General features: G+C 53.9%; 56 protein-coding genes, 4 tRNA genes and 1 other RNA gene (2 of these 61 running past the window's edge). 34 read left to right on the forward strand and 27 right to left on the reverse strand.

Annotated elements, in window-relative coordinates; genetic code table 11:
* The 4 genes in view from QUD59_RS10405 to QUD59_RS10420 are tightly spaced (at most 48 nt apart) and all read right to left on the reverse strand, a layout consistent with a single transcriptional unit that may run on beyond the window.
* A protein-coding gene (locus QUD59_RS10405; RefSeq protein ID WP_286236899.1) for a YkgJ family cysteine cluster protein crosses the window boundary here: on the reverse strand, positions 1–482 show its 5' portion. 181 nt of this gene lie to the left of the window's left edge; the window shows 482 of its 663 coding nt (coding positions 1–482); its start codon is at positions 480–482; its stop codon lies beyond the left edge, outside the window.
* Between the two features lie 36 nt (positions 483–518).
* Entirely contained in the window at positions 519–896 is a 378-nt protein-coding gene (locus tag QUD59_RS10410; protein ID WP_286236901.1) for a hypothetical protein, read from the reverse strand.
* A 48-nt stretch (positions 897–944) separates the two neighbouring features.
* A complete protein-coding gene (locus tag QUD59_RS10415) occupies positions 945–1,727 on the reverse strand; it encodes an alpha/beta fold hydrolase (protein WP_286236902.1) in 783 nt (260 codons plus the stop codon).
* A gap of 11 nt (positions 1,728–1,738) precedes the next feature.
* Positions 1,739–2,344, reverse strand: coding sequence for a TetR/AcrR family transcriptional regulator (locus QUD59_RS10420; protein WP_286236903.1), 606 nt, complete (start codon positions 2,342–2,344; stop codon positions 1,739–1,741).
* 112 nt (positions 2,345–2,456) lie between these two features.
* Between QUD59_RS10420 and QUD59_RS10425 the strand changes: the two genes are divergently transcribed.
* Complete coding sequence (locus QUD59_RS10425) at positions 2,457–3,305, forward strand: crotonase/enoyl-CoA hydratase family protein (protein ID WP_286236904.1); 849 nt, start codon at positions 2,457–2,459, stop codon at positions 3,303–3,305.
* A gap of 60 nt (positions 3,306–3,365) precedes the next feature.
* Positions 3,366–5,390: an NADPH-dependent 2,4-dienoyl-CoA reductase gene (locus QUD59_RS10430; RefSeq protein WP_286236906.1), complete on the forward strand. Its 2,025-nt coding sequence runs from the start codon at positions 3,366–3,368 to the stop codon at positions 5,388–5,390.
* Between the two features lie 54 nt (positions 5,391–5,444).
* Here the strand turns inward: QUD59_RS10430 and QUD59_RS10435 are convergent, their stop codons facing one another.
* The 4 genes from QUD59_RS10435 to QUD59_RS10450 form a co-directional block, all read right to left on the reverse strand.
* On the reverse strand, positions 5,445–5,960 hold the full coding sequence (locus tag QUD59_RS10435; protein WP_286236907.1) for a hypothetical protein: 516 nt from the start codon (positions 5,958–5,960) through the stop codon (positions 5,445–5,447).
* A gap of 150 nt (positions 5,961–6,110) precedes the next feature.
* The gene (locus tag QUD59_RS10440; protein ID WP_286236908.1) at positions 6,111–6,701 is read right to left on the reverse strand and encodes a PqiC family protein; all 591 of its coding nucleotides are present in this window, start codon (positions 6,699–6,701) and stop codon (positions 6,111–6,113) included.
* Entirely contained in the window at positions 6,694–8,343 is a 1,650-nt protein-coding gene (gene pqiB, locus QUD59_RS10445) for an intermembrane transport protein PqiB (protein ID WP_286236909.1), read from the reverse strand. Before pqiB ends, QUD59_RS10440 begins: the two co-directional genes overlap by 8 nt.
* Before the next feature lie 2 nt (positions 8,344–8,345).
* A complete protein-coding gene (locus tag QUD59_RS10450) occupies positions 8,346–9,641 on the reverse strand; it encodes a paraquat-inducible protein A (protein ID WP_286236911.1) in 1,296 nt (431 codons plus the stop codon).
* Positions 9,642–9,773: 132 nt separating this feature from the next.
* Here QUD59_RS10450 and QUD59_RS10455 point away from each other — a divergent pair, with 132 nt between their 5' ends.
* The 4 genes from QUD59_RS10455 to QUD59_RS10470 all read left to right on the forward strand — a co-directional run bounded on the left by QUD59_RS10455 (position 9,774) and on the right by QUD59_RS10470 (position 15,481).
* Positions 9,774–11,276: a glutamate-cysteine ligase family protein gene (locus QUD59_RS10455; RefSeq protein WP_286236912.1), complete on the forward strand. Its 1,503-nt coding sequence runs from the start codon at positions 9,774–9,776 to the stop codon at positions 11,274–11,276.
* The gene (locus tag QUD59_RS10460) at positions 11,277–12,305 is read left to right on the forward strand and encodes a M14 family metallopeptidase (protein ID WP_286236913.1); all 1,029 of its coding nucleotides are present in this window, start codon (positions 11,277–11,279) and stop codon (positions 12,303–12,305) included. It abuts the gene before it with no gap.
* A 141-nt stretch (positions 12,306–12,446) separates the two neighbouring features.
* A complete protein-coding gene (locus tag QUD59_RS10465; RefSeq protein WP_286236914.1) occupies positions 12,447–14,630 on the forward strand; it encodes a putative bifunctional diguanylate cyclase/phosphodiesterase in 2,184 nt (727 codons plus the stop codon).
* Positions 14,631–14,746: 116 nt separating this feature from the next.
* Complete coding sequence (locus QUD59_RS10470; protein ID WP_286236915.1) at positions 14,747–15,481, forward strand: glutathione peroxidase; 735 nt, start codon at positions 14,747–14,749, stop codon at positions 15,479–15,481.
* 71 nt (positions 15,482–15,552) lie between these two features.
* On the opposite strand, the gene QUD59_RS10475 is transcribed toward QUD59_RS10470, so the two are convergent.
* From QUD59_RS10475 to QUD59_RS10485, 3 genes are all read right to left on the reverse strand, one after another.
* Entirely contained in the window at positions 15,553–16,389 is an 837-nt protein-coding gene (locus QUD59_RS10475) for a CvfB family protein (protein ID WP_286236917.1), read from the reverse strand.
* A gap of 137 nt (positions 16,390–16,526) precedes the next feature.
* The gene (locus QUD59_RS10480; RefSeq protein ID WP_286236919.1) at positions 16,527–17,870 is read right to left on the reverse strand and encodes a DUF1329 domain-containing protein; all 1,344 of its coding nucleotides are present in this window, start codon (positions 17,868–17,870) and stop codon (positions 16,527–16,529) included.
* Between the two features lie 30 nt (positions 17,871–17,900).
* Positions 17,901–19,727 (reverse strand): DUF1302 domain-containing protein, encoded by a 1,827-nt coding sequence (locus QUD59_RS10485; RefSeq protein ID WP_286236920.1) that lies wholly within the window; start codon positions 19,725–19,727, stop codon positions 17,901–17,903.
* 280 nt (positions 19,728–20,007) lie between these two features.
* Between QUD59_RS10485 and QUD59_RS10490 the strand changes: the two genes are divergently transcribed.
* The 8 genes from QUD59_RS10490 (at position 20,008) to QUD59_RS10525 (ending at position 24,953) form a co-directional block, all read left to right on the forward strand.
* On the forward strand, positions 20,008–21,063 hold the full coding sequence (locus QUD59_RS10490) for an AraC family transcriptional regulator (protein WP_286236921.1): 1,056 nt from the start codon (positions 20,008–20,010) through the stop codon (positions 21,061–21,063).
* 223 nt (positions 21,064–21,286) lie between these two features.
* Complete coding sequence (locus QUD59_RS10495) at positions 21,287–22,945, forward strand: electron transfer flavoprotein-ubiquinone oxidoreductase (RefSeq protein WP_286236922.1); 1,659 nt, start codon at positions 21,287–21,289, stop codon at positions 22,943–22,945.
* Between the two features lie 169 nt (positions 22,946–23,114).
* A tRNA-Ser gene (locus QUD59_RS10500) sits at positions 23,115–23,202 on the forward strand.
* 15 nt (positions 23,203–23,217) lie between these two features.
* Positions 23,218–23,293, forward strand: a tRNA-Asn gene (locus tag QUD59_RS10505).
* Between the two features lie 11 nt (positions 23,294–23,304).
* Positions 23,305–23,380 (forward strand) — tRNA-Lys (locus QUD59_RS10510).
* 35 nt (positions 23,381–23,415) lie between these two features.
* Positions 23,416–23,491: transfer RNA gene (locus tag QUD59_RS10515), tRNA-Lys, on the forward strand.
* Positions 23,492–23,531: 40 nt separating this feature from the next.
* Positions 23,532–23,668: non-coding RNA, RtT sRNA (locus QUD59_RS10520), on the forward strand.
* Positions 23,669–24,095: 427 nt separating this feature from the next.
* Complete coding sequence (locus tag QUD59_RS10525) at positions 24,096–24,953, forward strand: MliC family protein (RefSeq protein ID WP_286236923.1); 858 nt, start codon at positions 24,096–24,098, stop codon at positions 24,951–24,953.
* A 52-nt stretch (positions 24,954–25,005) separates the two neighbouring features.
* Here QUD59_RS10525 and QUD59_RS10530 read toward each other — a convergent pair whose 3' ends face one another.
* Positions 25,006–26,925, reverse strand: coding sequence for an FAD-binding monooxygenase (locus QUD59_RS10530; protein ID WP_286236924.1), 1,920 nt, complete (start codon positions 26,923–26,925; stop codon positions 25,006–25,008).
* A gap of 94 nt (positions 26,926–27,019) precedes the next feature.
* On the opposite strand from QUD59_RS10530, the gene QUD59_RS10535 reads away from it, so the two are divergent.
* Entirely contained in the window at positions 27,020–27,943 is a 924-nt protein-coding gene (locus QUD59_RS10535) for a LysR family transcriptional regulator (protein ID WP_286236926.1), read from the forward strand.
* Positions 27,944–27,949: 6 nt separating this feature from the next.
* On the opposite strand, the gene greB is transcribed toward QUD59_RS10535, so the two are convergent.
* Entirely contained in the window at positions 27,950–28,471 is a 522-nt protein-coding gene (gene greB, locus QUD59_RS10540; RefSeq protein WP_286236928.1) for a transcription elongation factor GreB, read from the reverse strand.
* Positions 28,472–28,549: 78 nt separating this feature from the next.
* Here greB and QUD59_RS10545 point away from each other — a divergent pair, with 78 nt between their 5' ends.
* Entirely contained in the window at positions 28,550–29,005 is a 456-nt protein-coding gene (locus tag QUD59_RS10545; RefSeq protein ID WP_286236930.1) for a hypothetical protein, read from the forward strand.
* A 23-nt stretch (positions 29,006–29,028) separates the two neighbouring features.
* Here QUD59_RS10545 and QUD59_RS10550 read toward each other — a convergent pair whose 3' ends face one another.
* The 7 genes from QUD59_RS10550 to dapC form a co-directional block, all read right to left on the reverse strand.
* A complete protein-coding gene (locus QUD59_RS10550) occupies positions 29,029–29,412 on the reverse strand; it encodes a hypothetical protein (RefSeq protein WP_286236931.1) in 384 nt (127 codons plus the stop codon).
* Entirely contained in the window at positions 29,405–29,677 is a 273-nt protein-coding gene (locus QUD59_RS10555; RefSeq protein WP_286236932.1) for a hypothetical protein, read from the reverse strand. Before QUD59_RS10555 ends, QUD59_RS10550 begins: the two co-directional genes overlap by 8 nt.
* Entirely contained in the window at positions 29,674–30,504 is an 831-nt protein-coding gene (locus tag QUD59_RS10560) for a putative RNA methyltransferase (protein WP_286236933.1), read from the reverse strand. The genes QUD59_RS10555 and QUD59_RS10560 overlap by 4 nt, the downstream gene beginning before the upstream one ends.
* A gap of 6 nt (positions 30,505–30,510) precedes the next feature.
* The gene (dapE, locus tag QUD59_RS10565) at positions 30,511–31,656 is read right to left on the reverse strand and encodes a succinyl-diaminopimelate desuccinylase (protein ID WP_286236934.1); all 1,146 of its coding nucleotides are present in this window, start codon (positions 31,654–31,656) and stop codon (positions 30,511–30,513) included.
* A 99-nt stretch (positions 31,657–31,755) separates the two neighbouring features.
* The gene (gene dapD, locus QUD59_RS10570; protein ID WP_286236935.1) at positions 31,756–32,787 is read right to left on the reverse strand and encodes a 2,3,4,5-tetrahydropyridine-2,6-dicarboxylate N-succinyltransferase; all 1,032 of its coding nucleotides are present in this window, start codon (positions 32,785–32,787) and stop codon (positions 31,756–31,758) included.
* A 48-nt stretch (positions 32,788–32,835) separates the two neighbouring features.
* Positions 32,836–33,180 carry an ArsC family reductase gene (locus QUD59_RS10575; RefSeq protein ID WP_286236937.1) on the reverse strand — a complete coding sequence of 115 codons (345 nt, stop codon included), beginning with the start codon at positions 33,178–33,180 and terminating at the stop codon, positions 32,836–32,838.
* 20 nt (positions 33,181–33,200) lie between these two features.
* Complete coding sequence (gene dapC / locus QUD59_RS10580; protein ID WP_286236939.1) at positions 33,201–34,397, reverse strand: succinyldiaminopimelate transaminase; 1,197 nt, start codon at positions 34,395–34,397, stop codon at positions 33,201–33,203.
* Positions 34,398–34,709: 312 nt separating this feature from the next.
* Between dapC and QUD59_RS10585 the strand changes: the two genes are divergently transcribed.
* Positions 34,710–35,054, forward strand: a complete 345-nt coding sequence (locus QUD59_RS10585; RefSeq protein ID WP_286236940.1) for a PilZ domain-containing protein — start codon at positions 34,710–34,712, stop codon at positions 35,052–35,054.
* 14 nt (positions 35,055–35,068) lie between these two features.
* Here the strand turns inward: QUD59_RS10585 and QUD59_RS10590 are convergent, their stop codons facing one another.
* Both QUD59_RS10590 and QUD59_RS10595 read right to left on the reverse strand, forming a co-directional pair.
* Complete coding sequence (locus QUD59_RS10590; protein WP_286236941.1) at positions 35,069–38,230, reverse strand: efflux RND transporter permease subunit; 3,162 nt, start codon at positions 38,228–38,230, stop codon at positions 35,069–35,071.
* Positions 38,223–39,518, reverse strand: a complete 1,296-nt coding sequence (locus tag QUD59_RS10595) for an efflux RND transporter periplasmic adaptor subunit (protein ID WP_286236943.1) — start codon at positions 39,516–39,518, stop codon at positions 38,223–38,225. Before QUD59_RS10595 ends, QUD59_RS10590 begins: the two co-directional genes overlap by 8 nt.
* Positions 39,519–39,661: 143 nt before the next feature.
* Here QUD59_RS10595 and QUD59_RS10600 point away from each other — a divergent pair, with 143 nt between their 5' ends.
* From QUD59_RS10600 to QUD59_RS10610, 3 genes are read left to right on the forward strand one after another with little or no spacing between them, the layout of a single operon-like run.
* Complete coding sequence (locus QUD59_RS10600) at positions 39,662–40,510, forward strand: alpha/beta fold hydrolase (RefSeq protein ID WP_286236945.1); 849 nt, start codon at positions 39,662–39,664, stop codon at positions 40,508–40,510.
* A gap of 14 nt (positions 40,511–40,524) precedes the next feature.
* Positions 40,525–41,529 (forward strand): hypothetical protein, encoded by a 1,005-nt coding sequence (locus QUD59_RS10605; protein WP_286236947.1) that lies wholly within the window; start codon positions 40,525–40,527, stop codon positions 41,527–41,529.
* Between the two features lie 11 nt (positions 41,530–41,540).
* Complete coding sequence (locus tag QUD59_RS10610) at positions 41,541–42,191, forward strand: DUF2959 domain-containing protein (protein WP_286236949.1); 651 nt, start codon at positions 41,541–41,543, stop codon at positions 42,189–42,191.
* 2 nt (positions 42,192–42,193) lie between these two features.
* Here the strand turns inward: QUD59_RS10610 and QUD59_RS10615 are convergent, their stop codons facing one another.
* The gene (locus tag QUD59_RS10615) at positions 42,194–42,880 is read right to left on the reverse strand and encodes a hypothetical protein (RefSeq protein ID WP_286236950.1); all 687 of its coding nucleotides are present in this window, start codon (positions 42,878–42,880) and stop codon (positions 42,194–42,196) included.
* Positions 42,881–42,954: 74 nt separating this feature from the next.
* Between QUD59_RS10615 and QUD59_RS10620 the strand changes: the two genes are divergently transcribed.
* From QUD59_RS10620 to QUD59_RS10640, 5 genes are all read left to right on the forward strand, one after another.
* Complete coding sequence (locus QUD59_RS10620; RefSeq protein ID WP_286236951.1) at positions 42,955–43,797, forward strand: fructosamine kinase family protein; 843 nt, start codon at positions 42,955–42,957, stop codon at positions 43,795–43,797.
* A gap of 48 nt (positions 43,798–43,845) precedes the next feature.
* Complete coding sequence (pdxH, locus tag QUD59_RS10625) at positions 43,846–44,493, forward strand: pyridoxamine 5'-phosphate oxidase (RefSeq protein WP_286236952.1); 648 nt, start codon at positions 43,846–43,848, stop codon at positions 44,491–44,493.
* A complete protein-coding gene (locus tag QUD59_RS10630) occupies positions 44,490–45,167 on the forward strand; it encodes an alpha/beta hydrolase (protein WP_286236953.1) in 678 nt (225 codons plus the stop codon). Before pdxH ends, QUD59_RS10630 begins: the two co-directional genes overlap by 4 nt.
* Before the next feature lie 17 nt (positions 45,168–45,184).
* Complete coding sequence (locus QUD59_RS10635; protein WP_286236955.1) at positions 45,185–45,652, forward strand: FKBP-type peptidyl-prolyl cis-trans isomerase; 468 nt, start codon at positions 45,185–45,187, stop codon at positions 45,650–45,652.
* A 65-nt stretch (positions 45,653–45,717) separates the two neighbouring features.
* Complete coding sequence (locus QUD59_RS10640; protein ID WP_286236956.1) at positions 45,718–45,906, forward strand: YqaE/Pmp3 family membrane protein; 189 nt, start codon at positions 45,718–45,720, stop codon at positions 45,904–45,906.
* Between the two features lie 57 nt (positions 45,907–45,963).
* On the opposite strand, the gene QUD59_RS10645 is transcribed toward QUD59_RS10640, so the two are convergent.
* Together QUD59_RS10645 and QUD59_RS10650 are read right to left on the reverse strand one after the other, a co-directional pair.
* Positions 45,964–46,224 carry a hypothetical protein gene (locus QUD59_RS10645; RefSeq protein WP_286236957.1) on the reverse strand — a complete coding sequence of 87 codons (261 nt, stop codon included), beginning with the start codon at positions 46,222–46,224 and terminating at the stop codon, positions 45,964–45,966.
* Between the two features lie 426 nt (positions 46,225–46,650).
* Positions 46,651–46,830, reverse strand: a complete 180-nt coding sequence (locus QUD59_RS10650; RefSeq protein WP_286236958.1) for a hypothetical protein — start codon at positions 46,828–46,830, stop codon at positions 46,651–46,653.
* Between the two features lie 272 nt (positions 46,831–47,102).
* On the opposite strand from QUD59_RS10650, the gene QUD59_RS10655 reads away from it, so the two are divergent.
* Together QUD59_RS10655 and QUD59_RS10660 are read left to right on the forward strand one after the other, a co-directional pair.
* Entirely contained in the window at positions 47,103–47,228 is a 126-nt protein-coding gene (locus QUD59_RS10655) for a hypothetical protein (RefSeq protein WP_286236959.1), read from the forward strand.
* Between the two features lie 377 nt (positions 47,229–47,605).
* Positions 47,606–47,800: a hypothetical protein gene (locus QUD59_RS10660; RefSeq protein ID WP_286236960.1), complete on the forward strand. Its 195-nt coding sequence runs from the start codon at positions 47,606–47,608 to the stop codon at positions 47,798–47,800.
* Between the two features lie 47 nt (positions 47,801–47,847).
* Here QUD59_RS10660 and QUD59_RS10665 read toward each other — a convergent pair whose 3' ends face one another.
* Positions 47,848–48,303 (reverse strand): CopD family protein, encoded by a 456-nt coding sequence (locus tag QUD59_RS10665; RefSeq protein ID WP_286236961.1) that lies wholly within the window; start codon positions 48,301–48,303, stop codon positions 47,848–47,850.
* 27 nt (positions 48,304–48,330) lie between these two features.
* The gene (locus QUD59_RS10670; protein WP_286236962.1) at positions 48,331–49,467 is read right to left on the reverse strand and encodes a methyltransferase; all 1,137 of its coding nucleotides are present in this window, start codon (positions 49,465–49,467) and stop codon (positions 48,331–48,333) included.
* A 252-nt stretch (positions 49,468–49,719) separates the two neighbouring features.
* On the opposite strand from QUD59_RS10670, the gene QUD59_RS10675 reads away from it, so the two are divergent.
* From QUD59_RS10675 to QUD59_RS10705, 7 genes are all read left to right on the forward strand, one after another.
* A complete protein-coding gene (locus QUD59_RS10675) occupies positions 49,720–49,899 on the forward strand; it encodes a hypothetical protein (protein ID WP_286241022.1) in 180 nt (59 codons plus the stop codon).
* A 339-nt stretch (positions 49,900–50,238) separates the two neighbouring features.
* Positions 50,239–51,156 (forward strand): SPFH domain-containing protein, encoded by a 918-nt coding sequence (locus QUD59_RS10680; RefSeq protein ID WP_286236964.1) that lies wholly within the window; start codon positions 50,239–50,241, stop codon positions 51,154–51,156.
* On the forward strand, positions 51,157–51,609 hold the full coding sequence (locus QUD59_RS10685) for an NfeD family protein (RefSeq protein ID WP_286236965.1): 453 nt from the start codon (positions 51,157–51,159) through the stop codon (positions 51,607–51,609). It begins immediately after the preceding gene.
* A 49-nt stretch (positions 51,610–51,658) separates the two neighbouring features.
* Entirely contained in the window at positions 51,659–52,150 is a 492-nt protein-coding gene (locus QUD59_RS10690; RefSeq protein ID WP_286236966.1) for a M48 metallopeptidase family protein, read from the forward strand.
* A 133-nt stretch (positions 52,151–52,283) separates the two neighbouring features.
* The gene (locus tag QUD59_RS10695; protein WP_286236967.1) at positions 52,284–54,872 is read left to right on the forward strand and encodes a putative bifunctional diguanylate cyclase/phosphodiesterase; all 2,589 of its coding nucleotides are present in this window, start codon (positions 52,284–52,286) and stop codon (positions 54,870–54,872) included.
* A gap of 165 nt (positions 54,873–55,037) precedes the next feature.
* Positions 55,038–55,589 carry a DUF2726 domain-containing protein gene (locus QUD59_RS10700; protein WP_286236968.1) on the forward strand — a complete coding sequence of 184 codons (552 nt, stop codon included), beginning with the start codon at positions 55,038–55,040 and terminating at the stop codon, positions 55,587–55,589.
* A 233-nt stretch (positions 55,590–55,822) separates the two neighbouring features.
* A protein-coding gene (locus QUD59_RS10705) for a S8 family serine peptidase (RefSeq protein ID WP_286236969.1) crosses the window boundary here: on the forward strand, positions 55,823–56,114 show its 5' end (the start). The gene runs 1,472 nt beyond the window's last position; only the first 292 of its 1,764 coding nucleotides appear in the window; its start codon is at positions 55,823–55,825; its stop codon lies beyond the right edge, outside the window.

Genomic DNA, 56,114 nt, shown 5'->3' on the forward strand with positions numbered 1-56,114 from the left:
GGTGAGCTGAACCAGCGGCAGGAGAGCGGGCGGTGGGCATAGATGGTACAACGCTGGTTCTGATCCAGAAACGGGCAGGGGGCGCGGAACAGGGGCGGCTGACGCCGGGCGATGTTGTCGCGCAGTTTATCGCAAAGTTGTTTTAGTGAGCCGTCACTCAGAGAGTTTCTGAGGTGAGTGGCGATATCCTGAATAGCCTGATGCGGGGTCTGGATCGGAAATGAGCAGCAGTGACTGCAGCCTTCACGGCAGGCTATTTTGCTGTTATCCGGGAAGTGCTGAGTAAACGCCAGCCGGGCATCCTCAATATACTGCCAGGTGACCGCCAACTGATCGGAAGGGTTATCGAGGGATTCGATGGTGGAATAAATCTGTTTACCCAGATTTTCGAACAGGGCTTCGTAGTCTGCTGTGACCTGCTGTAAGCGGGAGGCTACGTCGGCAACATCGGCGGTAGAGAAAAAGACCTGTTTATCGGGCATGGGGTAACCTGCAGAGGTAAACAGGCACAGTGTACCTCAGTCAGGCTGAGGGAGTGAAATCCGGTACTCAGAGGCGCTGCGGCCATGTCTGGAATCATAAGCACGAATGAAAACGTGCCCATTACCGGATGGGATGGTTACTGAATTCAGTCCGCGGGTAAAGGGTTGCTCATCCACATGAGGATGGTGCAGAACCCGGGTAGCGATCACCGCCCCCTCAGGGGTAACGACTTCCCAGCGATTGGCGTAGTGTTCCCAACCACTGTCGGCGTGCTTCAGGGTCACCTGAAAATGGTAGCTACCATCGCTGTTTCTGTTCGCCTCAGCGGCAAGGATCTCTACCTCGCCGGCGTAGGCTGACAAACTGAGCAGGTAACTGAATAGAACAGGAACAGTCTGGATCAGTGGACGCATGCTTCAACTCCCTGAGGGTCAGTAATACTCAGATCGTGTTGCGCCGGTTCAGTTCCCTGTCGGGGGTGATTCAAGTTGTTTGCGGATCAGCGCAGCGGTTTCCACTGGCTGCTCGAAGGGAAACAGGTGGCCCCCTTCAATGCCGACCAGTTGTATATCCGGGAAATTGCGACGCCACCACTGCCGGTCACTGCGGCTGAACAGATCGCTGTGTTCACCGTATATGACGCAGCCCCTGACCGTTTTAAGGCAGCGGGGGGCGCTAAGCAGTACGTTGCGGAATATGTCGGCTTCTATTTCCGGCGCGATACTGAGTTCGACACCCTGATCGGTATCTCTGAGTCCATAACGGATATAGTCAGCAAAACAGTTCGGGTGGAATGTCTTAAACAGGCGCTTACCGCGAAAGTAGGTTGCTGCCTGCTGGCGATCAGTAAACACCGCTCGCCTTTTTTCCGCGCGCCCGGCCGGTGTAATTCGGTCGATCAGCCCCATCTTTTTAATCAGTCTGAGCAGGTAGCGCTTGCGTCGACTGAACAGAACCGGATCCAGCAGGATGACCTGAGAGAACAGGTCCGGGCGCAGCGCGGCGGCAATCAGGGTAACCACAGCACCGGCTGAGTGACCCATACCTACAATCGGGCTTTGTCCGCGTTGCTCAATATCCCGTATCAGCTCCCGGGCGTAGTTTCTGAGGTCATTGTTCAGCGGGTAATCGCCATGCCCCATTTTCTCGACATAACTGACCTGACAACCCGCGAGTTGGCTGAACAGGAAGTTGTAACTGCTGCCGGGAAAACCATTGGCATGGCTGAACTGGATGGTGGACATCGGGTTACCTTTTAAGGCTGCCTGATCAGCATCTGGACACTGTTTCGGGCGATCTCATCGATATCTGCACGATCAAGGTAGATACCGTCGTTAAACAGGCGACAAAGCCCGTGCAGAGCAGCCCAGCTAGACTGTGCTACACGCAGTGTCGGTTGTTCGGGGTCGAAGATTCCCTGTTGCTGCAGCACTTCAACCCATTTCAGCCAGTTGCGGAAACAGTTTTTGGAGATCTGCTGCAGTGACTCGGTCGGTGCTCCTGATTTCCAGATATCCCGGCCATACATCAGGTCGTAGGTTTCTTTCTGTTCATCGGCAAAGCGGATGTAGGTCAGCACGTAGCGCTCGAACAACTCTCGTGCTGTCAGTTGATCCGGATTGGCGGCGATGGATTCGACCAGCGCGTCCTGTTGTTCAAACCCCTGTTCAGCTATGGCGCACAGAAGGGCGTTTTTATCTTTGAAGTGATGATAGGGCGCGGTGCGGGAGACCCCGACCCGGTCGGCCAGACGGCGAATCGAGAGGCTTTCTACACCCCCTTCGGCAATGATGTCGGTTGCGGCCGCCAGCAGCGTGCCTCGGAGATCACCGTGGTGATAGGTTTTTTTAGTGTTAGTCATGGCTGGCAATCTATCAATCAATCTTGACACTGTCAAAATAGAGGTTTATCTTGACGCTGTCTAGATTGTTTTTTGTACATCATCACCGGCCATAAAAATAAAAGGAAGTCCGATGAGCTATCAGACCTTTACTTTGAGTGTGGACAACGGGATTGCCCACCTGCAGTTAAACCGGCCCGAGCAGCGCAATGCGATGAACCGGGTATTCTGGCAGGAGTTTCCCGCGGCTATTCAGGAACTGGATGTTGCGGCTGAAACCCGGGTGCTGGTGATCTCTTCAACAGGTAAGCATTTCTCGGCGGGGATGGATCTGGAAGTATTTACCCAGCCGGATCCGCAGATGTTTAACGGCGAAGCCGGGCGGCGTGGTGAAGCGATGCGTCGTCTGGTGCTGCAACTGCAAGCCTGTTTTTCGGTTCTGGAAGAGGTTCGTTTTCCGGTGCTGAGTGCGATTCAGGGCGGTTGTATCGGTGGTGCGCTGGATCTGGTTTGTGCGACGGACATACGTTACTGCACGGAAGAGGCTTATTTTACGGTCAAGGAAACCGAGCTCGGCATGACCGCCGATCTGGGCACCCTACAGCGCCTGCCGCAGTTGATCCCCGCAGGGCTGGCCCGTGAACTGGCTTACACGGCCCGCCAACTGAGCGCTGCGGAGGCGCTTAAGGCGGGTCTGGTGAATCAGGTCTTTGCCGATCACAGCAGTATGCTGGATGGTGTCATGTCGGTTGCCGCTCAGATTGCTGCACGTTCACCTCTGGCAGTAACCGGCACGAAGCAGATGATCAATTATGCCCGTGACCACAGTCTCAGTGACAGTCTGAGCTATATGGCCACCTGGCAGGCAGGTATGTTCCAGCCTGCTGATATGCTGCAAACTTTCAGCGCTAAAATGTCCGGCAAAGCTCCGGAATATGAAGGCTTGCGGCCCATTATTCCGGCCCTGCACAAGGCGGAATGAAACTGACAACAATAACAGCAGGCAGGCCCGGAGCCGCCTGAACAGGATGAGAGCAGACTTATGAGTAATCACCCATACCCGCATTTGCTGGCCCCGCTTGATCTGGGCTTCACGACGCTGAAAAACCGTGTCCTGATGGGCTCAATGCACACCGGCCTGGAAGAGGCTCCGAATGGATTTGAGCGTATGGCGGCGTTTTATGCCGAACGTGCCCGGGGTGGTGTTGCCCTGATTGTGACAGGCGGCATCGGTCCGAATAAAGTCGGCGCAGTTCATGGGCATGCAGCTCAGATGCTGAACGCCGAAGATGTGGCCAATCATCGTATTGTGACAGACGCTGTGCATGCTGAAGAGGGTAAGATCTGCATGCAGATTCTGCATACAGGACGCTATGCTTATAACCCACAGCCAGTGGCCCCGTCAGCCCTGCAGGCACCGATCAATCCATTCCCGCCGAAAGAACTGAGCGCGGAGGAGATCGAAGAGCAGATCAGCGATTTTGTTCGTTGCGCCAGTCTGGCGAAGGAAGCGGGATATGACGGTGTTGAAATCATGGGTTCTGAGGGCTACCTGATTAACCAGTTTATCGCCAGCCGTACCAACCACCGGGATGATGACTGGGGGGGGGAGTATGAGCAGCGGATCCGATTCCCGCTGGAAATCGTCCGTCGCGTACGGGAGGCGGTAGGTACTGACTTTATTATTATTTACCGCCTGTCGATGCTGGATCTGGTTGAGGGTGGCAGCAGCTATGAGGAAATCGTCAGTCTGGGACAGGCGGTGGAAAAAGCGGGTGCCACCATCATTAATACCGGAATTGGCTGGCACGAAGCGCGGATTCCAACCATTGCTACCAAAGTGCCCCGGGCTGCGTTTACCTGGGTTACGGCTAAGGTGCGTGCAGCCCTGACAGTGCCGGTGATCACGTCAAACCGGATCAATATGCCGGATGTAGCGGAGCAGGTGCTGGCACGGGGGGATGCGGATATGGTATCGATGGCCCGGCCGTTCCTTGCCGATGCCGAGTTTGTGCGCAAAGCCGAAGAGAACCGTGCAGATGAAATCAACACCTGTATCGGTTGTAACCAGGCCTGTCTGGATCATATCTTTGCCAATAAACTCACCAGTTGTCTGGTGAACCCGCGCGCCTGCCATGAAACCGAGTTGCTGATTGAGGCAACCTCTGAGCCGAAGAAACTGGCTGTGGTGGGGGCTGGCCCTGCTGGGCTGGCATTCGCTACTACCGCCGCTCAGCGTGGTCATCAGGTGACTTTGTTTGATGCCGCTTCGGAGATCGGTGGACAGTTTAATGTTGCCAAGCGTATTCCGGGTAAGGAGGAGTTTTACGAAACCCTGCGTTACTTTGGAAAACAGATCGAGCTGACCGGAGTCACGCTGAAGCTGAATACCCGCATCAGTGCTGAAATACTGAATAACTCCGATTTTGACGAAGTGATTCTGGCAACCGGCATTACCCCGCGTAAACCGGAGCTGGAGGGTGTAGATCACCCGAAAGCGCTGACCTATCTGGATGTGATGGAGGGGGCAGATGTCGGTCAGAAAGTGGCGGTGATTGGTGCTGGCGGCATTGGTTTTGATATCTCCGAGGTGCTGGTGCATCAGGGTGAATCGACCAGTCAGAACATCACGGCATTTATGCAGGAATGGGGTGTGGATATGAATATGCAGGCCCGTGGTGGTGTGGAAAATATACCGCAGCAGTTTGAGCCGGCGGCGCGTGAGGTTTATCTGTTACAGCGGAAAAAAACCAAGGTAGGCGCCGGGTTGGGTAAAACCACCGGTTGGATTCATCGTACAGATCTGGCGAAGAAAGGCGTGCGGATGCTGAACAAGTGTGACTACCTGAAGATTGATGACCAGGGGCTGCACTTGCTGGTGGATGGCGAGCCTCAGGTGCTGCCAGTGGATAACGTAGTGATCTGCGCAGGGCAGGAGCCGTGTCGCGATCTGCAGGCGCAGATCACGGCTAAGCCGGTGCACCTGATCGGTGGTGCGGATGTGGCTTCAGAGCTGGATGCCAAACGGGCGATCAATCAGGGCACGCGTCTGGCGGCTGAGATCTGATCGAGCAGAAACGAAAAAGGCCGCAACAGCGGCCTTTTTTAGTGCTTAAAATTCTCAGGCAACGGTTTCAATCAGTTGCGGGAATTCGGTACCCGGATCATTCGGGATCTGCTGGGCCAGACGACTCTGTAAGCGTTCCTGCAGTGCCTGATCCTGCACAGCATTGCTGTCCGGCGGGGTTTCATCTGAGGCTTCAGCCGCCGCAGGTGCTGGACGGTTACGCAGGTTTTCCTGCAGATCCAGCGCACTTTGCAGGTCGATACCACGGAAGTTCTCCGGGCTTTCTCCGGTCTGCTCGGCAAGAAAGCTTTCGATCTGCAATTGACGGGCGACCGGGTCGATCCCCTGATCAGCGCCCCCCGGATTGTTTGTTGCCGGACGGTCGGTTGAACTTGTCTGGCTGACCTGACTGCTGGGCGGCAGCTCAGGATTCAGGGCGACCTGATTCGGTTGCTCCGGCGCAGCGACAGGCTGGGCATTGTTCGGGGTGGCCGAATTGCCCGTCTGGAGCCCTTCACGCCCTGTAGTAAAGGCGGGATTGAGGCCCGGAGAGATAGCGTTGTTCTGCATAAAAACTAACCCAATCGATAATATCTAAACAACTAGCCGGACCAATCGGTCGGCATAGACCCCAAGTATAGCCCATTAATAAAACAGATTGGTTGCATAATATTCAGCAACCAACCCGCTTTTGAGTTGGATCAGTAATTTGCCGGATGCTCAGGGGGTGAGTTGGGTCAGCGTCGCCGCCTGCTGATGGGCCAGATCCGCAAGCAGATGGCGCAGGCTCTGTACCAGTGCCGCGTAGCCTGCTTCTGGCAGGGGCTTGTGCAGGTTGAAGCGCTGCTGGCTGATGGCCGTGTCACCTTTCTGCAGCGTCCAGTAGCCACTGATCACAGCCTCGCCGGCTTCGGTGCCGTGGAACTGATCGATCTGGGTTGTCAGGCTGTAATCCCACTGACGTTGCTGACCGAATTCGCCGTTGACCAACTGGTATTGCGCCAGATTCCGATCCAGTTCGTTATGCAGCACGCGGGTAATTGCCAGCTCTGGCCTTTCGGCCCAGAGATGATTGTTGGCAATCCGTATGTGTTGCTCGCGCGTGAGCAGGGCGATACCCGGGGTGTTGATATAGGCGGCGACCCGAACCGGCTGAATACCGATCACCGGACCGGAGGTGGATTTGCTGTAGCCGGGGCTGTCACTGCTGAGAAGATAGTAACGGCTGGTTTCCCGTTCAGCCTGCTGTGCACAGCCACTGAGGCCGGCGATCAGAAGCAGGCCCAGCAGGGGGCGTAGCAGCTTATTCATTGTTCATACCTCCGGGAAGCGGGTCGGGACTTTTGGGGGCGTCAAAAATCAGTGCGTTGGGTTTCTCATCCAGAGTTTTCAGCAGGGGCTGCAACTGACTCAGCGTCTGTTGCAGGCTCTCCAGCGTTCGACCCAGTTCATGATAGAGAGGGCTCTGTGGGCTGACACCTGTTGCGGCCAGGCGGATCTCCTGCAGGGTGCGGTGCAGCGCTTCCGGCAATGCCTGTGTCTGTTTGTCTGCAACCAGCTTTTCCACCGCTTTCAGGGTGGTGTTGAGTTGACGTATGGTCTGTTCAGAGCTGCCCAGCGTGGAATCGAGCTGGGCCAGTACCGGCTCGACTTTGAGTTGCTCGATCTTATTCAGTACAGCAAGCAGCTTATTCTCAAGCTGGACAAAGCCACCGGATACCGTAGGAATGACGCTATAGCCATCATACTCAGTCATGCTTTGGTTATCTGTCTCCGGGTACAGGTCAAAGTCGATAAACAGGCTGCCGGTCAGCAGGTTGCCGGATTTGAGGCTGGCGCGCATCCCCTGCTCGACCCAGTAGTTCATCGTCTCATGTGCCGTGGGGAGGGTGTCCTTTTCATCCAGATAGCCAAGGCGTCCGGGCTCCAGCCGGATGACGACAGGAATGCGCGGGTCGGTTTCACTGGCGACTTCTGAGATGGTAAAGAAAATACGCTCAACCGAGCCGATACGTACCCCGCGAAATTCAACGGGTGCGCCGGCTACCAGCCCACGCACGGACTGATCAAACAACAGCAGGTATTCGTTGTAGAAAGCAAACGGCTGGTCCCGGACACTGCTGAAATCAGGGTAAAGCCTGAACCGGTCGCCATTGCCGGCGGGGCGTCCCTGTTCTTTGTCATCGAGTACATCAAATGAGACGCCACCACTGAGTAGTGTATCCAGTGTGCCGGTCTGGATATTAACGCCATCGGCGCTGAGGCTGAGATTGATACCGCTGTTATTCCAGAAACGGCTGTCGCTGCTGACTAACTGATCGAAAGGGGCTTTGATAAAGAGGTCATAGATCGCTTCCCGGGCTTTGGGGTCGAAGCTGACCTGTTCAATGCCCCCGACGGGAAAACCACGGAACAGAACGGTATCTCCGACACTCAATGAGTGCGCATTGTCACTGACCAGTTGCAGGCGCAGGCCGGGTTCCGACTCAGAGGTCAGAGGCGGCTCTTCAAGCCCGGTGAAATGGCTGGCGGTCGCGCTGGCATCGCCGGGGCTCATCTCTATGTAGGCGCCAGATAGCAAAGTACCCAGCCCACTCACGCCGGTTGTGCCGATGCGAGGCCGGACCACCCAGAAACGGGTGTTGTTCTTCAGTAAACTTTCGGCTTCCGGTTCGACGCGGGCTTTGATGATCACATCGTTATGCGGGTAGTTCAGTTGCACCGATTCGACTTTACCAACCTCGACGCTGCTCACCTTGAGTTTAGTTTTTCCGGCTTCTATGCCATCGGCGGTGGAGAAACTGATAGTGATCAACTGACCGCGGTTGGCCCACTCGTGATAAACCATCCAGCCACCCATCAACAGGGCAACAAGAGGGAGAATCCAGATGGCGGAAAAACTGCGTTTGCTGCTGATCAGCGGATGGCTGTCAGTGGGGTTCGAATGGGCCATAATTACCTGAGATCATCCAGTAGATCATTAAGTGGAACCTGACTACGGTTAATTGCAGCCATCTCCTCCTGGCTAAGACTATCCCAGATTAATCTGGGGTCAAAGCTCAGTGCCGATAACATAGTCAGAATAACCACACCGGCGAAGGCGATCACCGCTATTCCCGGCGTGATGCTGACCAGCCCGCCCAGTTGCACCAGTGCAGCGAGAACGGCGACCACAAACACATCAATCATCGACCAGCGGCCGATCAGCTCGGTCAGTCGATACATTTTTATCCTTTCCGATACCCGGTGTTGATGGCCATGCTGAACACTGTAAGCCAGCCAGATCAGTGCCAGCATCTTGCCGATAGGGATCATGATACTGGCGATAAAAACGATCAGAGCGATTGGATAGGAGCCCATCTCCCAGAGCACCAGTACGCCACCGAGTATGGTGCTGGGTTCTGAATTGCCCAGCAGCGTAGTGTTCATAATCGGATAAAGATTAGCCGGCAGATAGAGCAGGATTGCGGTAATCAGGTAGGCCCAGGTCTTTTGTAAGCTGTTCGGGAATCGGGCATGCAGCGGGCTGCCGCAGCGTTCACAGTTGGCTGTATCCAGCGGATGAAGCAGGCCGCAGTGGTGGCAACTTTGTAGCTGGTTTTTCAACGCGCTGCCCGGCTCGGTGGATGGCAGTTTGCGGTGGATGCCAGCGATCTGATCAAGTTTCTGCCACAGTTGTGCCGGGTCAACCCGGGTGATAGTGGTGATAAGGCAGAGCGCAAACAGTACATAGGCCCAGAAAGATACACCGATAATGATATCGGCCATTCCGGCGATCTTTACCAGACTGACCAGCACGCCGATCAGAAACACCTCAGCCATTCCCCAGGGGTGCAGGATAAACAGCATCCGGGTCAGGCGATAGAGCCAGGGTGGACTCTGTTCCTGTCTCAATGTGAACAGAATCAACAGGTAAGTGCAGAGGGTCAGAGCCGGAATTAACAGAATGAACAGGGTCAGCAGCAGGGCGAGCAGCGGAAAGCCCTGTTGCAGCAGATCAAAGCCGCTGTTGGCCAGCGAAACCTCCTGCACCCGACCCTGAGACTCAAAGGCCATAAATGGAAAAGGCAGCGAGAGCAGGAGAAATACCAGACCGCTGAAGGCCAGTGCCATCGGAGTATCCAGTCCGCCGGTGTGATGGACTGTCAGGAGATGACCGCAGCGTGAACAGTGCGCTTTTTGCCCCGGCTGGATAGCGGAGAGCTCTTGCACCAGATCGCAGCAGTGACAGGCTATTTTCTCAATGGACATATTCAGCTCTCCGTAGCAGTACGGACATTTTACCCTAAACCTGAGGGAGTAATGAAATTCCCCGCTTCGATGGTAGATCGGAGCAGAGCTGGCTATCTTAAAGTAAAGGAGAACAGCGGGCTGCAAGGGGTTATGGGACAAGAGATCAGTTCACACAGCTTTACAGATGCCGATCACCAGCGTTTCAGGGAGCGCTTGCTACTCAATCTGGAGGGGCTGAAGGCGCTGCTGGATCGACCCGGCTTTGGCGAGGGAACCACGACGCTGGGGGCTGAGCTGGAGCTGTATCTGGTGGACCCGCAGGCCCGGCCTCTGTCGCTTAACCGCGAAGTCATAGAGCGTAGCGGGCATCCGCAGTTAGCGCTGGAGCTGAATCGATTCAATCTGGAATACAACCTGAAACCCGTGCCTGCCGCGGGGCAGCCGTTCAGTCGTCTGGAACACGAAATGCAGGACGCGATCAGTCTGATCAGTCATCACCTGCAGTCTGAGCAGGGCTGCGCTTTGCCGATTGGTATATTACCGACCTTACGACGCAGTGACTTCGGTATGCAGGCGATGACCGATGAATCCCGTTTTTATGCCCTGAGCCAGGCACTGGTGGAGATGCGTGGGCGAATGTTCTGTGTTCACATCGACGGAGATCCGCCCATTTCTCTGCGCTCTAACGATGTCACACTGGAGGGGGCAAACAGCTCGTTGCAGGTGCATATGCGGGTCACGCCGGGCGCCTTTGCGAATACGTTTAACGCCCTGCAACTGGTGACGCCGGTGGTGCTGGCTCTGGCCAGTAATTCGCCCTTTATGTTGCGCCACAAACTCTGGCACGAGACCCGGATTCCGTTATTTCGGCAGACGATAGACGGGCGTAGCCATGAGGCTTGTGATCATGCGCTGCCCTCCCGGGTGGATTTTGGCAGTGGCTGGGTGCGTGAGGGGGCCTATGAGCTTTTTGCTGAAATGGTGCATCTGCATGAGCCGATTATTCCGGTATGTGCTGAGGAAGATATCAGTAAACTGATTGAACAGGGTGAGGTGCCTGCGCTGGCAGAGTTAAGGATGCACTCCGGGACCGTCTGGCCCTGGAACCGGGCAGTGTACGATCCGAAACAGGGTGGGCATTTGCGAATTGAACTCAGAGCCCTGCCAGCCGGGCCTACGGTGGCGGATATGGCGGCCAACGCAGCGTTAGCAATTGGTCTGGCAGAAGGGCTGAAGGATCGGGTTAACGATTTTATTCCCGCGTTGCCATTTCAGGTGCTGGAAAATAACTTCTATCTGGCTGCAGAGCGCGGCCTGAATGCCGAATTGATGTGGCCCGGGCTGGAGCCGCCGGCGCCGTTACGTAAGCTGACGGTGACAGAGATCGCCAAAGAGTTGCTGCCGCTGGCCGACATAGGGTTGTCCCGGCTGGGGGTTGCGGAAGATGAGAGGCGCCATTATCTGGGGGTCATTGCCCGGCGGCTGGACAGCGGTATGACCGGCGCTATCTGGCAGCGGAGGGAGTATCAGCGATTGTGCCGCAAGATGAATGAGTCTCAGGCGCTTACCCGAATGACACAACGTTATATGCGCTACTCTGCGGCTAACCAGCCGGTTTCCGAGTGGAGTAACCGGGCAGATAAGGATAGTTAAATGAAGCAACTGATCAATCCGACAGTGGAGCAACTCGGTGAAACCCCGGAAGCCTTTCTGCGCCTGTTGGGAGAGCCCTGCATGATCTATGTTGAGGGTGAAGAGCGCACCCGGACCCGGGGGCTGGTGACACTCCTGCACGGAAATGAGCCCTCTGGCCTCAGGGCGTTACACCGCTGGCTGCGACAGGGGAGGCGTCCCTGCTGCAATCTGTTGTGTTTTATCCCGGCGGTGGAAGCGGCGTTACTGGACTCTCTGCACAAGCACCGGGTGTACCCCGGAGAACGGGATATGAACCGATGCTTCTTTCCCCCCTATGAGGACCGTCCCGGCAAAGTCGCTGAAGAGATTGTCGATCTGTTTGAACAATACCAGCCGGAAGCGGTGCTGGATATCCACAATACCTCGGGCCACAGCCCGGATTTTGCGGTGGTGACTTACGAAAGTGAGCCTCATGAGGCGCTGGTTTCACTGTTCTGTGATCGTCTGGTCATCACGGATCTTCGGCTGGGGGCTTTGATGGAACGCAGCAGCCGGCGTTGCCCGGTCGTGACGATTGAGTGCGGGGGAGCGGCAGATGAGGCTGCTAACGAGGTCGCATGGCAGGGGCTGCAGCGTTATCTTCACCAGCCGGAGGTTTTGCAACTGGAGCATGGGAAGCAGATGGATATCTATCGTCATCCTGTTCGACTGGAGCTGATTCCCGGTACTGTGGTGGCGTTTGCTGAGGGCTATGTGATCGGTACCGATCTGACGGTTCCGGCGGATCTGGATCGACATAATTTTGGCACGGTAGAGCGTGGAACGCTGATTGGCTGGCTTGGCAGTGAGGCGGCAGAGCGCTGCCTGAGAGTCCACAATGCCAAGGGGGAAGATGTTGGTAGTCGTTTATTTGAAATTCATGGAAATCAGTTGGTTACTGCGGTGCCTTTGAAACTTTTCATGATCACTACCCGGCCGGATATCGCCCTCAGTGACTGCCTGCTCTACGCTGCTGAAGAGCGTGAGCATGAAATTTTAAAGACCTGAGTACAGGCACTCCCGGCGAAGCTTTCATCTCATGGCATAAGCCTGTATAAGTAAGCCTAGCCATGTTTGTTAGTTTGCCCTGATTGTTGTTTGAATCCGGCTGTGGTCGGGCTCCAGTCAGGTAAGAGAAGCTGCCCTGAGATGTTTCACCGGATATTTAAATTTCTGACCGTTAGACCGTTCGCGTTTTCTGCGATGGTGTTCGGTTTTATTCTGGTGATATCGGCACTGTTTATCAGCCATGAACTGGAACGTAACAAGCAGGAAGTAAAGTATCAGGCGTTTGTAAATCTTCTGACGCTGGGGGCGCGCCTTGAAGGCGAGATTAATGCCCATCTGGTTGTATTACGCGGCCTGCGCGCCGAAATTGCGATTAATACAGATATCACCCAATATGAGTTTGAGCAGTTAGTGACTGAATATCTGCGTACTCAGCTCAGTATCCGGCATATCGCCCTGGCCCCCAATCTGATCATCTCCAGTATCCATCCGTTACAAGGTAATGAAGCGGCCCTCGGGCTGGATTATCGTAGTGTGCCTGAGCAGTTCAGCAGTGTGATGAAATCCGTCGAGTTGAATGAAATTCTGCTCTCTGGTCCGGTCAATCTGGTACAGGGCGGAACCGGGTTGATTGCCCGTGTGCCGGTTTTTCTGGGGCATTCGCAGGATAACCTCTGGGGCATTATTGCGGCGGTCATTGATGATGTGGATCTGCTGCAGCGCGCCGGTGTAGACAGCCATCTGTGGGGACTGGATATCGCCATCCGCGGTAAAGATGGTCAGGGAGCTGAAGGCGACGTTTTTTATGGATCACCCGAGGTGTTTAATGATGAAGCGGTGAGTGTGGATGTGATTCTTCCTGCCGGTCGCTGGCAGTTAGCGGCGAATGCCAGAAACGGTTGGCGGGCAACACCCCGGCAGCTTTTTTTCTTCTGGTTTGTTGGCTTTCTGGTTAGCCTTGCAACCTCGATGGCCACCTACCTGATCGCAAGCAACTACCGGGAGAAAGTCCTGGCGATCGAAACCGCCAACTACCGCGCCAATTATGATGTGCTGACCGGTTTATCTAATCGATATCATTTTGGCCAGCGCCTGAAAGCCCTGATTATGGAACACCAGCGGAATCAGCACCATTTTGCGTTGTTCTTTATCGATCTGGATTACTTCAAAGAGGTTAACGATAACTGGGGCCACAGTGTCGGTGATGAGCTGCTGCGGTTGTTTTCAGCGCGCATGAGCAAAATTGTCCGCAGTGATGACTTGCTGGCCCGGCTGGCAGGTGATGAGTTTGTGATTGTTCTGCGTGATCTCGAATCAGCGACACAGGCAGAGCTGCTGGCGGAAAAACTGCAACTGGAACTCGGAGAACCCTATCTGATTGAGGGACAGTATCTGTCTGTGACTCACAGTCTGGGCATTGCTATGTACCCGGATGATGGTGCCGATATGGAGAGCCTGCTGCAGAATGCGGATCGGGCGATGTATGAGGCTAAGCGCGCAGGTAAGAACCGGATCTTTTTCTTTAACGAAGACCTCAGTCAGGAAGTGAAGCGCCATGTTCAGGTGCATAACGAGATTCTTGACGGGTTGCGTCGGGGGCAGTTTGAACTGTATCTGCAACCGATTATGGGGCTGGATGATAATTCGGTGCAGAAGTGCGAAGCACTGGTACGATGGAATCACCCACAGCGGGGTCTGGTCTCTCCGGGCGAATTTATTGCGGTTGCTGAACAGACCGGGGCGATCCGTGCACTGGGTGAGTGGATTCTGGATGAAGCCTGTCATCTGGCCACTCGCTTTGAGGATATGGGGATCGATATTCAGATTTCGGTTAACCGTTCTGTCGCCGAGTTCTACCCCAAAGACGTTGTCGAACGCTGGATGCAGATTCTCGGTCAGCATGGGGTGGCCCGGGATAAGATTGTGTTTGAAATTACCGAGTCCCTGCTGATGGAAGGGGGCGACAGTCAGTTGGAAAAAATTCAGGCACTGCGCGATCAGGGGATAGCCTTCTCGATTGACGACTTTGGTACCGGCTATTCGGCAATTAACTATCTGCGCCACTACCCGGTGGAGTACCTGAAGATCGATCGCAGCTTTGTGACCGACCTGCTGGTGGACGAACAGGACCGGACACTGGTGGAGGTGATAATCAAAATGGGCCAGACCCTGGGGATCAAAGTGATCGCCGAAGGGGTAGAAGATCAGGAGCAACTGGATGTGCTGATCGCCTATGGTTGTGACTATGGGCAGGGCTATTATCTGGGCCGGCCTGAACCTTTTGATCAGTTTGTTGAAGGCTTGCGCCAGCGAACTTCTGCGTAATAGCTAGAAGCTATCAGGCTATTGGTTATTTATAATTTTTCATGTTTTTTTCTCTTGGATATAGTGATCGCAACAGGTCAGGGAGAGCTGGCCGATCCACTTAAGAGGAACAGAGCATGTTGCAGAACCGTGAAGGCCAGAACGTCCCCCAGGTTACTTTTCGCACCCGTCAGGGGAATGATTGGGTCGATCTGACCAGTCAGGAACTGTTTAGTGGCAAAAACGTTATTGTTTTCGCCCTCCCCGGAGCATTTACACCAACCTGCTCCAGCACTCACCTGCCGCGTTACAACGAGCTGGCACCGGTATTTGCCGAAAACGGCATCGATGAGATCATCTGCCTGTCAGTCAATGATGCCTTTGTGATGAACGCCTGGGCAGAGAATCAGCACGCCGACAATGTGCGCTTTATTCCGGATGGCAACGGCGAATTCAGCGCGGGTATGGGTATGCTGGTAGATAAGGCGGAGCTGGGATTTGGTAAGCGAAGCTGGCGTTATTCCATGCTGGTGCGTGATGGTGTGATCGATAAGATGTTTATCGAACCGGATCTGCCGGGCGATCCGTTCCAGGTGTCTGATGCAGATACCATGCTCAACTACATCAACTGTGAAGCGGTACTGCCAAAGCGGGTTACTATTCTGAGCAAACCGGGTTGCCCGCACTGCACCCGTGCTAAACAGGTGCTGACCGCTAACGGATACCGTTTTGAAGAGATCGAACTGGGCAGTGGAGGTGTCAGCTTCAGTACACTGCAGGCGGTTACCGGTCGCGGTACAACGCCACAGATTTTTGTGGACGGAAATCTAATCGGCGGAGCCGATGAACTGGAGGCCTGGGTGCAGGGCTAACCCTAACCCCGGAACCTTAAAAAAAACGCACCTCTCTGAAGGTGCGTTTTTCATCAGGTGCGCTTCATGGTTCAGTCTTTGAGGCGCAGGCCACCCGGTTCCTGAGTGATCTGCCCCTGTTTCAGCAGCTTGCCGACCGCCATTTTGAACGCTTTTTTACTGATTCCGAACAGTTTAAAAATCGTATCCGGGGACGACTTATCATTCACGGTGATAAATCCGTCCTGCTCTTTCAGCATGGCCAGAATCGCCCCTGCCGTGTCCACCACTTTGGCATAGCCCGGTTTTTGCAGTGAGAGGTTAATCTTGCCGTCTTCACGTACCTCTTTGATGTAGCCGGTCATCTTCTGGCCGGGATAAACAGTACGCAACAGATCGCTGCGGAACAGCATCCCCCAGTGAGTGTGGTTTACTATCGCTTTCTGCCCCAGATCGGTCCGGTTGGCGATCACCAGCTGGACCTCATCACCCACCTGATAACGTGGTGTGCTCTGATCGAGAAATTTATCGATTTTAGTGGATGCTACAATCCGGTTGGTGTGCTGATCCAGATAGAGTCGCACCAGATAGCGTTTACCGACTTCCACCGGCCGCTGGCGCTGTTCACTGTAGGGCAACAGTACGTCTTTTGGCAGTCCCCAGTCGAGGAAAGCGCCCACTTTGTTGACCTCCGAAACCTGCAGCATGACAAACTCGCCGACAATCGCCTTGGGCTTCTCGGTGGTCGCAATCAGATAGTCATCCGTATCCAGATAGATGAACACGCGGATGGAATCACCCGGTTTCAGGTCCTCAGGACAGTATTTCTTCGGCAGCAGAATCTCGCCGAGCTCTCCGGCATCAAGATAGACGCCAAAATCTTTCTGTTTCAGGACGGTCAGGGTGTTGTACTTGCCGATTTCGGCCATGCGGGAACCTGCAACTGTTGGTGTGGAAGTGATTAGCTGCCTATTATCTTAGTCCAGGCGCCAAGATAAAAGGGCGAAAATAAAAAAGCCTTCTCCGGAGAGAAGGCTTACACCTAAGCTTGCTGGATCAGGTGTGGTTATTTACCCAGTCGACGGATCGCCTGCGGAGTAAAATCTTTGTGCTTGAAGCGCTGGGTGAAGTCGAAACCGTCACCCTCCTCGTTGGTCAGGCTGCCGACCAGATAGCGACCGGACTGCAGATCGTACAGAGCTTCGGCGGTCAGCCACGGCACGTTTACATCCCGGTACTGGAACTGGTGAGCTTCACCGACGCGCCACAACTCGCCACGACCATCGTAGTGATCGACCACAGCAATCTGCCAGCTATCTTCATCGATATAGAAGGTGCGCTTGGCATAAATGTGGCGCTCGCCCTCTTTCAGTGTTGCTTCTACCTTCCAGACCCGGTGCAGTTCGTAGCGGGTCAGTTCCGGGCTCATATGGCCGGGCTTGAGGATATCCTCATAAGTCAGGCCGCGATCAGCCAGCTTGTAGCTGTTATAAGGGATATATAGTTCCTGCTTGCCGACCAGTTCCCAGTTGTACCGATCCGGTGCGCCATTGAACAGATCCAGATTGTCGGTGGTCCGCTGACCATCACTGGCGGTACCCGGTGCATCGTAGGCGATCTGTGGGGCACGGCGAACACGACGCTGACCGGCGTTGTATGTCCAGGCCTGACGCGGCTGCGTGATCTGGTTCATGGTTTCATGAACCAGCAGCACATTACCGGTCAGTCGGGCCGGCGCTTCAACCTGCTGTACAAAGTAGAACAGGATGTTCGCGTCTTTCTTTGGATCTGCTCCGCCTTCCAGAGAGGTCGGCCAGGACATTTTTTCATTGATCTTCACCGGGGTGAAGCTGCCATTCGCCTGAACCGGAACCTGAACAAAGGTCCGTTCCAGTGCGCCGCCACGATAGCGGGTCATATGGTTCCAGATCACCTCAAGACCGTTTTCCGGCACCGGGAAAGGCACGGCGGTAGTGAAGTTCTGCAAACCGTTGCCACCATCGGTCAGGTTCGCCTGAGTGGCATTGGTTTTAGCTGCTGCATAAACCTCGGCAGGCAGCGCTGCAGTACGATGGGTCGGATAGACCGGGATGGAATAGGTATCTGCATACTTATTCAGCATCGCGAGCTGGCCGGGTGTCAGTTTGTCTTTATACTGATCCGCATTGGCGGCAGTAATTGTAAACAGGGGCTTTTCATCAGCAAACGGGTTGCTGTAGCGATCAGTCGACGTCGCCAGACCGCCATCCCATGCGGGGATGGTGCCCTCAGCATTAGCCGCTTTCTCCGCGCCAATCGGGGTTAATTCGCTACCCAGTTTAGAAGCCATTTCTGCCGAAGTTGCTGCATAGAGTGCAGAAGAGGACATCAGAATGGCCGTGCTCAGCAGCAGTTTTTTCGTATTAAACATGAATCTGTTCTCCGTACCTACGACTGTTTCTCAGAAAGAAACAGATGCGCTGAGTGAAATAAAGTCACGGTCTTCAAGCTCATTGTAATCACCACCGAAGTAGTCGGTATAGGAGAGCTGAACCGAGTATTTATTAAGGTAATCAGCGGTCAGGCTGAGGCCCAGTGTTTTTTCACCCTCACGGAATGCTGCGCCGGGGGCCGGGCCGTAACCCTCAATACCATGCTTGAAGCTGATCTGAGGTGTCAGGTTAACGCCGGCGAAAGCATCCGGGTAATTCAGGCTGGCCCGGAGCACGTAGCCATAGGAGTCCTGAGTCACAAAGCCCTCGTTATCACCCGCCGCATAGCCAAAGGAGCCGTGGCGGCCAAATTTCAGGGCATCCGGGCTCTCGTCCAGGCTATGTACATGGGTCCAGCCAAATTCACCGATCAGGGCCAGTCGACTTGCGCCTAATACCTGATCATGGAAACTCACCAGACTGGTCTGGAGCTGAGTGACGTCAAAGGTCTGATAACCTGCAACCTCACTGCCCGGTGCGGCACCACTGCTGGTGGCATTCTGGATGTAGCTGTCCAGACTTGCGTTACCGGTTGCGCCGGCTGTCAGGATGCCTGCAATCAGAGAGGTACCGTTGATCTGCATAGGTACGTCGGTTTTGTGGCTGATCTCACCGGACCATGCGATCTCACCAATGTTGGTGTTAAAGCTCAGGCCGAGCATCTTGATATCTTCAGGGTATTCAACGAAGTATCGTGAGCCTAAGGTAGCAGGTAACCCCATGAACGCGCCGAGGTCGTAGATGCCGCTGGCGATTGGCAGGCGGCTGTGATACTTAGCTGCGTATAAACCAAATTCAGTGTTATTCAGCTCCTCCGCAAAGTAGCGGAAAGCGATACCGAACTGGCCATCATCATCGGCTTCACGCCGGCCATCCGCATCCCGGTAAACAACCGGGTCCTGTCCTCCGAGGGCCAGGGGCTGGTTAAAATAAGTGGAGTCATCGAGTGTGCCCAGAGCGCCTGTGCCAATACGGATACCATTACAGCCTTCTGCGACGAAATCATTGGTCGAGAAGTAGGTACCACAGCCGTCAATCGCAGTGGGTTCCCATTCAATCTGGTAGAAACCTTCGACACTGAGGTTGTCGGTGACGCCGAGGGAGGCGAAAGCCATATTAACAGGCAGCAGCCCCTCTTTGACTTCCGCGCCAGCCCGGCGGAAAGCATTAACATCAAATGGGTTGATTGCGTTAAGGCCGCCCTGAATAAAGGTGCTCTCACCCCAGTTCACGACCTGACGGCCCACTCGGACATCCAGTGGGTTCTCGCCTAAATCGAACGCGCCGTAAAAATATGCGTCCAGAATTTCGATGCCGGAGAATTTTGCGTAATCGTTAAAACCGGAATCATCCAGTTCTGCACCCGGTACATAGCCATTCGCGGTATGACCGTGTGCTCTGGAACCGGTTTCCAGCTCCGCATCGTACCAGTATTTGGCGCGGGTGAAGAAACCTACATTCTCATAGCTCAGTTCCAGGTCATGTACGCCTTTGATGATCTGAGAGAAGGTTTCTCCCTGTTCAAAGTTTTGAGTGGAATCGTCGTAGCTTCCTGCGCCTTTGCTGGTGCCGCCGTTAGCCGGAGCGATAAGGTCAGATGATGGTTCATCCATCCGCCAGCTTGCACCAACGGAGATCTGCGAATCAAAGCGACCTTCAATTTCACCAAGGTTAAATTCAACGGCCTGTACCTGGGTGGTTCCCAGGGCGCAGCCAATCAACAGAGGAAGTAGCCGGGGGTTAAGTGCCGGCACGGGTTTTTTGCTGCAGCGCAAAAACCGTTTTTTTATTGCCATTTCGTTCACCTAGCGTTGTTATTTTTTTAAGTCGCTAAATTTGCAGCTTAGCTTTTATCTGGTTTTTTAATAAATATCTAGTAATGGTGCTAGCTTGGACAGAATTTTCAAACAAGTAACGGAGTCTATGATTGCCAGCCTAAGGAAATCTCACAATAACAATAGCAGCCAATCTGGATAACAAAATTGTTCGCGGGCTTGAAATGCCTGACATATTCGTTCAAGAATAGATAGGGGAAATGCGTTTCATCAAATAAACAAACCATAGGTGGTTATAACAATGGAGCGTAAAATTACGGTGCCTGCCGGCTATGTTAAACATCTGCTGCAACTGGTGGAGGAGCAGGGGTTTAGTGTTGAACAGCTATTGCACCACGTGGGTATCGATCCTGCTGAAATCGGTAGCCAGACCGAGTTTCCGGCGGAAAAATTCGGCATGCTATACCAGCGGATCTACTACATTGCGCAGGATGAATACTTCGGTCTGCTGAGCGGAGGCAAGGTACCTAATGGTACTTTCCGCATGATGTGTCATTGTCTGATCCACTGCACAACGCTTGAGCGGGCTATCTACCGGGCCAGTGATTTCCATGAGATCTGCCGCGGTACCAAAATCAAGCCATTTCTGGTGCGTAAAGGGCGCTATGCCAAACTCTCCTTTACCACGACGGACGCTGCCGAAGTCTCTCTGGAGACGTTGCTGAAGGAGGCCAGTGGCGGCCGAATCCGGACCTCACTGTCGATGTGGCACCATTTTCTTTGCTGGCTGATCGGTAAGCGGCTGGAGTTGAAAGCGGCGTATTTCACCTTTCCTGAACCGGGGGATGTGGCTCAGTATAAAACCCTGTTCCAGTCTGAAGTGAAATTCGATCAGCATGATAACGCGCTGGTTTTTCCGGCACGTTATCTGGATTTTCCTATCGTACAGACGCCGGAAACACTGAAAAGCTTCCTTAAAACCGCGCCGTATCAGCTGATCGTGATGGTGGATGATGACACCAGCCTTAAATCCCAGGTGGTGGCACTGATCGGTAAAGACTTCAGCCAGGAACTGCCCAGTGCTGAGGAGGTGGCCTACCGTCTGCATATGTCGGTATCTACCCTGCGCAGGCGACTGCTGGAAGAGGATACTTCCTATCAGAAGATCAAAGATGAGTGTCGCAAGATGGCTGCGCTCAATTATATGAACTCCCCTCAGTTGTCGATCAACGATGTGGCAGGTCTGATGGGGTTCGATGAACCCTCCGCTTTTTTCCGTTCATTCAAAAAATGGACGGGGATGACGCCCGGCGAATATCGTCGCAGTGACACCTATTGCCAGCAAATGGGCTCCTGATCTCTTGGTTTAAGCCCCGGAATATGGGGCTTGAATTTATTCTGGTCTTTTTTGTTAGTTTTTTGTGGCTTTATTGTTATTGCCGTTGGCGTGCCCCGGCGGGAAGATTGGGCTGCATTTCCCCATAATAAGATTAATCGGGCAACAGACGATCAGGATCGGCCTGTAAGCCCATTGTTATTGCTACAGAATATGTGGCATGAGCACAGAGTGAGGTGAACAGATGAGTGCAACGGCACGAGAGTCGATGGAATTTGATGTCGTCATCGTAGGGGCGGGACCATCCGGTTTGTCAGCAGCTTGCCGATTGATGCAGCAGGCAAATGCAGCCGGGAAAGAGTTAACGGTTTGTGTGGTAGAGAAGGGCTCTGAAGTCGGTGCGCATATTCTTTCTGGTGCGGTGATCGAGAGCCGTGCACTGGATGAACTGTTTCCTGACTGGAAAGAGCGCGGTGCCCCACTCAATACTGCGGTCACCGAAGATCAGATCTTTATGCTGAAAAGCGCTGATAAGTCGGTCAAAGTGCCTAATGCTCTGGTGCCTAAGACGATGCATAACGAAGGCAATTACATTGTCAGCCTGGGTAACCTCTGTCGTTGGCTGGCGGAACAGGCCGAAGCGCTCGGTGTTGAGATATTTCCGGGGTTTGCTGCATCTGAAGTGCTGTATAACGAAGACGGTAGTGTTAAAGGCATCGCCACCGGCGATATGGGGGTCAGTGCCAGCGGCGAAGAGAAAGACAGCTATATGCCGGGGATGGAGCTGCACGCGAAGTATACGATCTTTTCAGAAGGATGCCGGGGCCATCTGGGCAAAGAGCTGATTGGCCGTTTTGCTCTGGATGCCGGGGCTGATGCGCAGCACTATGGACTGGGCATCAAGGAGCTGTGGGATATCGATCCGGATAAACATCAGCCGGGTCTGGTAGTGCATGGTTCCGGCTGGCCGCTGAGTGACGGTGCCAGTGGTGGTTTCTTCCTCTATCACACCGAGGGCTGTCAGGTGGTTGTTGGCCTGATTGTGGATCTCAACTACGCCAACCCTTACCTGAGCCCGTTTGATGAATTCCAGCGGATGAAACACCATCCGGTCCTGAAACAGTATCTGGAGGGTGGAAAGCGGGTTTCCTACGGTGCGCGGGCGATCACTAAAGGTGGTTTTAATGCGCTGCCGAAGATGACATTCCCGGGTGGAATTGTAGCGGGCTGTAATGCAGGGACGCTGAACTTCGCCAAAATTAAAGGCACGCATACGGCGATGAAATCCGGGATGCTGGCGGCTGAGTCGATATTTGCTGAGCTCAGCAGCAGTGCTGAAGGTGGCAAAGAACTGACGGATTTTGCTGAACGGTTTAAGGGTTCGTGGTTGTACGATGAACTGTTCCGCTCACGCAACTTTGGCCCGGCCATGCATAAATTCGGTCCATTGCTGGGTGGGGCGTTTAACTTTATCGACCAGAACCTGTTCGCCGGTAAGATGCCTGTTACCCTGCATGATAACCATGAAGATTATGCCCAACTGAAGCCGGCCGCTGAAGCAAAGCAGATTGAGTACCCGAAACCGGATGGTGTACTCAGCTTTGATAAACTCAGTTCGGTTTTCCTCTCCAACACCAACCACGAAGAGGATCAGCCCTGCCACCTGCAACTCAAAGATGCGGACGTACCGTTGCAGAATAATCTGCCGGTATATGCAGAACCTGCACAGCGTTATTGTCCGGCGGGTGTGTATGAGGTGGTTGAGGATGAAGCGGGCCCGCGTTTTCAGATTAATAGTCAGAACTGTCTGCACTGCAAAACCTGTGATATTAAAGACCCCGCGCAGAATATTCGCTGGGTTGTGCCAGAGGGTACCGGCGGACCTAATTATCCGAATATGTGAGCGCTTAATAAGCCAACAGCAGGTCGTTTTTTAGCCTATATTGGTTAAACCCTGAACGCTTTTGGGCGGGTGTTTCAGGTCGTTGGAAATAATCTCGATTTTTTTAAAAAACAGTACGTTATTCGGTTGACAGGAAAAATCAGTAGGGTAACATACGCGCCCATCCTACGGAGGGATGGCTGAGTGGTCGAAAGCACTGGTCTTGAAAACCAGCGGTCCGAGAGGGCCCCAGGGTTCGAATCCCTGTCCCTCCGCCATTAGGATGTCAGAGTTCCCTGATAGCTCAGTTGGTAGAGCAGTAGACTGTTAATCTATTGGTCGCTGGTTCGAGTCCAGCTCAGGGAGCCAATTTAAGAGTTGGGTCGTTAGCTCAGTCGGTAGAGCAGTTGGCTTTTAACCAATTGGTCATAGGTTCGAATCCTATACGACCCACCACTCTTAAAAATCTAGCAGATGATTCTGCACCTGTTGGGTCGTTAGCTCAGTCGGTAGAGCAGTTGGCTTTTAACCAATTGGTCATAGGTTCGAATCCTATACGACCCACCACTTAAAAACTCCAGCCTCGGCTGGTTTTTTTATGCCTGTAAGAAACTGCGTTGCGTATAGGATGAGAACCGTCAAGGTTCGAGCCGAGCGGCTCTGCCGCGAGACAACATGCTCGCAGGCGAGCATGGCCCGAAGGGCAAGCACCGAAGGTGCGCAGTACTCCTATACGACCCACCACTTTATAAAACAGTCTTAGCATTGTTTATGGTGAAACCGATACGGAGCCGAGCCGTGTTAGCGGCGAGACCGCGTTGCCACTTGTGGCAACGACCCGCAGGGCGTCACCGTAGGTGCATAGCAATCCTATACGTCTATTCGGTCTCGGCCACTTAAAAACTCCAGCCTCGGCTGGTTTTTTTATGCCTGCAAGAAACTGCGTTGCGTATAGGATGAGAACCGTTAAAGGTTCGAGCCGGGCGGCTCCCGGAACCCAATGCCACGCACCCTCGTATTACCTTAATGTTTCTCTGCTAACCTCATGGTTATTAAGCTCTGGTACTGTCGGCCCTTATTAGCATGCCGCACTTTCTGAATTCATCCTTATCTGCCCGTTGCCGAGGAGTTAATTGTTGTGAGAATGATCAGGTTGATGATGGCTTCGTTGATGAGTGTGATAAGCCCTCTGCTGTTAGCTGAGGCGGATGGGCCTGATTATTTCCGGACAGAGCAGGTTACCGCTGTACTGTCAGCACCGGCTGAAGGGGCTACGCTTCTTACCCAGATTCCGGCGCGGCACAATGGGCTGCGCAATCATGGGTGTGTCGGCAGGCTTTCTTTTGCTGACTGGTCGAAGCTGGATCAGCAGCAGCGTATAGATGCCGCCGGGAAGGTCTGGTGTAAGGTTACCTATGAGGGCCATGTCGGTTGGGTGCGGAATGTGATGCTGCGAGAGGGCAGTGCTCCACAGCAGCCAGGTTATAGCTGTGATAAGGCAGCACACGAAATTGAGCAGTTGGTCTGTGGTGATCAGGAGCTGATCCGTCTGGATCATCTGTTGAATGAGGTCTTTCGGGTCAGCCTGAGGCGGGCGGCCGGGTTGGATGACAGGCCGGATCAGGCTGTTAAGCAACTCAGGGCCCGGCAGCGTGGCTGGATTAAAGGACGGAATGCGTGCTGGAAAGCCATGGCTGAGAAACGTAGTTGTACCCTGAAGCGTTATCAGCAACGTATCGCTCAGTTAGAGGCTGATTGGGGGAGCGGAGAGTCGGGCAGCGTCCGGCGTTATGTCTGTGGCGATAACCTCGCCAATGAGGTGTATTTTCAGCCGGTGAAGACCAGCACCCTGCCCGCCGCCATTATCGAGTATGGCGACCAGCGTCAGGTTTTTACGGCCGCCATCAGCGCCAGTGGCAGTCGCTATAACGGGGAGTTCGGACGTTATTTCTGGACCAGAGGCGAGGAAGCGCTGTTGGTCTGGGATCAGCGTCAGCCGGAGCAAACTTGTCGTCTGCGGGTTGAGTGATCTTGCCTGCCTTAACTGAGCCCCGCTGCCAGTGGCAGCAGGGCGGATGGTTTCAGGGTCGCGTGAGTACACCTTCAAAGAAACGGCTCAGGCCTGCGTAATCGTCCAGTGGCAGAATCTCAGCGATGTACTGGTCGGGGCGAACAATAATCAGGCAGCCCTGTTCCCGGTCGATGCCACGCAGCGCATAAAAGTCACCGGCACCGCTGTGGTCGGTACAGAACACTTTCTCATAATCCCGTAGTCCGTAACGGCCCTTAAGCGGCTGTAAAAGTGGATGGATCTGGTCGACATCTATATCCCGGTGATACTGCTGGAACATGGCGTGCAGGTCGATCACTGAATCTACATCGGCGCCTGCTGGAGTAAAGCGTTTCAGCGGAGAGTTGTGTTCATTCTGCAGGAAGTCGCACAGGGCTCTGACCCGGCACTGGTCGCTCATGGGGGGCTGTTGACCGGCAAAAGCAAAGATATGCCAGCGGGCATCCGCTTTAACGCAGTGGCCCAGTTGTACAGGTCTGGCATCGGCCAGCCTGACTGCGGGAGCTGAATGAAAGCGCATCCCCGTAGTCTGTCCGGTGGCAAGCGATTGATGTTCGCCGCTGCCCACCAGAGAGGAAGGGTTGTAGCGGATGCTGGTGCCTGCGGTGTAGCGTCCGAACCGGACAAAGTATTTCTGGAACTCGGCCGGGTCGACGCCGTCTGGGTTGTCGGCAGATTTTGGTTTGGCACTGAACATGGTTGAGAATTCACGGTCGAAATTGATCAGCATCTGCGCCACGTGCTGACGTTCGGCGGAGTATGTTGAGAGCAGTTCGGGGTTTGCGCGACCGGTGAGTACGTGGGCCAGTTTCCAGCCCAGATTCCAGGTGTCATTGACGGAGGTGTTCAGGCCCTGACCTGCTTTAGGGCTGTGGGTATGGCAGGCATCGCCGGCCAGAAATACACGTGGCAGACGGCCCTCTTCTGAGTCGTCAAAGGCGGTGGTCAGGCGCTGGCCAATTTCGTAGACGCTCCACCAGGCGACCTCCTTTACCTCAACGGTATAGGGCTGCATGATCCGGTTGGCGGCGGAGATCAGGTAATCGGCGGTAATCTCATCCCGTGAGATCCGCTCATCCTGTTTCAGTTTATCCAGCTCAATATACAGGCGAACCATATAGCCGCCCTCTCGGGGGATAATCAGCATATTGCCTTCGTTGTTGGAGTGGATCGCGGCTTTGAGGCGGATATCCGGGAAATCAGTTACGGCCAGAACATCCATGACCCCCCATGCCTGATTGATGGAATCGCCCACCAGTTCCCGCCCGATCAGCGTCCGGACGCTACTGCGGGCACCATCGCAGCCGACGACGTAGCGGGCTTTAACGATCTCCTGCTCCTTGCCGTATTGGGAGTAGTTAACCGCCCGTTCAAAGGTCAGCGTAACAGGGTAGTCCTCTGCTTCAGTGTCTACCTGAAGGTCAACCAGACGACGTGAATAGTGGGGTTCAACTTTGCCCGGGCTCTGACGCATTACCTCAAGGAAGTGATCGTGAACCCGTGCCTGATTGATGATCACATGAGGGAACTCGGAAAGATCATCTTCTACATCCTGAATTTTGCTGCTGCGGCTGATCTGGCCGGGATGTTCGGCATCGGGTTTCCAGAAAGCGGTTTCGTTCACCCAATAGGCTTCCTGTTGAATCTGGTCGGCAAACTCATAGGCCTGAAACATCTCCATGGTGCGGCAGGCGATTCCGTCAGCCTGGCCTACCAGAAGGCGATCGTCCTTCTGGTCAACGATGCAGGTGCTGATACTGCCGAATTGGGATAGCTGTGCGGCCAGATTGAGGCCTGCCGGGCCACAGCCGACGATCATCACATCAACCTGCTGTGGTAGTGGGCGCTTAAGCGGGGGCGGAACAACCCGGTCCTGTGGATCGCTGTAACGTGGGTCGCCGGGGTGGAAGCCATCTAGATGAAACTGCATGGGGGTCTCCTCTTGTTATTTGCGATTCACTCTAGTTAACTTAAGGTATAAAGAAAAATTGGTTTTTTTCTTCAGACTAAAAGAAATTAAATAGATGAATCCTAACCTGTTGAAACAACTGGCTATCGTGGTGAAGCAGGGCTCGCTCAGTGCGGCCTGCGAGCAGTTGCATGTGACCCAGCCGACCCTTACCCGAAGTATCAAACAACTGGAAATGCGTGTCGGAGCGCCGGTACTGATCCGCACCCGCTATGGCGTAAGCCCTACCGAGATTGGTGCCCGGCTGTCGCGTATCGGCGAACGTATTCTGGCTGAAACCGAGCAGGGTCAGGAGGCGATCCGTCAGTTTCATAGTGGGGTAAAAACTGAGTTTGTTATCGGTGTCGACCCGCTGTGGGAGTTTGCGACCTTCCGGGAGCTGAGTGATTACTTTCTCAGAGAAAAACAGTATGTGTTTCATTTTCGTACCGGTTCGGCGGCTGCTCAGATCGATCTGGTGAATAAAGGCGAACTGGATTTCCTGCTGGCCCCCGCGCATCTCTCAGTGGCTCACGGCAAGCTGGACCGGCAGGTGTTGTTCCGTGATCGTTCTGCTGTGTTCGCCGGGAAGCAGTCAGACCTGACAGGCAGTGGGCGGGTGTTCAGCCGGGATGAGCTGAACCGGCAGAGCTGGATGACCGCCGGGGCCAGCGCGGGGTTTCTCGAAGATGAAGAGGCACCGGCTGGCGTTGCCGCGGCAAGGGTTGCCTTTACCGGTAGTATTCGCTCGGTTCTGCACCTGTTGCAGACCAGTGACATGCTGGTGCGCCTGCCGGCAAGGCTGGCGCTGATGACCGGAGAGGTTGAACAGGAGCAGATGTTAGCGGTGGAGGGGGAGCGTCATACCCGGCGGGATATCGCGCTCTGGTCTTCACCTGACAATGCGGAGCGGCCAGATCTGGGTAAGGTGCGGCAGTTGTTGCTGAACTTTACCGAGGCGCTGGATCATCAGGCGCCGGAATTCGGGCTCGCGCTCTGACGCGGGTCAGAGCGGGCTGGCCTCGTTGTAATCGATGGCGATGATCTCATACCAGATCTCGCTGCCATCGGGTTTGGTCAGGCAGACCTCGTCTCCCAGTTGCTTCTTCAGCAGCAGTCGGGCGAGGGGGGAATCCATCGAGATATAATCCGAGCCGGCATCGATCTCATCCGGGCCGACGATGCGGTAGCGTTTCTCCTGCTCATCTTCGTCCAGCAACGTCACCCAGGCGGCAAAGAAAACCGTATCCCGTTTATCTGCGGTGGGTGGTCGGTCGACCACCACCATATCCTCCAGCCGTTTGGAAAGGTAGCGCACCCGGCGGTCGATCTCACGCAGTTGTTTCTTGCCATAGATATATTCAGCGTTCTCTGAGCGGTCTCCCTGAGCGGCGGCTTCCTTGACCGACTGGGTCACTTCCGGACGCTTCACCTTCCACAGGTATTTCAGTTCATCGTTAAGTCTTTTGTAGCCTTCGGCGGTGATGTATTTAGAACTCCGTGGCTGTGGTGCCCGCCATCTGCCCATCTGCAGACTCCCTCTCAAATAGATGAAAATTTCCGATAAAGAATTTTAACCCTGCGCCGATAAAAACGGGACACTCTTTTGCAGACTTTCCAGATCGATCAGATGCGCACCGAACAGATTCAAACCCGGATTGAGGGCTACACCTCAGGTCTGAGCCAGGCGGTTCAGAGCGGCAGCGGTGCGCAGTTCTCCATGCTGTTGAGTCTGATCCATTCCAATCAGCAGCTGATGCGTCCGGAACAGGCCGCACAAACCTCCTCCGCTGAGTTTCGTCTGCCACAGGATGAGTCGGTTTACCCTGATCCTAATGAGCTGCATAACGATCAGGTTGTGGAGCGGTTGAATACCGCAGTGCATGACGGGCTGGTGGGCGATTTTGCTTATGTGAACGGCTATCTGCACACCCTGAGTCACAGTCCGCGCCAGCAGGCGCTGGCGTCTGATGAGTATGCCCGTGTGGGGTTGATCTCAACGGGTCAGTTGATGGTCGATGAGATCGAAACGTCGCGGCAGCAGATCCGAACGGCTGCCTGATCGATAAAGCGCAGTTGTAGCGCTCAGTTCTGCCACTGAATCTTTTCGGCGTTGCCGTTTTCTACCTTCCAGTATTCATCCGGATCATCGCCGTCGTTCCAGCCTGAGGCGATGCAGCGGATCTGGGTTGCCAGTCCTTCTGAGGCCGCGTGAGCGCAGTCCAGATCTTTCTCCCAGGGGGTTTTGTCAGACTTGAACCAGACGCTGGTCCAGGCTTTTCCGGCCACCTTTTCATGGATCATCACAGCAACTGACTCGCTGCCGAACTGAAGGCTGAGTTCATGGATCTGGCCTTTGCTGGAGAGGAACTCCACGGCCTCGGCGCTGCTGCGTAACCACTCCTCAATCTGCTCGCGGGAGCAGTTTTTAACGTAGATCTCGATATCCGGGTGTCTCTGGTCAGTCATGTTTGTCGTCGCTAATAAATCGGATGATGCGCAGGATGCTGAGGCTGATATAGCCTATGGCCGCCAGTATGAGGCCGGCGCAGAGGATGATCAAGCCAAGCAGGGCGAGTAACTCCTGAGAAACAGAGCTTTTAAGCAGAAACTCGGCACTGCCCAGCAGAATCAGGCCGATAAAGAACACCACGAAACCGATGCCGAGCATCGCCAGATTGCGGCGGGGGTTCTGCGTCAGCTGGTAAAACCAGCGTTTCAGGCGGTTTTTCATCGACGCAGAAACAGGCCCAGATTGACATCCAGTGTCAGCTCCAGTTCGGGTAGCTGGCAGATACGTTCGCGGGCTTCCTGCTTAAGTCGCTGGCCGTGAGGAGTCATCTGCAGCAGAGTGCTGATCTGCTCGGGGCTGTTCAGCGTGAACGAATAACTGACCGGCTGGATTGATTGCAGACTGAACTGCTCTGCGAGCGTGCTTACCGGGTCAAACTGGCTTTCGCGGATCTCCTGATAGATCAGTTTGCGCAGTTCTATCAGGTGTTGTTCACCGGGCCAGGCAACCAACAGGGCGGCACCGGGCTGCATGGGTTTCGCTAACGCTTCCGGCATCAGTCGGCTGAACAAGACCAGTTGCAGGCTCAGGCTGTTATCAGGCAGTGGTGTGCTGGCCCCGGAAGCAACCAGCCAGTGGATCTGTTTGCTGCGCTGGCAGGCCGCTTTGACTGCGTGCTTGGAGATATCCAGCCCGTATAGTTCTGCATCGACCTGAGCCTCTAGCAGGGCCTGTTGCAGGCGATCGGTGTAATAGCCCTCGCCGCAGCCCATATCCAGAACCGACGGGTGCTCTGTGTCACCCAGTGACGAAAGGGCCAGTTGATTGATCTGATCAGACAGGGGCTGATAAAACCCCTGATCCAGAAATGCCCGGCGTGCCTGCACCATGGCTGGATTGTCGCCCGGATCTCTGGAGCGCTTTTTATGCGCCAGCAGCAGATTCCAGTAGCCCTGACGCGCAGCGTCAAAGCTGTGGTTATTATCGCAGCGAAGGTTGGTTTCCTGCTGCTTCAGCAGGGCCTGACAGACCGGGCAGGTTAGCTGCATGCTGACTCAGCCCTTGCTCAGCAGACGGGCAAGAATGTTCTCATAAAGGTCGGACAGGGTGTCCAGATCTTTGCAGCTTACCCGTTCATCCACCTTGTGAATGGTTTTATTGATCGGGCCCAGTTCAACAACCTGAGCACCGGTCGGTGCGATAAAACGACCATCGGAGGTGCCGCCGGAGGTGGACAGCTCGGTATCCAGACCGGTAATGGCCTTGATCGATGCCTGACAGGCTTCTACCAGATTGCCTTCGGCCGTCAGGAACGGGTTGCCGGACAGCGTCCAGTCGATGTCCCATTCCAGATTGTGTTTGTTGAGAATAGCGTGGACCCGGTCTTTCAGTTCATCCGCCGTGACTTCAGTGGAGAAACGGAAGTTAAACATCACATCCACATGGCCCGGCACAACGTTGGTTACGCCGGTACCGCCATTAATGTTGGAGATCTGGAAGCTGGTTGGCGGGAAAAAGTCGTTGCCTTCATCCCAGACTTCAGCCGCCAGTTCAGCCAGCGCTGGTGCCGCCATATGGATCGGGTTTTTTACCAGATGCGGATAAGCAACATGGCCCTGCACGCCGCGCACGGTCAGACTACCGCCAAGAGAACCGCGGCGCCCGTTCTTGATTACATCACCGACCTGTTCAGTGCTGGATGGCTCGCCCACGATACACCAGGTGATCTTCTCGTTACGGGCTTCCAGATGATCCACTACACGGGTGGTTCCGTTGACCCAGGGGCCCTCTTCGTCGCTGGTGATCAGCAGGCCGATGGAGCCGTCATGGTCCGGGTGGTGCTCAATAAAGCGCTCCAGAGCGGTCATAAACGCAGCCAGACTGCCTTTCATATCGGCAGCGCCACGGCCACAGAGCATGCCCTGTTCAACCCGGGCTTCAAACGGCGGGAACTCCCAGCGCTCTTCCGGACCGGAAGGGACGACATCGGTATGGCCGGCAAAACAGAACAACGGGCCGGAATCGCCGCGGCGGGCCCAGAAGTTTTTAACCTCTTCAAACTGCAGTCGCTCGATTTTAAAACCCAGTGCTTCCAGGCGCTCAATCATCAGGTCCTGACAGCCGGCGTCCTCGGGGGTAACCGAGCGGCGGTTGATCAGGTCTTTAGCCAGTTCAATGGTGGCAGAGAGGTGTTGGGTCATAATCTGGGTTCCGCGTCAGGCAGGTTAAGGATAGTCTGTTTTAGCAGCGGCGGGAGGCCGCAGGCGGCCCGGCAGAGAGATCTGCCGGGCGTTCAGCACTTAGTTGTGCTTGTGCAGCTCTTCGTTCAGTTCGATCGCGCTTTTGTTGGTTTTCACCTCAATACGACCGTTCTGGGAGTTGCGACGGAACAGCAGGTCAGGTTTGCCGGCCAGTTCAGCGGCTTTTACGGTGCCGACTTCGTTGTTCTGGTCATCCAGCAGTGTGACTTTGGAGCCCGCAGTGACGTACAGACCCGCTTCCAGAGTGCAGCGATCGCCCAGAGGCAGACCCAGACCTGCGTTGGCACCCAGCAGGCAGTTTTCGCCAACAGAGATCACTACGTTGTTGCCGCCGGACAGAGTGCCCATCGTAGAGCATCCACCGCCCAGATCGGAACCGTTACCTACCACAACGCCCGCAGAGATACGGCCTTCAACCATGCTTACGCCCAGTGTGCCGGCGTTGAAGTTAACGAAACCTTCGTGCATAACTGTGGTGCCTTCGCCCACGTGTGCGCCCAGACGAACGCGGGTCGCGTCACCGATACGGATGCCGGCAGGTACCACGTAATCCGTCATTTTCGGGAATTTATCCACAGAGTTAACGCTCAGGATGCGGCCCTGAGCACGGGCAGCCAGCTGGCGTTTTGGCAGATCGTCCAGAGAGATAGCGCCTTCGCTGGTCCAGGCAACGTTAGGCAGCAGGCCGAAGATGCCGGTCAGGTTGATACCATGAGGCTTAACCAGACGGTGCGACAGCAGGGACAGCTTCAGGTAGGCTTCAGCCGTGCTGGCTGGCGCTTCGTCGTTTTCCAGAATGCACAGCAGCAGTGGCTGCTGAGTGCCTTCCAGAATCTCTACGATCTCTGCCTGCTCTTCAGCGCCGACAGACAGGAAGGCAGCTTCCAGATCTTTGAGCTGTGATTCCTGCAGTTCAATCGCCTGATTGCCGCCGTTATAGCCGACCTTATCGGCAACCGCCTTCAGCATCGCCTCGTCTGCGTTCAGCAGAGGTGCGTTGTAATAAACTTCCAGCAGTTCACCGGCGGAAGACTTGGTGCCTACACCCAGGCCGAATGCAAAATTTGCCATGTTAATCTCCAGATATAAATTTAAATTCGTGACTTCTCGGCGTGGGGGTTAACCCAGCAACGCCGCATATTCTGTATCTTTAAAGCCGACCTTGCGCAGCGCGCCGGTGTCCAGCACCGGGCGTTTGATCATGGCCGGATGTTCCAGCATCAGCGCGATGGCGGATGCTTCATCGATATTGGCTTTCACTTCATCAGGCTGCTGGCGCCATGTGGTGCCGCGTTTGTTGAGCAGGGTTTCCCACCCCAGCTCATCTGCCCAGCCCTGCAACTGCTCTGCGCTCAGGCCCTGTTTGCGGAAGTCGTGGAACTGATAGTCTACGCCATTGGCTTCCAGCCATTTACGGGCTTTTTTGATGGTATCGCAGTTAGGGATTCCGTAAATCGTAATCATGGGTACTCTCCGGTCATCGCTTACAGTGATTCAACGTAATCGCGGATACGTTGGGCTGCTTCCACGCACTCATCTACGGTGGCAACCAGCGCCATGCGGACAAATCCGGCACCCGGCAACTGACCTTCGGTTTCACGGGAGAGATAACGTCCCGGAAGTACGGTTACATTCTGTGAAGCGAACAGGCCCTGAGCAAATTTGTCGTCTGCAATCGGGGTTTTCGCCCAGAGGTAGAAGCTGGCTTCAGGACGCTGTACGTCCATCACCGGCTCCAGAATGCGGATCACCGCATCGAATTTATGGCGATACTGGTCGCGGTTATCGAGCACGTGGTCTTCATCTTTCCAGGCTGCAATCGACGCCAGTTGGTGCTGAATCGGCATGGAGCAGCCATGGTAAGTCCGGTAGGACAGGAACGGCCCCAGCAGAGACGCATCTCCGGCAATGAACCCGGAACGCAGACCCGGCAGGTTGGAGCGTTTCGACAGGCTGTGCATGACCACGCAGTTTTTGTAATCGTTACGGCCCAGCTCGGCACAGGCCTGCAGCAGGCCAACCGGTGGCTGCGCTTCATCCAGATAGATCTCGGAGTAGCATTCGTCTGAAGCGATAATGAAATCGTACTTGTCGGACAGTGCGATCAGTTTCTTCAGGGTGGGCAGATCGGTTACTGCGCCGGTCGGGTTGCTCGGTGAGCAGATAAACAGCAACTGGCAACGCTGCCATACGGATTCAGGAATGGCATCATAATCCGGGATAAAACCGTTTTCCGGCAGGCAGTTCAGGTAGTACGGCTCTGCACCTGCCAGATAAGCGGCGCCTTCGTATATTTGATAGAACGGATTTGGCGACAGTACCAGCGCATCCGGGGCGCGGTTGACCGCGGCCTGAGTGAAGGCAAAGATCGCTTCACGGGTACCGTTAACTGGCAGGACATGGTCTTCTGCATTCAGGCTGCCTTCGGCCAGTTGGAAGCGACGGGTGCACCACTCAGCAATCGCCTGACGCAGCTCCGGCATCCCTTTGGTGGTCGGGTAGTTGGCCAGTTTATCGATATTATCGGTCAGACACTCAGCGACGAACGGTGGTGCCGGGTGTTTCGGTTCACCGATGGAGAGGGCAATATGTTCCAGATCCGCCGGTGGCGTTACCTCAGCTTTGAGTGCGGTCAGTTTTTCAAATGGGTAGGGCTGGAGCAGACTGAGATCGCGGTTCATACAGGTCCTATAAACGCCCTTGGCCGGGCCGGTTGGTGAAAACAGAGAGCAGAAATTCAGGCGCAAAATTATACCTGAGAACCGCACTAGGATTAAGACCTATTTTTTGTCGGTTCTGGCTGAATTATCGCTGCTCAGTTGTGGTTGGCGGGCATGAAAAACCTGCCATCCGAGTGGGGAGGAATAAGGTTAAAGCATTGTAAAGCAACAGCTTGGCGTGTTTGTTTCTGATCTCATCACTTGGAGTCCGGGGAAAATACAACTATTCTGCAAAGAAACGACTAACAAATGTTTGAAAAAACAGCCAATGCTATGAACGAGAGACGAATTCATCCCCGCATCCATGTGCAGTTACCGGCTGAGCTGGCAACCCGGGAGGGGGAGTCAGTGGACGTCAGTCTGATTAACCTCAGTCTGGGAGGGATGCTGGTGGAAGGCGGGCCTGAAATGGCCGGGCTGAAGCCACCGGTTATCGGGGCTCCGCTGGAGCTGTACCTGCATTTTGGTATCGATGATCAGCCCCTGCACTGCCTTTGCCGGGTGGTCTACAACCAGCGCCAGTCGCAAACATGCCTGCGTTACGGCCTGTCTATTCTCAGCATCGACCAGCAGGCGAGTCAGGTGCTGCAGGGCTTTATTGATCGGCACCTGCACTAAGCAGGTGCCACGATCTATTGCGCAGTCACCTGTTTATCCTGCTCCGGGAGGTCATGGTTTTTCAGCCCCAGCCTGCTGCGCATATCTTCGATAAACGTCAGGGTTGCCGGTACAAACAGCAGGATCAGCAGTGTGCCGTAAGCGAGACCAAAAACGATAGCAACCGCCATCGGAATCAGGAACTGGGCCTGCAGCGAGGTCTCAAACAGAATCGGCGTCAGACCGGCAATGGTGGTCAGGGAGGTCAGTAATACCGCCCGCAAACGCTGACACGCCGCTTCTACAATGGCCTCTTCTACGGCCATACCGGTTTTTCGCAGTTGTTTGTAAAACGTCACGAGCACAATCGAGTCGTTAATGACGATACCGGACAAGCCGAAACAGCCGAACAGCGAAAGGATGGTCATGCTCAGGCCCATTACGCCGTGGCCCAGAATCGCACCGGTCAGCCCCAGAGGAATCGCCAGCATCACCGCAATCGGCCAGCTATAAGACGCGAAGACCCAGGCGAGGATAATGAAAATCAGCGTCAGAGCCAGGAACAGGCCGAGCTTCATGTCGTCGAGGGTTTCGCGCTGACTCTTGTTTTTACCCTCAAAGCTGGCGCTGATACCGTACTGGCTGAGAATCTGATCCAGTTTGCCTGCCTTCAGGTCGGCGATGATCTCATCGGCGTTGGCTGCGGATTCATCCAGATCGGCGGTCACTTTGATCGACAGTTGTCCGTCCACCCGGGTCAGGGTATCGAGCCCCTGTTTAGCGCGGAAACTGACGACGTTACTCAGCGGTGTGGTGCCGCCATCGGGCAGTACCACCGGCAGTTGCTCGATACTGCTGAGCCGGTCCCGCTCGGATTCACGCAACTGAATGCGTACTTCTACCTCATCACGATTCTGGTAGAAGTTCTGTACCTCCATGCCATCAAACGCGGCCCGTAACTGACGGCCGACGCTGTCCAGCGTCATACCGGCGATTTTACCGGCCGGCGTCAGCTCGTAGATCAACTGAGATTTACCAAATGGCAGGTCGTCGTCGATATTGCTCAGGCCGACATAACCTTTCAGCAACTCCTGCAAATCCAGTGATGCCTGTTTGATATTGCGGATATCGGTGCCGGAAAGCTTAACCTCGATCGGTTTGCCCGGTGGCCCGGTCTGGGAAACATCGATGGAGAACTTTTCGATACCGGCCGGGAGCACAATCCGTTTTCGCCAGGCACGGTTCAGTTCCGCCGTGCTGATTTCGCGGCTGTCGCCGGGCTGCAGCTCAATCAGCAGGGAGCCAAATTCGTCACCGCTGTTGCCCGATGCGGAGGTGCGGGAGAAGGCGGCGCTGCGCAGTCGCTGGAAGGCTACTTTAACATTGCCTCCTCCCAGTGCTGCGTCTGTCTCTGCCAGCGTTTTGTCCAGATGGAGGATAAAACGGTCGACGATCTGGCTGTCGGTACCGGCAGCAAATTGTACGTTTGCAACCATGCTGTCGCGTTCAACCGCCGGGAAAAAGGTGAATTTGATCCGCCCGCCGGCCATCAGACCGATGGCAAGGATAAACATCGCCAGAGCGGCGGCCACAGTGGCTCCCCGGTAACGCACCGCCAGTTTCACCAGACGGCGGAAACGGTGGTCACGGAAGTGGTTGAACGCATTGTCCAGCCGGATACGCAGGGGCGAAGGGTGCAGGTCCTGAACCCCTTTAATGCTGTGGTGCAGGTGGCCGGGCAGGATCAGGAAACACTCGACCAACGAGGCGAGAATCACACAGATCACGACCGTCGGAATATCGATGAGGATATTACCGATCCGGCCGCTGATCAGCAGCAGTGGCAAAAACGCGGCGATGGTGGTCAGAGATGAGGCGGTAACCGGGGCCAGCATCCGGTGGGCGCCGCCGATCGCGGCCTGCAGGCCGGGTTCGCCGCGCTGAACGTGGGTCAGGGTGTCCTCTCCGACGACGATTGCATCGTCAACAATGATCCCCAGCGCCATGATAAGGCCGAACAGGCTGATCATATTGATCGTGCCGCCAATACCGTACAGTACTGCCAACGTCGCCAGGAACGAGACCGGAATGCCCACGGTGACCCAGAAGGCGACCCGGGCGTTCAGAAACAGGAACAGAATGGCGATGACCAGTACCAGCCCACTGAGGCCGTTTTTCAGCAGCAGGTTGATACGCTGTTGCACCGGTTGCCAGCGCTCGTCATAGGTGACCATGCTGATATTGGCCGGCAGGGTGGGCCGGGTTTCCTCCAGCCACTGGTTGAGAATTCTGGCGGATTTCAGGGTGTCCTGATTTTCGGTGCGGCGCAGGCGAATCATCACCGCAGGGTTGCCTTTGTACTGCAGCAGTACCTGACTGTCTTTAGTGGTCAGTCTGACGTCTGCGATATCGCCGAGACGAACCAGACGCCCCTCCTGATCGGTGATTACCGGTAACTGGCGAAACCCTTCTGCATCACGCTGCTGATTCAGGCTGCGAATCTGCCGCGCGCCGTCGCCTTTCGCGGCGGTGCCGGCGGGCAGATCAAGGCTGCGCAGGCGGATGCTGCTGGCCACGTCGGCCATGGTCATGTTCAGTTCGTTCAGTTGTTCTGCGGCCAGCTCGATCCGGATCTGCCGGTCGGGCAGGCCGGTAAAGTCGATCTTGTTAATGCCCCGGTCGAGCAGCTCCTGCTCAAAGCGCTGGGCGAAAGGACGCAGCTCCTCCAGCGATCCATTTTCACTGCTGATAATCAGGCTGGCGATCTGCTCGTAGCGGATTACCCGCTGCACCAGTGGTTCCTCCACATCGGAGGGTAGCTCCCGGCGCACGTTGTCGATCTTCTGATTTACCTCATCGAGCAGGTAATCAACATCGGTGTCTTCATCCACCTCGATACGAATGGAGGCAGAGCCCTGTTGGGCGGTGGAGTAGAGGGTGTCGATACCGGTCAGGGATTTCAGCTCCTCCTCAATTGGCAGGATGACGGAACTTTCTACATCCTCGGCGGCGGCGCCACTCCAGGGGACAGACACGGTGATGATGTCCAGCTCGAAGCTGGGGAAAAACTGAGTATTGAGATTTTTCAGCCCCCAGACACCGGCGAGGATCATCAGCATCATAAACAGGTTTGCTGCCACCCGGTGGCTGGCGAAGACGGCTGTCAGATTTTGCATAGGCCCCTGATAGTTATTCATCAGAGGCTCCCTGAGCCGCGATTACGTCGGGTTCTGTGACGTCTTTCACCCTGAGCCCGGAGATCGCATTGGGTAACTGAGTGGTGATAATCCGGTCGCCGGCACGGATCTGCGGGCTGCGAATCAGCACCCGTTCAGCCCCGTCTGAGGTGACGAGATCGCCGATCCGATCCACTTCAACCGCAGTCATTCGTCCCTCTTTTTCCAGATAGACACGGTTCAGGCCGTAGAGTGCGAGGGGAGAAACCGCGATGCTCTGTTCTACAGCGGGCATCTGGATTTTTATCGCCAGAGAACGGCCGGGTTCGGGCAGGTAGGTTCCGTTTTCAATCCGGAACAGGGCATCAACCCCGGCCCGACCGGAACCGACCGCCGCGGCGACACGGTCGAGACTCAGGGTCAGGGTCTGACCGTCCAGATTGGCCTGACCGCGTATTTCTGCATCGATCTGCTGACGTAGCAGGGGCAGTAAGCGGTTGGGGATTTGTGCACGTACTTCGAGTCGTTCCTGACTGTACATACTGAGCAGCGCAGCACCGGTTTGAACCCGGTCGCCGGGAGCGACGTTGAGGCTGGCAATACGGCCTGTAAACGGGGCTCGGATCTGGGTGCGCTGCAGGTCGAGTTCGGCGGCCTGAAGCAGGCTGCGGGCACGTTTAAGCTGGGCTTCCAGTTGGTTCAGGCGGTTAGGATGGTCTGCAATCGCCTGCTCACGCTGGGTGATGGAGAGAGACTGCTGGTGGTAGTCCCGGCGTGCGGTATCCAGTTGCTCCTGGCTGCTCACCTTGCGTTTAATCAGGTTCTGATAGCGCTCTACGGTTTTCAGGCTGAGCTGCTGTAGCTGTTTTTCGATTTTCAGTGCGTTGAGGTCGGTCTGGTGGCGGACTTTTTCCGCATCGATCTGAGCCAGATAGTTGTCCACATCGGCCTGACGTTGCTCGACCAGCAGACGGGCGTCCCGGTCATCCAGCTGAATTAATAACTGATCCGCTTCAGCGGCACGCCCTTCATCGGTATCAACGCGTTGGACAAATGCAGTGACTGCGGCCGTCATGTGGGTCATTCGCGGTGATTCAACCTTGCCATAGAGCGTCAGTACCGGTTGATGGTTGCCGGGCTCGGCGCTGACGGTCTGCACGCTCCATACTTTTTCGGTGACCGGGCGGGAGGGGGCCTGAGGTTTACTTTTTATCAGCAGGAAAAAGGCACCTGTAGCAACGCTGACGATGATCAGTGGCAGCAGCCATTTAACCAGACGGGAGTGATTTGCAGTTGAAGAATTGCTCATGTTCCGAATCCATTACTCAACGGGAGACACCTCTTGGCTGACATAGTATCTGATTCCGTTCGCCGCAGTCAGCTTTTGTCGGTGATCTTTACAATTAGAGTGTCCGTGCTAACTTACTGAAATCATTTGCATCGGGAGAGACTATGCGTACCAGTAGCATACGTTGTTTGAACGCCAGTGGATTTCACCGCATGGTTTACCATGAGTGGGGCAGCGCTGATAACGAACGGGTGGTGGTCTGTGTCCATGGCCTGGCGCGTAACAGTCGCGATTTCGATGATCTGGCGCTGGCACTTTCCCGGGATTACCGGGTGATCTGCCCGGATGTGGTGGGGCGTGGACAGAGCGACTGGCTGCCTGCCGGACAGGCCTATGCGATTCCTCAATACCTGAATGATATGACGGCGCTGCTGGCGCGACTGGACGTTGACGAAGTGGACTGGGTAGGCACCTCCATGGGCGGCATTATCGGGATCTGTCTGGCTGCAATGCCCGGCTCACCGATCCGGCGGCTGGTTCTGAATGATATCGGGGCGTTTGTTCCCGCCTCGGCGCTGCAGCGGATCAGTGATTATCTGGGTGAAAAAACCTTCGCCAGCCTCAATGAGGTAGAAGCCTTTATGCGGGAGACCTATCTGGCGTTGCGCAATCTCAGTGATCGTCAGTGGCAGCATCTGGCTCTGCACGGCAGTAAACAACTGGCGACGGGCGAGTTCTGTCTGCGCTATGATCCGGCCATCGCCAGTTCGCTCAAGGCAAGCGTCACTGAAGATGTGAACCTCTGGCCGTTCTGGTCGGCGATCGATATACCGCAACTGCTGATCTGGGGTGAAGAATCCGATGTATTACAGGCGGAAACCGTGCAGCGGATGCAGGCAAACGATAAACTGGAGCTGTTTTCTGTGCCCGGCGTACCTCATGTTCCCTCGCTGATGGAGGAGGAGCAGATTCTGCGGGTACAGAGCTGGTTGCGAACCCATCGAAATAAGTAGAGGAAACCTTATTTATGGCAGTGATTACCCGCTGGCCCCAGGATCAGCTATGCCTGAGTTACCGGGAACGGGAAGAGGCCGTAAGGGCTGTTGAGCAGGCTTTTGCCACAACGCTGGAGTCACTTAAGGTCGATATCGGTCTGGTGGACATGTTTGAGGCGATCTATGTTCCTCTGGGGGCCTGGCTGGCCTGCCGTAAAAAACGCCAGCAGGGCCCGCTGGTGGTGGGCATCAATGGGGCTCAGGGCGCAGGCAAGTCGACCCTGTTTAATCTGCTCGAAGTGATTCTGACAGAAGGTTTTGGTCTGCGGGTGGTGGGCTTCTCGATTGATGATCTTTACAAAACCTATGATGAACGGGTCGAACTGTCTGAGACCGTACACCCGCTGCTGCGTACCCGTGGCGTACCGGGTACCCATGATGTCTCGCTGGGTATTGAGATCCTCAATTCGCTGGCAAACAGCGGTGAAGATCAGGTTACCAAGATTCCCGTATTCGATAAATCCACCGACGATCGTTGTCAGGTTGCGGTCTGGCAGGAGTGGGTGGGCCCGGCCGATATAATTGTGCTGGAGGGCTGGTGCGTCGGGGCTGATCCGCAGTCACCACAGGCACTGGTCGAGCCGATTAATGAGCTGGAAAGAGAGATGGACCCCAGCGGTGCCTGGCGGGATTACGTTAATGCTCAGTTAGCCGGCCCTTATCAGGAACTGTTCTCCATGATTCAGGTGCTGGTGATGCTCAAGGTGCCGAGTATGGATGCGGTGTTCGAGTGGCGCTCGCTACAGGAACAGAAACTGGCTGAACGGGTGAAGTATTTCTATGACACCCAGCAGCCGACTGAACACCTGCGGATTATGAATGAGGAGCAGATTCAGCGCTTTATCCAGCACTATGAACGGCTGACCCGGCATATGCTGGAAGAGATGCCGGAGCGGGCAGATGTGACGCTGTGTCTCAACGATAACCATAAGATCGCCGAGATTATTATCAATCAGCCACTGGATAACTGCGGCTAAAAAGGACACCTATGAAAAAACTGATACAAACCCTTATCCTGCCGCTGGCCCTGTTGACGCTGAGTGGTTGTCAGAGCGCTTACTATTCGGCGATGGAGCAGGTGGGCGTGCACAAACGCGATATTCTGGTGGACCGGGTCGAAGAGGCCCGTGAATCTCAGGAGGAGGCACAGGAGCAGTTTCGTGATGCACTGGAGCAGTTCCGTTCGGTCGTCAGCTTTGATGGGGGAGAACTCGACAGTCTCTATAACCGCTTGCAGGGTGAATACGACGACAGTGTCGAAGCGGCAGAAGAGGTCAGTAACCGGATCAGTAAGGTAGAACAGGTATCAGAAGACCTGTTCGATGAGTGGGAAGAGGAGCTGACTCAATACAGCAACCGTAAGCTGCGTGACCAGAGTGCGGCCAAGCTGCGAACCACCAAAGCGCGCTACGCAGAGCTGCTGCGCTCACTGAAACGGGCCGAGAAACGTATGCCTCCGGTACTCGATGCACTGCAGGATAATGTCCTGTTTCTGAAGCATAATCTGAATGCACAGGCGATAGGCTCGCTGAAAGCGGAGTATCGCGGGATTAAAAACAACATTGATCTGTTGATTCGCGATATGGAGAAAGCAATCACTGAATCAGACCGTTTTATCAAACAGATGGAACAGGGCTGAGGTCAGATCGGGAAAAAGGTCATCGACGCTGCACCGTGAACCACCCGGTTGATGGTGCGGTTAGTCTTATCGGCAATCACCTCCGCCATCAGGTCCTGAATGCCGATCAGTTTTCCGAGAATACGTTCGTAGCTGTAATTGCTGACGCCATTGCCGGCAATGCCATTACTCAGCAGATAGAGATTGCCCTGGGGATCGCGCCGGTTATTCAGGTGCCAGGCCGCAGATTCAAGGTTACGGGCTGAATGGTAGAGTTTCTGGTGGTCGAGTTCGTCCAGCAGAAAAATCTCCTTTTTGCCGTTGTACGCGCGGTCCAGCATGCCGGTAATACCCGCCATCAGGGCAAATACCCGATCCCCCTGAAACTCATCGGAAAAGGCCAGAGGAATGGCTTCTGCACCGTCCAGATGGTTCAGTTCCGCAAAGCCGGTTTCAAGGCGCGCAATCGGGAATAGCTGATCCAGACGCCGCTCTATGGTCATGCCGGGAACTTTGCGTAGCTCTCTCGGGTTGCGTTTGTAGAGTTTGATCGTCAGATCCCGGGTCAGTTTACGCCAGGTTTTCAGATTAATATCCGCCACCATATCGATATCTGACTTGGCGAGATTTTTTACCTCAAACGGCTTGGCATTCTGATCCATGCAACCGCTACTGAGCATCAGGATAGAAAGGATGATCAAAAAACGCATGTTGTCCCTAATCGATGCATAAAAACTTACATCGCACTATAAAGTTACTATTCCCGCAAAGGCAAGGGTGAAACATGAACCGGTTACAGCGCTGGCTGGAAAGCGAACAGGTGCAACTGCAAAAGATGCAGGCATTGAGTGGCGGTGATATCGCCTCGGTGAGCCTGCTCGAACTGTCTGATGGCCGCATGCTGGTGGCCAAAACCATGGCGGATTCCACGCCAGGAATGTTCCGGGCGGAAGCCCGGGGCTTAGAGGCGATTCGGGCCAGTGGCTGCCTGCCTGCACCGGAGGTGGTGTTCTGCGCGGAGGATCTGTTGCTGCTGGAATACATTCCACCGGGCCCGCGCCCGGCCGATTTTGAACAGCGGCTCGGCAGGGGGCTGGCACAGATGCACCTGCAGACGGTCAGTGACTTTGGTTTCGAGTGTGATACCTACTGCGGTGCTACGTTGCAGCCGAACACACCAACAGACGAAGGCTACCGGTTTTTTGCCGAGCAGCGTCTGCTGTATCTGGGCAAGCGCTGCCGGGAGCGAGGGCTGCTCAGCCAAAAGAGGATGAGTCAGATTGAGACAATCTGCCGGCAGTTACCACAGCGGATACCACCACAATTGCCTGCACTGCTGCATGGTGATCTCTGGTCCGGCAATCTGCTCTGCAGCGCTGCCGGTGAGCCGGTACTGATCGATCCGGCAGTGTATTGGGGCTGGCCGGAAGCCGATCTGGCGATGACCCGGCTGTTTGGTGGTTTCGGTGCCGGTTTTTATCGCGAGTATGCCCGGGTTGCTCCATTACAGCCGGGCTGGCAGGAACGACTCGACCTCTACAATCTCTGGCACCTGCTGAATCATCTGCTGTTGTTTGGTGGTGCCTATCGGGCAGAGGTGGAGCGCGTTATCGAGCGCTATGTTTAATGCTATAGTGGCGCGATTAAGCCGAATTCAAAGCACAAAGAGAGTGATATGAAAAAACAAGGTGACCTTACTGCCACCCGGCGTGAGTATCTGGCACAGCCGCTGCATCGGAATGATCTGCATGCAGATCCGGTTGCTCAGTTTGCCGAGTGGATGGATGCCGCGATGGAGGTTTCTCCGGATGATGCGACCTCCATGACTCTGGCCACTGCCAATGCGCAGGGTATGCCTTCGGCGCGGATCGTTCTGCTCAAACATTTTGATCAGCAGGGATTTGCCTGGTACACCGACTACCGCAGCCAGAAGGGTGATGATCTGGCGGAGAATCCTCAGGCCGAGATTATGTTTTACTGGTATGGCCTTGAACGTCAGGTGCGGATTCAGGGACAGGTAGAGAAACTGAGCCCGGAACAGGGGCGTAAGTATTTCAATGAACGTCCACTGGGCAGCCGTCTCAGTGCGGCGGCTTCCTGCCAGAGCCACCCGGTGGCCAGCCGCGAGGCGCTGGAAGCTCAGGTTCAGCAGTTACAGGAGCAATACCCTGAAGGGGATGTGCCACATCCTGAGCAGTGGGGTGGTTACCTGCTGAAGCCGACCCGGTTTGAGTTCTGGCAGGGACGTGAGAGCCGATTACACGACCGGTTCCAGTTTAACCTGACTGATGAGGGCTGGCAGGTGAAGAGGTTGCAGCCATGAGTGTTGAGAATGAAAACACCCTGGTGCAGGTGGAACCTCAGGGCGAGGTTCGGGCCTGTGTTATCTGGCTGCATGGTCTGGGCGCGGATGGTTTTGATTTTCAGCCCATTATTCCCTACCTGAAGCTGGCGCCGGATGCCGGCGTGCGGTTTATCTTTCCCCATGCGGAAGTGATGCCAGTCACGGTGAATGGCGGTATGCCGATGCGTGCCTGGTATGACATTCTGGAGATGAATATCGATCGTAAGGTCGATAAAGCCTCCCTGTTAAGCTCCAGTGAGCGTATTCAGCATCTGATTGACCGTCAGATCGCTGAGGGTATTCCGGCCGATAAAATTGTTCTGGCGGGGTTCTCTCAGGGTGGTGCGGTTGCTTATCAGACGGCACTTTGCTGTCCGCAGCGTCTGGCCGGTCTGCTGGCACTGTCTACCTACATGGCAACCGCAGAAGAGATTGGCGACTCATTGGCAACGCATGCTGCGGAGTTACCGGTGTGGGTGGCTCACGGTACGCTCGATGATGTGGTCCCGTTGCAGTTAGGTGAACAGGCGGTCGCGCATCTGCAGCAGATGGGGCTCAAGCCCGAGTGGCAGACATATCCGATGGGACATGAGGTATCATTGCCTCAGATTGAACAGATCGGGCGCTGGATAGAAGCCCGTCTGGGCGCTTAAACAAAGAGTAAAAGATAATGAAAGTCTCTGAAAATAAAGTTGTTTTGTTTCATTATGCGCTGGTTAATGCCGAAGGCGAAGCGCTGGACGGTTCCAGAGCGGGCGAACCACTGCCCTATCTGCACGGCCATAAAAATATCGTTCCCGGTCTGGAAGAAGCGATAGATGGGCGTGAGGCGGGTGAGCGTTTTCAGGTGACCCTGCCACCGGAAAAGGGCTACGGCCTGCGCGATGAAGACAAGGTTCAGTTGATTGATCGTGCCTCGTTTGCGGAATTCAGCGAGCTGGAAGAGGGTATGGTCTGTCAGATGGAAGATGATAATGGTGAACTGCAACTGGTTGCTGTCACCAAAATTGATCCGGAAGAGGTCACCGTGGATGCGAATCATCCTTTTGCCGGCATGACTCTGAACTTTGATGTAGAGATCATGGAGGTCCGTGAGGCCACTGCTGAGGAACTGGCTGCGGGCCGTGTGGAGCTCTGAGCTGTCAGGGATGTTAAAACCGGGGAGGTGACCCTGCCCCGGTTTAGTTTATGAGGAGATAAAAGATGCGTTTGATACTTGCTTTGTTAATTCCCTGGTTGCAGTTTTTCACCATCGGCCGTCCCATTGCCGGCATCATCTGCCTGATTCTGCAGTTGACGCTGATCGGCTGGATTCCGGCTGCGATCTGGTCGGTCTATGCGCTGAGCCAGTACAAAACTGATCAGAAGATTAAAGACGCCATGGATCGGTAATACCTGCTATCCCGATATTCCTGAACCGTTTCATCTGGAACGGTTTTTTTATGCCTGTTATTTAACTTTTTCCTGCCACTCCAGTTCACCAATCTGAACTTTCAGCCATTCAAACCCAATCCGTTTAGCCACCGCAGCCGCGCCATCCAGGCTTTTAAACTCACGTTCTTTTTTCGAGCGTTGCAGATCCAGAGTGATCACTTCGTCCTGTTTAGTAACGAATTTCAGGGTCCAGCCTCGGGCCATAGAGATCGGAATTGCCTGACAGGAATCAAACACACCGGCTTTAAAAAGTAACTTCACTTCTTTCTCTTGCATCTTCATATCCTCATATTTGAAGTATCTTTTATCTATATTGATAAGTTTAAATTAAATATGGATAAATCTCAAATAAATGTAGAGGATTATTGCCTTGTAACTATCTGATTTTAAAGGAAAAAATAAAATAATTTCAGGTCTGGGGATTGCCTGATTTTTTGGCTCTAACTATCTGAAAATAAAGGATTTTTACTTGAGGGGGTAAGGTGAGAATTATTGGGGTTTTTCGAGCTTTAAGTGATCTTAATTAATATTGGAATGATCAAAAATCTATATTGATAATATGTCAGGGGTTTTTGATCTGAAAAGGGGAATGGATTGATAAGGGCCTTGATCAGAAACGAAAGCAGGTAAGGTTGTTTCGGGAGAGAGGCAGCCATCCAGGGCAGTGTTCTGCCCTGGGGATGTTAAAAGCGGAAGGGTTGTTCAGGGTTTGGCAATTTCAGCTTCTACCCTGTCCAGAGTTTTATTCATGCTGGCAATAGCCTGATCGGTCGCGAGGGTCAGGGGGGAGAGTTTGAACGTATCCAGAAAATCCACCATAAAGGGTTCGCGATTCATCTTGTCGAGTTGCTCTGGTGTCCAGGCAAGGGTCAGATATGGCATAGCAATAATCTCCTGTTAATGGTGACTTGTGCTACACGCTGAAAACCCGATTTGTCTTCATAGCAGGGTGTAACCGGTGCCGGAGAGCACAGCCACCTGTTATTACTTTATGGTTCAGCCAGGGCGGTTTTTCAAATTGACCTGGATCAATAGCAAAAACTTTCATGATCTGACGCGGTTTATTTGTTGAGCTGCGTCAATATTGTTTAATCTGTGACCAAGTACTCTTAACCACGATAACTACGGACAATAAATTTTGTGAGGGTGTCGTAATGGTTGATGTATATAGTATGGAAGTGCTGGTACCAAGCCTGGTGATGATTGTTGCCATGACTGGCGCTATGGTTTGGGGCTTCTTCAAAGTTCGCGGCCTGATGAATCAGGATCAGAATAAGTAATCAGCCAGTAACACCGGAAGTAGTCTGTCACCTGCTTCGGAAGGGTTAGCTGATTGTCTTGCTAAAAAAGGTCACGTAAGGTGATCTTTTTTTATGCCTGTGACCCGTCCTGAATCAGGTTGGCGCTTTTCGCTTCAAGTCGTGAAAGAGCTATGCCTGTAACTCAGCGCACTCTGCGCGATTGTTGTTTTGTCCTCCCCATGGTTCTGCGCAATGTTCGCCTAATGGTGTAATTACACCTTAGGCTTAATCGCGGTTTTTTGTTGCTCAATTTGTGTACACTTCGTTTGTGTAGAGAACCTTACTCTGGGTTCTGCCGGGAATGGCGGGGCTGAGGGTATGGGGTAAGCCGATAACAATAACGAAGGAGAGCGTGAGTGCAGGATAACAGAGCAAAGGGCTTTTATAAGGTCCGTTATGGTCAGCGTTGGATCGCCGCCTATTGGTGTGGTGATGTATGGGGACTGCCTGACGAAATGAAGCCCGGTGAAGAGGGATGGGAATCGGAACTGGATCAGCAGCCGGACGAGATCGGTGAGTATATTCCGATGCCCCTGAGCAAGAGTGCTTAATGATCGGATAACCGGACCAGTGGTCGATACTGGCCCGGTATCCCCACTCAGAAGAAGAATTTTCCACCCGTCGCAACGACAGCGGTAAACAGACCCAGCCCCAGATTGATCCCAACTATCTTTCTGATCGTATTCAGTTGCTTTCCTGCCGCAGGCCACTCTTGTGCGGCGACTGCCCGTTTCAGCTTTTTGAATGGGCTGAAATAAAGGTGCCCGAAAATCAACATCATCAGGTAGCCCGTAGCCAGCATGATGTGTACATGGATGCCAATTTGGGCAAAGCCGCCGAACAGCGCGATCATGCCGTGACCCGAAATAATCAGGGTCAGGATGGCGATGCCTACCCACGTAAAGAAGCGTCGGAATACACCACACCAGAGTTGCAGGCGCTGAGGTGCTTCAAGCAGTTCCGCCGCAACCGGGCGAAGGCAGACATAAGCGAAAAACATGCCGCCAACCCAGATAATAGCGGCGAGCAGGTGGAGCGGTAAGGCGATAGACATAAGATCCTCACTGATCATGAATGGTGATTACTGTTTACGTGCTTTAAGAATGATAAATTTCTTGTTGCTGGCGACGGTGTCGCAATTGCCGAACAGTTTCTTCAGCCGCAGATGGTAGCCCAGATGCCGGTTACCGATCACCCAGAGCTCCCCGTCTTTGCGTAATGCCTGATGGGATTCGCGAAACATCTGTAAAGCGATGAAATCTCCTACGGCATTCTGCTGATGAAACGGTGGATTGTTTAATACCAGGTCATAGCGGTTTTTCGCCAGACCGCTGAGACAATCCGTTGCGGTGAAAGTGGCGCTGCGCTCTGCACCAAAGGCCGCTTCAAAATTTTCTTTGGCTGAAGCAACGGCCATAAACGATTCGTCTACAAAATCGATATGTGCGCCCGGATTGTTTTGCGCAGCCATCAAACCGATAACACCGTTACCACAACCCAGATCGATAATGTTCTTGTACTGATCGGAGGAGGGCAGGTGCCGGAGAAAAAAACGGCTGCCGATATCCAGACTGTCGCGGGAGAATACACCGGCATGGTTGATGATCTGATACCGAGTTCCCTCCAGCATATATCTGGAGGGGTAAGGGGAATCGATGGGTGCGAGGCCTTCACCGATCTGAGGAAAAATCAGCCGGGCCTTTTTGCGGGCCAGTGAAGTTGTTGTCGGGCCGAGGTATTTCTCAAACAACTTCAGGGTTGAGGTATGGATCGCTTTGGCCATACCTCCTGCAATCACCCGGCTGTTTGTATGCAGCAGAGGGCGTAAGCGAATCAGTTGATCTTCCAGCATGGCCAGACTTTTGGGTACTTTCAGCAGGACAAGATCAAACTTCTCGGCTGGATAGTCGAGACTGGAGTGCAGCGGTACCTGTTCCTGCGGAAGTTGATTATCCGCAAGGTTTGCCTGAATGCCTGCATGCGCCAGCCAGGAATCGCTGATTACCTCAGGTTGAAACTGATGCATTGAAACAGCCAGTGCGCCAAACTGATCGTTCAGAATCAGAGTCTTGCCGGGAGTCGGGCGCAGAAGAGACTCTTCATCAATCTGCTGCAGAATATATTCATCGGCGGCATCCCAGGCACGAAGTTGTTCACGTTTGCGTTTGGGAAAACGACTGAGTTGAAACTGTCCGAAAGGACTGCTGAGTATTTCCATGATTCTCTGTGCCGATAGCGCTGTTTGAAGGCGCAGATTTTAGCACAGGCGCAGAGGATTCTGCGGGGCTTTTCCCGGGAGCGCTCAGTGCCAAATGTTGCAATTTGATTAAAGTTTTGCAGATACTTTGACTTACGAAATAAATTACGTGTACTGTTTTTGTATATACAAAGTATATTTTCTAGATGTGCATTGGGGTGACGCTCAGTTTGCTGTATTCTTGCATCAATCTATTTTAAAGGTCAGACGATGATGCCTGATAAAAAGAAGTCGAAAGCAAAGAAGAAAAACAGCCAGCTGGTGATTCGAATTAATCAGGAGGAGCGGGATGAGTTCGTTTCTCTCTGTGATGAACTGGATACCAGCGCCGCCCGTGAAGTACGTCGGTTTATACGAAGTTTTCTGGCTGAGCATGAACAGTCCGCAGATTAATCTCTGCTTATGGTTCTGCTCTGAACTTAAAGACCGCAAAGGGGAACAAGCAGATGGCTAAGAAAGTAAAAGCAAAAGCAGTGAAAAAAGCAATCAAAGCGCGTCAGGCTAAAATTGCTAAGCACGAAGGTAAACTGAAGAAACTGAAAAAACTGCTGAAGAAAGCGAAATAATTTTCTTAGCATCGTTTCTAAAAAGAGCGGCCAGTGGCCGCTCTTTTTTTTGCCGCCGAAATGGGGGGAACGTCCAAACGCCATTTCAGTTGTCATCAAATCAGTATTAAGATGGAGCTTCCGAAAAGTATTTCAGAGACCGCTCAGGGTTTCACAGGAGGACAGGATGTTTGGCTTTGAAATCACCGCAGGTGTGGTGGTCGTACTGGCACTGATTTTTATATTTTCCGGGGTGAAAATGGTACCCCAGGGATATAACTGGACCGCCGAGCGGTTTGGTCGATATACCAAAACCCTGAAACCGGGGCTGAACCTGATTATCCCTTTTGTGGATCGGATCGGGGCAAAACTGAATATGATGGAGCAGGTGCTGGATGTGCCGCCGCAGGAGGTGATCAGTTCCGATAATGCTCAGGTCACCACCGATGCGGTCTGTTTTTATCAGGTGCTTGATGCCTCCAAAGCCAGTTATGAAGTCAATGACCTGTACCGGGCGATGCAGAATCTGGTGATGACCAATATTCGTGCGGTACTCGGTTCTATGGAGCTGGATGAGATGCTCTCCAATCGGGATGCCATAAACAGCCAGTTGCTGAACAAAGTGGATGAGGCGACCGATCCCTGGGGAGTTAAAGTAACCCGGGTTGAGATCCGCGATATCTCACCACCGGCTGATCTGGTGGAGGCGATGGCTAACCAGATGAAAGCTGAGCGTGAAAAACGTGCGGCTATTTTAACCGCCGAAGGTGAGCGTGAAGCGGCGATTAAAGTGGCAGAGGGTGAAAAGCAGGCGGCTATTCTGACAGCAGAAGGTGAGAAGGAAGCTGCCTTCCGTGAGGCGGAAGCACGGGAGCGTCTGGCGACGGCGGAAGCCCGGGCGACTAAGGTTGTTTCGGAAGCGATTGCACAGGGTAACCCTCAGGCGCTGAACTATTTTGTCGCGCAGAAGTATACCGAAGCGTTACAGAATATCGGCTCGGCGGAGAATTCCAAAGTCGTTATGATGCCGCTGGAAGCCAGCAGTGTGATTGGCTCCGTTGCTGGCATCAGTGAGCTGCTGAAACAGACCAAGATAGGTTCGTAAATGCTGGAATTGTTACAATCGATCTCATATTGGCACTGGGTTATTCTGGCGCTGGTTCTGCTCGGCGGTGAAGCGCTCGGGGCGGCCGGATTTTTGCTGGGTATCTCCCTTTCAGCCCTGCTGGTGGCAGGGGCGATGGCGCTGGGACTTGTGCAGGCATGGCAGTTTCAGTTTTTGCTGTTTGCGCTGTTATCGGTAATCGCATCGGTGGTTGTCTGGAAGCTGTTCCGCAAGCAGAACGAAGCAGATGAAGCCGGGGCGATTAATGATCGTGCCGGTCAGTTAGTGGGGCGTAAATTTACTCTGCAACAGGATTTGGAGAGTGGTGAGGGCCGGGCACAGATCGGCGATACTTTCTGGAAAGTGGATACTGATGAAGCGCTGCAGCAGGGCTGCAGGGTTGAGGTGTTTGCACGTGATGGCATGACCCTGAAGATCAGAAAGATCGCTTAATTGTTAAATTAACACACAGGCGCAGCCGTGAGGCTGCGCAGAATTTTTTATGTCACGTTTGAAATACCTGAACCACTACCCGGAGTCTCTGCAGCAGCAGGTAAGGGATCTGCTTGAAGCTGATAAGCTGGGCGCGATGCTAAAGCGTAAATACCCGGATCTGAATCCTTTGCAGAGTAACAAAGCGCTCTATGGTTTTGTTCAGGATCTGAAAAATCGTTATCTGCGTAAGTCGGATCCGTTGAGTAAGGCTGAATACAGCGACAAAGTCTCAGCGATCAATGCGCTGGGTACTCACAGCCGGGTTTCACGGGTGCAGGGTAACAAGCTCAAGGCGAAAAAAGAGATCCGTATCGATAGCCGGTTTAAGCAATTGCCGGAACCCTTTCTGCATATGATTGTGGTCCATGAACTGGCGCACTTCCGCGAACTGGATCATAACAAGGCGTTTTACCGTCTGTGTGAGCATATGTTGCCCGATTATCACCAGCTCGAACTGGATCTGCGAATCTACCTCACCTGGCTGGAATATGCGGCCTGACCCATCCTGTTCAGACGTTAGTCTATCCTCTCTATATTTCAATTAGTTGATACAGGTCAATCGGTCTGTTTGCTAGTTAAGCAGGGGATGCGTATGTTTAGCGATCCTACAAATTTCTGGGTGTGGTCGCCAAGTGAGCAAACAGTCCGCTGCGTCTATTCGTAGTTTTTTGCTACAACGTACATTTATCTACTCTTTACTGGGGTTTCTGGTCCTGTTCTGGGTCACCAACTATGCCTTTAATAAAAGCGTAGAGCGCACGGCGGTGGAAGTGGCTGAGCGGGTGGCGAAACAGACGTTCAATTCTATGTATCTGGTGATGAGCCAGGGCTGGAGTCGGCAGCAACTGGAGCACTTTATCTACCAGATGGAGCAGGATAACCAGCAGAGCGACATGCATGTCAGTCTCTACCGGGGGGATAAAGTCGATCAGAAATTTGGTGTGATGGAATCACCCGGGTTGGGGCAAATCCATCAGGAGGTACTGAGCACGGGCGAGTCGCGTCTGATCAGTAGCGAGGGGCAGGTGAGTTACTATTATGCCCTCACTGCAAAAGATGTATGCACCCATTGTCATACCAATGTTGAAGAGGGGGATACCCTCGGTGTGATTGAGGTGACACAGAAACTGGATCGTTCCTTCTTTAACGCCCAGAAGGAGCTGATACTGACGCTGATTCTGGTTTCGCCTTTACCGATTTTACTGGCATTTCTGGCGACCCGGCATATCTCTTCAGGGGTGAACCGTTCCATTAATGAGCTGGCGGAAAGTATCGAGTCGATTGAATCGGTCTCCGATCTGGCGCGTATTAATCAGGACCGGGAGTCGATCACCTTTAAAGAGCTGCAGGTGATCTTCAGCCAGGTGAGTTCGCTTGCGAGCAAGCTGAAAGATATCGCTGTTGATAAGGAGTTGCTCGAATTCGAGATCCGGCTGCTTGAGAAGTTTGTGATCACCTCCGAAGTGGTGAAGGATTGGCGGGAGTATGTCTGCTATCTGATGGTGGACATCAATAAGGTGATGAATGTCTACACCATGTTTTCGATTTTCAAAGTGGAAAATGAGGTGTTTGATCTGGAAGTGTTCTGGTTGCAGCCACCCAGCCGGCGTACCCGTGAGTTGATGGAAGCGGCGATTATGAGTCGTCTCGAACAGGACAGCCCTCAATTTGCCATGGGGGGTATCAATCTGCGCCATAACACGGTGAATGAGCAGGCCGAAGAACTGGATCTGGATCAGGAAGCGGTAGAGCTTCAGACCAAATCCCTGCTGGTAGAAACACCGAAGATCGGGGGCATTGTTGGTATCGGAGTGCACTCCGATACGATACAGGATTCAACCAAACTGCTGGTGCTGGAGAGTATCCTCTCTACCCTGCTGAATGTGGTGGGATCGGTCCGGGCGATCTACAAATACACCAAAGATCTGGAATATTATGCGACCCGCGATCCGCTGACTAACCTCTACAACCAGCGTATGTTCTGGGAACTGCTGGATTACGAGCTGGACCGTGCTGATCGGCATGACTATAAGGCGGCTCTGTTGTTGCTGGATCTGGATAACTTCAAATCGATCAATGATGGTTACGGTCATAGCTGGGGCGACAAACTCCTCGCTGATTTCTCGATCAGCCTGCAGGCTGCACTGGGCAAAGATGCGATCATCTCCCGCTACGGCGGCGATGAGTTCGTGATTGTACTGCCGGAAAGTGACGCCGCTGAAGCATCTAAAGTGGCGGAGCGAGTAATGCAGACGATCCGTAGCCACCGTCTGGTTTACGATGCCAATACCGATCTGAAACTGACAGGTTCGCTGGGGATGGGTATCTACCCGGATCATGCGAAAAATAAAAAAGACCTGTTCATGTTTGTTGATAACCTGATGTACCGGGCGAAGAAGCTGGGTAAGGATCAGATTGCGCTGCCAGAAGAAAACGAGCTGGTGGATATCTTTAAGGAGATGTCAGATAAGACGCTGCTGGTGACTCAGGCAATTGAAAACCGGGATCTGATTCCGGCGTTTCAGCCCATCGTCTGTTCCCGCAGTGGCGATCTGCATGCGGTAGAGGTGCTGAGCCGCATCAAGCTGCCGGGCGATCAGTTGATGAGTGCTAATGAATTTATCGAGATCGCTGAATCTATCGGTAAAGTGCATCAACTGGATTATATCGTGATGGAGAAAGCGTTCTCTCAGGTTCGCGACTCCGGTTATGGGGGTAAGGTGTTTATTAACCTCTCCCCTCGCTCGATTGTGATCAGTGATTTCATCCCGACCATCAGCCATCTTGCCGAGCGCTATGCGATTGATCCGAATACGGTGGTGTTCGAGATCACCGAGCGGGATACGGTGAAGAATATTGCCGTACTGGAAAGCTTTGTTCTGAATCTTAAAAATCAGGGCTTCAAACTGGCGATTGATGACTTTGGCTCTGGCTTTTCCTCGTTCCATTACCTCAAGCACCTGCCAATCGATTACGTCAAAATTGAGGGTGAATTCATTGCCAATATGGCGAATGACAACCGCGATATGGCGTTTGTCAGAAGCATCTCCCAACTGTCTCAGGAGCTGGAGGTTGAGACCGTGGCAGAGTTTGTCGAGTCGGCGGAAGTGATGCAACTGGTGGCCGATTCCGGTATTACGTTCGCGCAGGGTTATCACATTGGTAAGCCTATTCTGTCGTTGCAGGAAGTGATTGAAACTCAGATAAAAACGCCCGCCTGATGACTTGTTGAGCAGATCTTCCCGGCCCTGTCGGGCCGTTGTCACAGGCTGGTAAATTAAGCCGATTAACCTGTTTGGATAATTCACGCCGAAGGTAAAAATTGAGATGCTTTCGCCCCTTACTCCCGGTACTATTGCCGCCTTCGTCGTGACAGAGGTTGTAGCGTGATTGAATTTTCATGGATTTATCTGTTAGCAGGGTTGCTGTTTTGCGCTATCGCGCTGTTCTTACTGGTCAGGACAAAAGACCGGAATACGCTTGATACCAGCCTCTCCCATAAAGAGAAAATGTTCAGCTCTGTACTGGAAAAGGCCGTGGGCGACCACTACCTGATCCACTGTAAAGTGCCAATGAATCAGGTGCTTCAGGCCTCACCGGAACTCACTGAACGGGCGCGTCGTCGTGCTTTAAAGCCGCTGCGTAATCTGCAGTTTGATTATGTTGTCAGTGATATTCGAAGTGGTGCGCCGGTTTGTGCGGTAGAGCTGGATGACCACGAATTCGATAAAAAACGATTCAAGAAACAGGACCTTCAGTTGGAGGAGCTCTGTCATGCGGCGAATCTCCCTCTGCTTAGGGTCGCACCTCAGAATGGTTATAACCTGGTTGAACTGATTGAGCGCTTTGAGCGGACGATCGAACCGGTGGATTACCCGCGAAATGGCCGCAGTGCACTGCAGGTGGCCGGATCTCTGAACACGGCGACGGCCTGTTAGCCCTGAGCTGCAATTCAGGGTGTATCAATCCTGCTCACTTATTCATCATGCTATCTGAAAAACGGTCGATAGCTATATTATTCCTGGTTACTAAACTTAAATCGGGTCACCGTGATTTTCTGATAACGCTTTGCCAGCAGGGTGGCTGGCCGGAATGGCTTGATCAGTATGGAAACTGAGGCGTTTACTGATCACGTTTCGTACTGAAACCGTTCATCCACAGGTAAAGAAGTATGCGTTATCCTCCGTTTTTATCCCTGCTCCTGACGGGCTTCACCCTCGCCTTTACTGCAGGCCACGCCAGTGCTGCTGCGCGGCCGGATATTACCGATCAGCTTATTGTGCAGTTTGACACCCCGGGGCAATCCGGTGTGTTAAAAGCCAATGGGCTTTCCCGGCAGATCAATAAAGAACTGGTGTTTGTCCGCGAAACCGCGCTGGGCGCACAGGTTTATAAATTGCCAGACATGGAAAGCCTGAGCCGGGTTCGGGGTTATGCCCGGGCACTGCAGGCTGTGTCGGGTG

Source organism: Neptuniibacter halophilus (assembly GCF_030295765.1).
Classification (GTDB): domain Bacteria; phylum Pseudomonadota; class Gammaproteobacteria; order Pseudomonadales; family Balneatricaceae; genus Neptuniibacter; species Neptuniibacter halophilus.

Bases quoted from the DNA above. Each gene is read 5' to 3' on its own strand.
- QUD59_RS10410 (WP_286236901.1), bottom strand. From the start codon at position 896: ATGCGTCCACTGATCCAGACTGTTCCTGTTCTATTCAGTTACCTGCTC.
- QUD59_RS10415 (WP_286236902.1), bottom strand. From the start codon at position 1,727: ATGTCCACCATCCAGTTCAGCCATGCCAATGGTTTTCCCGGCAGCAGT.
- QUD59_RS10420 (WP_286236903.1), bottom strand. From the start codon at position 2,344: ATGACTAACACTAAAAAAACCTATCACCACGGTGATCTCCGAGGCACG.
- QUD59_RS10425 (WP_286236904.1), top strand. From the start codon at position 2,457: ATGAGCTATCAGACCTTTACTTTGAGTGTGGACAACGGGATTGCCCAC.
- QUD59_RS10430 (WP_286236906.1), top strand. From the start codon at position 3,366: ATGAGTAATCACCCATACCCGCATTTGCTGGCCCCGCTTGATCTGGGC.
- QUD59_RS10435 (WP_286236907.1), bottom strand. From the start codon at position 5,960: ATGCAGAACAACGCTATCTCTCCGGGCCTCAATCCCGCCTTTACTACA.
- QUD59_RS10440 (WP_286236908.1), bottom strand. From the start codon at position 6,701: ATGAATAAGCTGCTACGCCCCCTGCTGGGCCTGCTTCTGATCGCCGGC.
- pqiB (WP_286236909.1), bottom strand. From the start codon at position 8,343: ATGGCCCATTCGAACCCCACTGACAGCCATCCGCTGATCAGCAGCAAA.
- QUD59_RS10450 (WP_286236911.1), bottom strand. From the start codon at position 9,641: ATGTCCATTGAGAAAATAGCCTGTCACTGCTGCGATCTGGTGCAAGAG.
- QUD59_RS10455 (WP_286236912.1), top strand. From the start codon at position 9,774: ATGGGACAAGAGATCAGTTCACACAGCTTTACAGATGCCGATCACCAG.
- QUD59_RS10460 (WP_286236913.1), top strand. From the start codon at position 11,277: ATGAAGCAACTGATCAATCCGACAGTGGAGCAACTCGGTGAAACCCCG.
- QUD59_RS10465 (WP_286236914.1), top strand. From the start codon at position 12,447: ATGTTTCACCGGATATTTAAATTTCTGACCGTTAGACCGTTCGCGTTT.
- QUD59_RS10470 (WP_286236915.1), top strand. From the start codon at position 14,747: ATGTTGCAGAACCGTGAAGGCCAGAACGTCCCCCAGGTTACTTTTCGC.
- QUD59_RS10475 (WP_286236917.1), bottom strand. From the start codon at position 16,389: ATGGCCGAAATCGGCAAGTACAACACCCTGACCGTCCTGAAACAGAAA.
- QUD59_RS10480 (WP_286236919.1), bottom strand. From the start codon at position 17,870: ATGTTTAATACGAAAAAACTGCTGCTGAGCACGGCCATTCTGATGTCC.
- QUD59_RS10485 (WP_286236920.1), bottom strand. From the start codon at position 19,727: ATGGCAATAAAAAAACGGTTTTTGCGCTGCAGCAAAAAACCCGTGCCG.
- QUD59_RS10490 (WP_286236921.1), top strand. From the start codon at position 20,008: ATGGAGCGTAAAATTACGGTGCCTGCCGGCTATGTTAAACATCTGCTG.
- QUD59_RS10495 (WP_286236922.1), top strand. From the start codon at position 21,287: ATGAGTGCAACGGCACGAGAGTCGATGGAATTTGATGTCGTCATCGTA.
- QUD59_RS10525 (WP_286236923.1), top strand. From the start codon at position 24,096: ATGAGTGTGATAAGCCCTCTGCTGTTAGCTGAGGCGGATGGGCCTGAT.
- QUD59_RS10530 (WP_286236924.1), bottom strand. From the start codon at position 26,925: ATGCAGTTTCATCTAGATGGCTTCCACCCCGGCGACCCACGTTACAGC.
- QUD59_RS10535 (WP_286236926.1), top strand. From the start codon at position 27,020: ATGAATCCTAACCTGTTGAAACAACTGGCTATCGTGGTGAAGCAGGGC.
- greB (WP_286236928.1), bottom strand. From the start codon at position 28,471: ATGGGCAGATGGCGGGCACCACAGCCACGGAGTTCTAAATACATCACC.
- QUD59_RS10550 (WP_286236931.1), bottom strand. From the start codon at position 29,412: ATGACTGACCAGAGACACCCGGATATCGAGATCTACGTTAAAAACTGC.
- QUD59_RS10555 (WP_286236932.1), bottom strand. From the start codon at position 29,677: ATGAAAAACCGCCTGAAACGCTGGTTTTACCAGCTGACGCAGAACCCC.
- QUD59_RS10560 (WP_286236933.1), bottom strand. From the start codon at position 30,504: ATGCAGCTAACCTGCCCGGTCTGTCAGGCCCTGCTGAAGCAGCAGGAA.
- dapE (WP_286236934.1), bottom strand. From the start codon at position 31,656: ATGACCCAACACCTCTCTGCCACCATTGAACTGGCTAAAGACCTGATC.
- dapD (WP_286236935.1), bottom strand. From the start codon at position 32,787: ATGGCAAATTTTGCATTCGGCCTGGGTGTAGGCACCAAGTCTTCCGCC.
- QUD59_RS10575 (WP_286236937.1), bottom strand. From the start codon at position 33,180: ATGATTACGATTTACGGAATCCCTAACTGCGATACCATCAAAAAAGCC.
- dapC (WP_286236939.1), bottom strand. From the start codon at position 34,397: ATGAACCGCGATCTCAGTCTGCTCCAGCCCTACCCATTTGAAAAACTG.
- QUD59_RS10585 (WP_286236940.1), top strand. From the start codon at position 34,710: ATGAACGAGAGACGAATTCATCCCCGCATCCATGTGCAGTTACCGGCT.
- QUD59_RS10590 (WP_286236941.1), bottom strand. From the start codon at position 38,230: ATGAATAACTATCAGGGGCCTATGCAAAATCTGACAGCCGTCTTCGCC.
- QUD59_RS10595 (WP_286236943.1), bottom strand. From the start codon at position 39,518: ATGAGCAATTCTTCAACTGCAAATCACTCCCGTCTGGTTAAATGGCTG.
- QUD59_RS10600 (WP_286236945.1), top strand. From the start codon at position 39,662: ATGCGTACCAGTAGCATACGTTGTTTGAACGCCAGTGGATTTCACCGC.
- QUD59_RS10605 (WP_286236947.1), top strand. From the start codon at position 40,525: ATGGCAGTGATTACCCGCTGGCCCCAGGATCAGCTATGCCTGAGTTAC.
- QUD59_RS10610 (WP_286236949.1), top strand. From the start codon at position 41,541: ATGAAAAAACTGATACAAACCCTTATCCTGCCGCTGGCCCTGTTGACG.
- QUD59_RS10615 (WP_286236950.1), bottom strand. From the start codon at position 42,880: ATGCGTTTTTTGATCATCCTTTCTATCCTGATGCTCAGTAGCGGTTGC.
- QUD59_RS10620 (WP_286236951.1), top strand. From the start codon at position 42,955: ATGAACCGGTTACAGCGCTGGCTGGAAAGCGAACAGGTGCAACTGCAA.
- pdxH (WP_286236952.1), top strand. From the start codon at position 43,846: ATGAAAAAACAAGGTGACCTTACTGCCACCCGGCGTGAGTATCTGGCA.
- QUD59_RS10630 (WP_286236953.1), top strand. From the start codon at position 44,490: ATGAGTGTTGAGAATGAAAACACCCTGGTGCAGGTGGAACCTCAGGGC.
- QUD59_RS10635 (WP_286236955.1), top strand. From the start codon at position 45,185: ATGAAAGTCTCTGAAAATAAAGTTGTTTTGTTTCATTATGCGCTGGTT.
- QUD59_RS10640 (WP_286236956.1), top strand. From the start codon at position 45,718: ATGCGTTTGATACTTGCTTTGTTAATTCCCTGGTTGCAGTTTTTCACC.
- QUD59_RS10645 (WP_286236957.1), bottom strand. From the start codon at position 46,224: ATGCAAGAGAAAGAAGTGAAGTTACTTTTTAAAGCCGGTGTGTTTGAT.
- QUD59_RS10650 (WP_286236958.1), bottom strand. From the start codon at position 46,830: ATGCCATATCTGACCCTTGCCTGGACACCAGAGCAACTCGACAAGATG.
- QUD59_RS10655 (WP_286236959.1), top strand. From the start codon at position 47,103: ATGGTTGATGTATATAGTATGGAAGTGCTGGTACCAAGCCTGGTGATG.
- QUD59_RS10665 (WP_286236961.1), bottom strand. From the start codon at position 48,303: ATGTCTATCGCCTTACCGCTCCACCTGCTCGCCGCTATTATCTGGGTT.
- QUD59_RS10670 (WP_286236962.1), bottom strand. From the start codon at position 49,467: ATGGAAATACTCAGCAGTCCTTTCGGACAGTTTCAACTCAGTCGTTTT.
- QUD59_RS10675 (WP_286241022.1), top strand. From the start codon at position 49,720: ATGCCTGATAAAAAGAAGTCGAAAGCAAAGAAGAAAAACAGCCAGCTG.
- QUD59_RS10680 (WP_286236964.1), top strand. From the start codon at position 50,239: ATGTTTGGCTTTGAAATCACCGCAGGTGTGGTGGTCGTACTGGCACTG.
- QUD59_RS10685 (WP_286236965.1), top strand. From the start codon at position 51,157: ATGCTGGAATTGTTACAATCGATCTCATATTGGCACTGGGTTATTCTG.
- QUD59_RS10690 (WP_286236966.1), top strand. From the start codon at position 51,659: ATGTCACGTTTGAAATACCTGAACCACTACCCGGAGTCTCTGCAGCAG.